Raw genomic sequence first — 57,671 nt, 5'->3', positions numbered from 1 at the left:
TCGTTTCAGGCGGCGGCGGCCCGCACCGGCCAGGTGCTGGTCGAGGCCGGCGAAAACCTGCTGGTGGCTTCGGGCATCGACGACGACGGCCGGCTGGCGGCCGCCCTGGAAACGGCCGACAACGCCGTCATCTTAAAGGCCTACAAAAGCTTCCCCCGGCTTCGCGCCTTGCTGGCCGGCTTGGGCCTAGCCCGTGGCACGACCTTCGTCACCTGCCTGGGCCATGACGGCGAGGCCGTGGAGCGCGATCTGGACAACGCCCCCGAGCGGCCCCACTACCTGTCGCTGTGCCTCATCAAGCGGGGGCGACGGTAGTCTACTGTGCCTTAAAAGCAAATATATTATAGAGTTGAGAAGGGAACGCACTAGGCGTTCTTCCAGGTCGCGACACGAAAGCCCCGTCGCGCCAGTCCTCCCAATCCGTCAACGCCGGATGCTCTATTCCCAGGGGCGTCCGGCGTTGGCCGTTTCTCATGGTCGACAGCTGCTTCTTTTCATCACAACGCGCGCGTAACGAAATTCATCGACGCTGGATAGCCGCAAAATGGACAGAAATAAAATTTTCACCCTTGCTAATAACAAACTTATCCTCTTGCAGGCCTCGCAACATCGAGGCACAATAAATTACGAAAACGACTCTCAGCCTTTATTATGCACTATGAAAATATGAAGCATTTCTTACAAGATGAGGCAATAATGCGGATCGCATCATGGCTCGACACGCTTTCAACCAGAAGCGATGCGGCCGTAAACGATGACCTCGACTGTTTTTGCGCCACCTCACGCCCTTTCCTCTCCGACGAACTAGCCAGGCATCATGTGGCCCGATTAAGCGCCTATCTCGGCCGGCTGGGCGCGCCCCTTCGCCGGGCCGTCATCGGCTACACCCTCTACACCCGCCAGATCGACCGCATCCAGAACGCCGCCACCAAGGACTACTGCCGCGACGACTGCGCCCGGCCGCCCGTGGGCTGCTGCAACGCCCGCCACTGCGACGTGTTCACGCCCTCGGACTACCTGCTCTACCGGCCAACCAGCCTGTCCATGGAACTGGCGGGCGCGCTCTCCCGCCTGCAACGCGCCGAGGACGACAACGCGCGACAGGCCGGCGCGCGACATGCGGAGCGCTATTGCCCGTATCTGACCGAGACCGGCTGCACCTTGTATCTGGCCAAGTCGCCGCGATGCGTCCACTACCTGTGTGAAACCCTGCGATGGGATCTTGGCGAGCGCTACGGCCCGAACGGCGCGGCTTTTGCCGCGGCCATGGCCGAGACGGCCGTTCGGGCCGTGGGCTGTTGCGACGATTTCACCAACTCGGCCGTGCTGGCGACGGCCCGGGACATGCTGCCGAGTTAAACGGCACGCCTACGGCGGCTCTGATAAAGACGGGAGCTTGTTTCCGCCGAGTCCCGCTTGGCTGGGCCATGGCCCGGGGAACACGTGTTCGTGTTCCCCGGACGCCGCCCAAGGGTCGCGGCGCTAACAAGGCACGCTGAGCGCCAATCCGCCCTGGGCGGTTTCCTTGTACTTCGTGCACATGTCGCGCCCGGTCTGGGCCATGGCCGCGATGGCTTGGTCCAGACCCACCACATGGTGGCCCGGAGTCTCGGCGGCGGCGATCTGGTAGGCGGCAAACGCCTTGACCGCGCCCATGGCGTTGCGCTCGATGCAGGGAATCTGGACGTAGCCGGCCACGGGATCGCAGGTCAGGCCCAGGCAGTGCTCCAGGGCGGTTTCGGCGGCGTTCTCCACCACATGGACGCCGTGTCCGTTGGCCTGGGCCAGAAAGGCGGCGGCCATGGCCGAGGCCACGCCCACCTCGCCCTGACAGCCCACTTCCGCGCCGCTCACCGAGGCGTTGTGCTTGGCGAGAAGGCCCACCATGCCGGCCACCAGCAAGGCCTCGCGGAAGTTCTTGCGAAACACGCCGGCCGTAGGGCGCAGCACCTTGGCGATGTAGAGCACACCGGCCAGCACGCCGGCCGCCCCGGCCGTGGGCGCGGTGACGATGATGTGGCCGCAGGCGTTCTCCTCGGCCCCGGCAAAGGCGCAGGCGCAAAGGGCCAGGATGGGCCGGTCGGCCATCTGCGGGTCCTGGCGGTAGCGGGCAAAAAGGACGCCGGCCTTGCGCCACAGCCCCAGCGGTCCCGGCAGCGGCCCCTCGGCCTCCAGCCCACGCTCCACCACGTCGATCATCACCCGCATGACGCCGTCAAGCCGCTCCACGATGGCCTGCCGGGACAAGCCGCTGACCACCTCTTCATTGGCCATGAGCACGTCGGGCAGGGACAGGCCCGTTTCCTCCACAATGCGCCGCAGACCGGCCATGCTCGAAAAAGGGTACGGCGGCAACGCCCGGACCGGGGGTTCCTCGTCCTGCCATTCCACGAACCCGCCGCCCACGGAATAGGCTTCCCGCGTAAACAGCACGGTCCCGTCCCCGGCCGTCACCCGAAACACCATGGTGTTGGGGTGGCGCGTGGGCACGGTCAGCAGGTCGAGGGCCACGGCGCGCGGCGAAATGGCGAGGCTCCGCCCGGCCACGACGACGGCGCCGCCGGGATAGTTGGCCAGCCCGTCAACGATGTCGGGCGGGCAGGATTCCGGGCGATGGCCGAGCAGCCCGGCCAAAAGCGCCTGGGGCGTGCCGTGGCCCTGGCCGGTGGCGGCCAGGGAGCCGAGCAGGCGCACGTCCACGGCGGCGGCCCGGTCCAGGATCTCGGCCGGCAGGCCCGATACGGCCGCCAGAAAATCGGCGGCGGCGCGCATGGGGCCGATGGTGTGGGAACTCGACGGCCCGGGGCCGATTTTAAACAGATCGAGGATGGGCGTGGTGATGGGCGGGCGGGCGGCGTCCATGACGGTCCTTACGGGGTTTCGGGGTTGTCGGGCGTTGGGGCCGGGGCGGCGGCGCGTCCCTGGCGGTAGCGGGCCAGCCGCTCCGGCAAGGTTCCGGTATGCAGTTCGAAAAGATGGTTGTCGTGGTCGTAAAAATATAGCGACCGGCCCTCACCGGCCACCCGGAGGCGCGGCGGGCGAAAGGTCAGTCCCAGGGCCTGGACGCGGGCCAGACAGGCCTCGAAGTCCGCTTCGTCCACGGCAAAGGCCACGTGGTTGTAGGTCGGCTCGGCCAGGGGCTCGCCTTCCATGACCGCCAGCCACAGCCCGTCGTCACCCTCCCCGCCGACCAGATAAAACCGCTCCCGGGACAGGGAAAACGTGGCCTCGCCGCTGTCGTAGACCCGCCGCGCCCCCAGGACGCCGGTCAGCACGGCTTCCATGCGGTCGAGGTCGCGGCAGATAAACGTGATGTGGCTAAGGCCCGTAATCATGGGTCCGTTCTCCCAACGCCGCAGGCTGGGGAGACGGCCAGGCCGCTTCGCTTGCCCATGGCCTTCATGCCCCGCCCCGCCGGGCGAGCAAGCCGTGGCGCAGGGCGTAGTCCACGAGCTGGCTTTTGTGGGTCAGGTTCAGCTTTTCCATCACATGGGTCTTGTGGGTGTCGATGGTCTTGACGCTTAAATGCAACAGTCCGGCGATCTGGGTCAGGGTGTGGCCGCGCACGAGGAGTTTTAAGACCTCGCGCTCCCGGGCGGTCAGCACGGCGTAGGGGTCCGGGGAGGCGGCCTGGGGCGTGGGTGAAAGGAGCTGGTCCAGGAGCACCTCGGCGTTGTCCGGGCTCATGTAGCGCCGGCCCGAGGCCACGGTGCGGATGGCCACGAACAGTTCGCTGTCCAGGGCCTGCTTCTCGATATAGCCCAGAGCCCCGGCGGCCATGGCCTCCTTGACGTATTCCCGGCCGTGCATGGTCAGGACCAGAATCTTGATCTCCTGTCCCCGGCTTTTCAGTTCCTTGATACACTCCAGGCCGCTTACGCGCGGCATGGACAGGTCGAGCACCAGCACCTCGGCCGGGACGCGCTCCACCAGGGCCAGCAGGGCCTCGCCGTCGGCGGCCTCGCCCACCACCGTGAAATCGGGCTGGTTGTCGATAAGCAGCCTCAACCCCGTGCGCAGCACGGTGTGGTCGTCGGCCAAGATGATGCGGGTCGTCGCCATTGCCTCTCCTTATCCCAGTCGGCGCGGCAAGGCCACGCGCACCGTCGTTCCCTGGCCGGGGCGGGATGTCATCTGAAACGTCCCGCCCAAAAGCTCGGCCCGTTCCATCATGCCGTAGATGCCCAAGCTTTCCTCGCCGGCCGGCAAGGCGGCGGCATCAAAGCCCCGGCCGTCGTCACTGACGGTGAGGGCGATGTCCCCGCCCTCGGCGGCCAGCTCCACGCGCACGGCCTTGGCCTCGGCATGGCGGGCCACGTTGGTGAGGCTTTCCTGGAGGATGCGGTAAAGGGCCAGGGCTACGGCCGGGTCGAGCTCGGGATTGTCGTCTTCGGGCGCAAAAATCGCCGTCAGGTCGCGCTGCAAGGCAAAACCATCGACGTACTTGGCCATGGCCGGCACCAGCCCCAGGTCGTCCAGGGCCGGGGGGCGCAGCTCCACGGCCATCTTGCGCAGGCCGCCCAGGATCTCCACCACCAGGCTCTTGAGCTGGCCGATGGCCTCGCGCTGGCTGCTTGTCACCTCGCCGGCCATAAGCAGCTGGAGATAGGCTAAAAGCGAGGCCAGGGACTGGCCGGCCTCGTCGTGCAGTTCCCGGGAGATGCGCTTGCGCTCATCCTCCTGGACGCTAAGGACCTTTTGCAGCAGCCGGACATGCCGGGCGTCCTTGTCGCGCAGGGCGGTCAGCAGATGTTCGTTCTCGTCGTCCTTGCGCGTCAGCGTAGCGGCCATGTCGTTAAAGGCCGAGGCCAGCCGCCCGACCTCGGCCTGATCGTCGGGGGGGATGCGCACGCCGTAGTTGCCCTGGCGTATCTGGCCCGCAGCCTGGGCCAACTGATCGATGGGATGCACGATGCGGTAGGCTAGGCGCGTGGCCACCACGGCGGCCAGCAGGCAGACGACCAGGGTGATGAGCGAGAAGTTCTTGATGTTTTGTTCGAGGATGTGGCGCATGTCCTGCTCGGTCAGCCCTACCCGGACATAGCCCACCGCGCCGCGTTCCACCGGCACGACCACTTCGCGAAAGGGACCCTCGTTGCTGCGATAGCGCGTCACCGCATAGGCCGCCTCGCCGCCCGGCTCTCCCGTAGCCGCGTTCGACCGGGGCAGACCCGGCGGCAGCTCCAGGGGCAGGCCGGCCGGGAAGCCGTCGCCAAAAGTGTGGGCCAGGATCTCCCCGGCGTAATCGACGATCATGATGTAGCGGATGTCGTCGCTGCCCCGCCGGGCCTTGGCCGCGATCTCGTGCAGGACGAAGCGCTCGTCGAGAATGATGCTTTCGCTGCCCATGGCGGCGATGGAATTGCCGATCTCCGCGCCCCGCTTGTCCAGTTCCTTTTCCAGCAGCGTCCGGTTGTGGACGAAGACCACGCCGCTGAGGGCGACGCTTAACAGCAGCACGCTGCTGACGATGACGACGTTGATGCGGAAATAAAAGCTCGCCGTGCGCCACCACTTCATAAAAACCCGCCGATGCGGTCATACAGCGCCCGAAGCGCGTCATAGGCCCCGGGGACCGGCGGCGTGAACCGGCTGATGGCCAGGGTTCGCAAGGCCTCGGCCTGGGCCGGGTCCCGGTGCAGGTCCAAAAAGATGTCGCGCAGGGCGTCCTTGAGCCTGGGGTCCAGCCCGGCCGCCGCCACCACCGGCCCGGACGGATTGACCCCCAAGGTGGCGACGACCCGGACTTTGTTCGCCAGCTCCGGCATCTTCTGGATGGCCACGTCGAGAATCTGGTTGTCGATGGAGGCCCCGTCGGCGATGCGGCTGGCCACGGCCTGGATGGCCCGGTCGTGGCTGGAGGTGTAGAAGTAACGGCTGAAATGGCGTTCCGGGGAGGAACCCAGGCGGCGCAAGGCGTCCATGACGGCCATGTGGCCGGAAAAGCTCAAGGGGTCGGTGAAGGCGAAGACCTTGCCCTGCAGATCCTCAAGGCTTCGGGCCGGGCTGTCGGCGGGCACGATGAGCTGGGCGTCGTAGGTGGCCGAACCCTGGAATTCGGTCATGACCAGCACGTCGATGGGGGCTTGGCCGCGATAGGCGCTGTAGGCGCCGGTGGACACGAAGGCGATGTCCGCGTCGTCATTGGCCAGAAGCAGATTGACCTCGGCATAGGTCTTGCGCTGCACAAGGACGATCTGGCGACCGGTGCGGCGCGACAGGGCCTCGGCGATGGTCCGCAGGGACTTGATGGTTTCGCCCGGCGAGCTGACCGAGGCCACGGCCAGCCGCAAGGGCCGCTGGCCGGCGGCTGCCTTGTCGCCGCCCTGGACGCCGGCCGGGGTCGGCTTGGAAAAATCGACGTAGCCGCCGTCATCGCCCGAACAGCCGTAAGCCAGGCACAGCAGCACGGCGGCGACAAGCAGCCAAAATGGTCGTCTCATGGCCATCCTCGCCCTGCCGGGCCGGGAGTGTTCGGGGATGTCGGACGGGCTGCCGCCCTGCCGGACCACGCCGTCCGCTGCCCGAAACCCTAGCGCAAAAGGGGGTTTTGCGCCAGACGCGGGGCAGACGCGACGGGGACGAACACGGTGGAGCAGGAACAAGATGCGTCGAGTGAAGGACGACCGGCTACAGCCTTCGGCCTATCTGGGCTTCGCCCCAGCCCCAAATCACAGAGAGATTCCTGAATGATACGCTAGAAAATCGGCATAAGAGAGAGGAAACCGTTCCGAATTTTCAGGAAAGCGATCAATCATAAAGAATTTATCTTTTCTCTTCTCGAAGTGTTCTTTCTTTTGACTCAGCATTTTCTTTATGATCTTTCCACTTGGCGGCGGCTTCCCCTGAGCAATCGCCATAGCACGAATTTTTTCTTTCCTCCTATCTATGACTTTTCTTGATTTATAATAACAATTAATATATTCACCATACGCCTGCATAAACAATCCCGTGCAATTCAACAAAAGAAGTCCATATTTACAACATTCATTTCGTAGCTCTTGATTATCAACTGCGGCATCAACGGACTGACTTTTGAACAGTCTCTGATAAAAATCACTAAAAAAATTCGATGAGAACCCAGCAGTTATTTTTTACTAAAACCAAGAAATCCAAGCATACAAGCAGGCTGTGTTACTACATACGATTTAACAACATTTGCGCCATGACATGTACCCATTGTTACAAATAAATTATTTTTCAATTTAATGTTAATATCTTGAAAGACACCATTCAGATACGGCCAATCAACGTGGTCTCCGTTTTTCAAAGACACTCCTTCTTTGTCTCCATGCATATCAAAATGTAAAACAGGACACATCCCTTTTCGCACCTCTGATCTAATCTCAAAGAATGTTTTCTCAAGCTCTCTGAATGAGGAAATATCATTATAGCAACTTTTAAAGCTTCTGTTTCTTATACTTTGCCAGCGAAGAGTATCTTCGTAGAGTTCTTTGCCACACTTTTTTTCGCCATCTTTAAAAGATTCTATTACATAAACCGTATTGAAACTAAAATCTATTTTTCGGCTTTGTGGTCCTGCTTCCATAGCATCCCCGTATAAAAGATATACGCTTTTACCGGTCTTAACGCACTTAGTAAAGGAAACCATCCTTTTCCCGCCCGAGTCCATTTACTTTGAAATAATTTTTTTAAATAATAAACTCGGTCATGAAACGGCCTAGCCAGGACGGAAATTGAGGTCTCCCGCGTTTTGGCTAGTAGGAGCTACTAGGGCCGAGACAGCTCTTTACACCGCCAGGGTAATCCCCCCGAAAAGCTGGTTCTGAAACGGAGAATATTCTCGTTAACTCTCGAGATATTACATGAATGGGGATAGAGCGACTCTGTGTCAGAAATTATCTGCCGGATAACGCTGAAATAGATTCTCCTGCCCCGGACAACCTGGATTTTGGATAAACTCTGGAGAACCGGAAATGTCCCAGCGAGGATTGATTTCGTCCGAGAGCAGGTAGTTTTATCGCCATAAAGCAAATTAATTCAGAGCAATAAGAAACAAATAGAGTCTTCCTCAGCAGACGGCCCATTTGCTTCATGCTCACGCCAAGCAGACGCATCACGCAGCGTCGCCTCCGCCGCCACGCCTGCACCTGCATCGACAAAATAAAAGGGGCCTGAACCGCCATTCAGGCCCCTTGCCGCGGGAGGGGCCGCGGACTTGCCAGCGGGGAGCAGTCCCCCCGCCGCTGACAGTTATGAGGATGCCCGCGCCTTATATGGGCGACGCGGGCGCTCGACTCAGCTCTTGGCGGCTTCGGGGCTGGCCCCGTTGCCGTTATCGTCGCGCTTCTCGCTGGTCGCGCCGTGCCCCCAGGTCATGGCTATGGCCAGGATAGCCAACACGCCGGCGATGAGCATGAGTCCGAAATACCAGTCCCAGCCGTAGTGCTGGATGACCCAGCCGGTCACCCAGTTGGCGACCACGGTGCCCAGCACGTAGCCGAACAGGCCGGTGAGGCCGGCGGCGGTGCCGGCGGCCTTTTTGGGCACCAGATCCAGGGCGTGCAGGCCAATCAGCATGACCGGGCCGTAGACGAAAAAGCCGATGGCCAGAAGCGCCCAGCTGTCAATGGCGGCGGAACCGGACTTGTTGAGCCAGTAGAAGGCCACGGCCAGGACGGTGGGGACCATGAACAGGATGCCGGCCGGGGCGCGGCGGCTCTTGAAGTACTGGTCGGAAATCCAGCCGCACAGGATGGTGCCCGGGATGGCCGCGTACTCGTAGAGGGAATAGGCCAGGCCGGCCTGCTTGAAGTCGAAGCCCTTGACCTCGCGCAGGTAGGTGGGCGCCCAGTCCAGGACGCCGTAGCGGATGAAGTAGACGAAGATGTTGGCGATGGCGATGTACCAGAGATACTTGTTGGGCAGGATGTATTTGACGAAGATCTCCTTGGTGGTCATCTCCAATTCCTGATCTTCGCTGTAGCTCGGCGGATAGTCGTTGTTGTGCTCCTCAATGGGCGGCAGGCCGCAGGACTGGGGCGTGTCGCGCATGGTAATAAGGAGCAGCACGGCGATGCCCACGGCCACGCCGGCCGGCACGTAGAGCTTGGCCTGCCATTCGTTGAAGTAGCCCACGCCCCACACGGCCAGGTTGGCCACCAGGCCGCCGCCCAGATTATGGGCCACGTTCCAGACCGAAACGATCTTGCCCCGCTCGTGGGTGGACCACCAGTGGACCATGGTACGGCCGCACGGCGGCCAGCCCATGCCCTGGACCCAGCCGTTGACGAACTGCAAGGCGTACATGATGGCCACCGAGGACACGGCCCAGGGGCTAAAGCCCATGAACAGCATGACGCCGCCGGACAGGAGCAGGCCGGCGGAAAAGAAATAGCGCGGGTTGGACCTGTCCGAAACCATGCCCATGACGAACTTGGCGATGCCGTAGGAGATGGCCCCGGCGCTCATGACAAAGCCCATGTCGGTCTTGGTGAAGCCAAGCTTGAGCAGATCGGGCACGGCCAAGGAAATATTCTTTCGCACCAGATAATAGGCGGCGTAGCCGAAAAAGATGCTCAGGAAAATCTGCCAGCGCAGGGCCTTGTAGTGCGCCCCATGCTTGTCTTGCGGCAAGCGCTCGATATGCTCCGCCGGTTTGAAAAAGCCGATCATGGGTCCCCCTTCTCCGGTTGTTGACTGCCCGATACCGCCATCGACACGCCTCGTCCCGATGTCGCCGCAGGAAGCGTTGCCCCAGCCCAAGCCCTCCACGGCTAACGCCTGACGCGTCGCGTCGGCGAGAAAGGGGCAAGCCTGCCTGCAACTGTCAGGATACCGGGGATTGATCAGAAAGGACGCGGCGATGGAATCAGCAAAAGCCTGATTCCGGCATAGGAAAAAACGGAAGTGGGGAGCGTTGGAGCGAAGCAACGACGATGGACGGCGTCCCGGACTCGCGACGCCACGGCGAAACGCCAAAGGTTATGGCCCCGTGGCGGCCGGGAGTGCGACGCCGTGGGGGTGGCCGGGGGATGGCGGCAACCGGCATCGCCCCGGCCTTGGCCGCCACGCTCCCGGTCGGCGTCAGTCGGCCTTGCCCTTGAAAAACAGCGCGAACAGCCGCCCCGGCCCCAGGGCTTTTTCCAGCTGGCGCACGGCGAAAAGCGGGATCAGGGTCACATAGAGGATCAGGAAGTTGGCCAGCACTTCCTGTTTTTTCATGTCCAGGACGGCATCAATCCCCCAGGATAGGCCATGTCCGTGGAGCAGCCCGTCCACGATCTTTTCCACAAGGGAAAAGACGATGACCAACAAGCTGCACAACAAGGTCTGACGCAAGGCGGCGAGAATGAGCGGTCCGCGAGGCTTGCGCTTGCCCAGGCCCAGCCAGTCGCCAAGGAGAATGACCTTGGCCAGGATGGCCGCCTCAAACAGGGAATAGCCGTAGTGGTAGTAGGAGAGGTTATGCTCTTGCAGGACCAGGCGTTTGTAAATGGTAAACGAGCCGAGAAACGCGGCCAGATAGACAAAGAGCATGAGGTAGTCCTTGGTCTCCTGGACGAAGCGTTCCTTGACCCTGGCTTTGTCGATGGGCATGTCCGTCCTCCGATGGCGACTCGCGGCCTAGGGCCGGCCTTGGGAGAACATGCCGGTTTTGCGGAAAAATACAACTCCCGCGTCACAAGTGCGTCGCGTTTCGCGTCGGCGCGGGCTGGTGTCGGGGCTCTTGAAAAGGGGATACCCTTTGTCAAAAAAACCGTGGTTTTAGACTGTTGCCGGCGAGACTCCCCTATGCCTGTCGTGGACGCGACACGAGGCCGGGGCGGCCTAGCCCGTCACCTGGCGAAAGAGCCAGCACAGGCCGGCCAAGAGCGCCAGGACAACGGCCAGCCCGCCATGGGCCAGCCAGGGGCTTTTGGCCGGGTCGGCCTTGAGCCAGGGGGCGCTTACGACATTGAGCACGGGCATGACGCCCCACTGGAGGGCGGCGACGCTCAGCGCATTGCCGATGAGCATGGCCACGGCCAGTCCCAGCCCCTGGGTGTAGGCCCCGGGGAAAAGCGACAGCAGCATCACCGTGGGGTACAGCCCCAGCAGCACCACCAGGGCCGTTTTCCAGGCCGGGGGAGCCTGGCCCGGCCCGGCGGCGCAATCCGAAAACCAGGGGGCGAAGCCGCCCGGGACCAGGCGCAGGTCGAACTCCCCGGTCTTCTCCCGCAGCTGGGCCACCCGCCTGGCCCGCTTGGGCGAATCAAGCCAGGCCTGCAACGAGGCCTCGTCCTCGAAATGGAGGGCGGCCACGAAGTCGCCGCCCTGGTCGCCGGGGGGCGGGTAGACGTCGGTGCGCCGGTAGCCGGGAAACCCTTGGATTTCCGCCGTGACCTCGGCCTGCCAGCCCATGAACCAGTCCCGATGGGCGGCCGGGACATGGTGCACGATGATGGCCGAGGCTCCCGAAACCCGCATATCAAGCATTGCAGGGGCCATGTGCGCCTCCTTAAGGCCCGGGCCGCCCGGTTGGCAAGCGGCCCGGGCGCTCCGGCTTAGCCGGCGTATTCCGATTCCATTGCTCAAGTGAACCCGGCAAAAGGAACAACAGCGTCATCTATGCGTTTCTTGTTAAAACATAACTTCGTTATGTTTTACATCCGGCATTAGCCGGCGGCCTTCTTGTAAAGCCGGCGGCCGGCCACCCAGGTCTCGTCCACGTTGCGGTCGTCGCCAACGGCCATGATGCCAAAAAGCAGCTTGGCGGCCTGCTCCATGGTTTCCGGCCCGCCGTCACCCACCGCCAGGGACTGATGCCAGGCCATGGCCGCCTGGCCGGCGTTCCAGTCCAGGGCCACGAAGTCGGCTTCCTTGCCCGGCTCGAAATTGCCGAGGATGTCGTCGAGATACAGCGAGTTCGCCCCGCCCAGCGTGGCCAGATAAAAGGCCCGGTAGGGCGAGAGCTTGTTGCGCTCGGCCTCGGCCAGGTCTTGCTCCCGGGGATTGACCGAGCCGTCGAGCATGGTGTTGTTGCACATGCCGACCTTGTAGGCCTCCTCCAGCACCCGCACGAGACTGAACGCGTTGCCGCCGCCCATGTCGCTGCCTACGGACAGCCGCACCGGATGGTCGGGGTCCTTGGCCCGGCCGAGGCGGAACAGGCCGCTGCCAAGAAAGAGGTTGGACAGGGGACAGAAGCTGATGGCCGCGCCGGCCTTGGAAAAGCGCCGCATCTCGTCGCCGGACAGCCACACCCCGTGGCCGGCGGTGAACTTGGGGCCGAGCAGGCCATGCTTTTCGTGGACGCTCGTGTAGTCCGGGCAGTCCGGGTAATGTTCCCGGGCGGTGCGGATTTCGCTGGGATTTTCGGATATATGGGTGTTGATCCAGCAGTCGGGGTGTTCCTCCTTGAGCTGGCGGCAGCGATCCATCATGGCGTCGGTGCAGCCCACGGCGAAACGCGGGGTGATGGCGTAGAGATTGCGGCCCCGGCGGTGGTAACGCTCAATGAGCCGCTTGGATTCCTTATAGAAGTCGTCCGGGCTGATGACCACCTCGGGCGGGGCGAAACGGTCGATGCCGGTAAGCCCCGAGATGACGCGCATGTTGCGCTTGGCCGCCTCCTCGAAAAAAACCTCGGTGGAGACAGGGCTTGAGGTGGTGAAGGCCTGGCAGGTGGTGGTGCCGCCGGCCAAAAGGGCCGTGAAAAAGTGCTCGGCCGCCTGGCTGGCGTAGTCCCGGTCGTTGTACTTGAGCTCTTCCAGGAAGATGGAATTTTGCAGCCAGTCCAGAAGCTGGTTGCCGTAGGCCCCGAGCACCCGGGTCTGAGGGAAGTGGATGTGGCCGTCGATAAAACCCGGCATGAGGATACGGCCGGGCAGATGGGTCACCTCCAGGCCGGGACGCCGGGCCGAGACCTCCGTAAACGGGCCGAAATCCTCGATGCGCCCGTCCTTTACGACGAGCAGGCCGTCGGCAATAAATCGGGCGGCGTCCTGTTCCTGCCCGACGTGCTTCCAGGGATCGTCCAGAAAATCGAAAAACGTGCCGCGTATCGCGCAATGACCGCCCGTCATGGCATACTCCTCCGGTAGAGGGTGGCCGGGGGCCCAGTTCTTATCGAAAAGGCCGGTCCGGAGGGCTCGCGTGTCCGTGACCGCGCCCTCCCAGCGCGCGTTGTCGGCGACTGAAGAGATGGACGCGCGTCGCCCGTACCCGAACCGCACCCGGTCCTGATAAGGCGACTCAATATCAATATAAGGCGCAAAGGCTTTTCGCCAAGGCTTTTCGGTCGGCCAATGCGCCGTCGGCGGCGAAGACAGTCAGACACGGCCGGGAGCGACAAACGTCTCGGCCGACGCCGCCCTGGGGCCGCAGCAATCCCGGGCCACGACCGGCTTGCCGCAGTGCGGCAAGCCGTGCCCAGCCCACGGGCTCCGGGGGGGAAGGCAGCGGTGCAAGGCCGCGTACGCCGCAGTGCAGCGGCAAAGGCCTCTGTGGAAGCGAGGGAATTAAGCCGGATCGGCCGGACCTGTCTCCGCCGGTCTCAGGGACGCGCAGCCAGGGGCGTGCACTCCCGGCGCATCTCGCGGAAGATCTCGCCCAAGGGCACCAGCCCCAGGAGTTTGTCTCCTTCCAACACCACGGCAAACCGGCTGTCGGCCTTGATCATGGCGTCCAGGACGAGATGCAGGGAGTCCGACGGCGCGACCTTGGGGATGTCGCGCCGGGCCGCCTCGGCCGCCTTTCTGGTCATGCAGCGGCGGCAGGCCAGACGGTAGGTATCCTCGAAATCGTCGTCGCCCAGGCTCTCGCGCAGGCTGGCGTCCAGGGCGCAGTCGTTTAGGTCCGACAACAGCGTGCGCAGGCTGACGATGCCCACGAACCGGCCGGCCCGCATGACCACGGCGGCGTCGAGGTCCGGACTTTTTTCCAGGTGGCGCGACAGTTTGTCGGCCACGGTCTCCAGGGGCTCGGCGGCATCGACGGCAAGCACGTCGGTGCGCAAGGCGTCAAAGGCGCGTTTGCGTAGCATGGTCGTCTCCGATGGCGTGGAAAGCCGCAATGTAGCCTGAGCCGCGCCGGTTTGCCTAGTCCCGTTCAGTCAAAATCCGCCAAAAGCGCCCCGATGTGCACCCGGCCAAACAGCACCACGGAGGAATATTTGTTGCGAAGCCGCCAGACAGCCTGCTGGAGCTGATCGGAAGTGATACCGTTTCTAAGCGCCGTGTAGGCCTCGATGAAGGCGGCCAAGGAATCGCAGACCTTGAGCAGCTCGCCGTCTTTCGGATCAAAGGCGTCGAGGTTGCAGCGCCCGTCCAGATCGGCCGGTGTCACCCGCACGGCGCTGCCGCCCTCGTCGCGGATGGTCTCATAAAATTCCGACCCCACTTCCATGCCGAGCAGATAGGACAGCCGGTCGGCCAGCCCGGCATAGCCGCCGTTTTTCAGCACCGAAAACACCCGCCGCTCCAGTTCGCGCTCTTCATATTCCTTGATCATGTCGCCAAGGGTGCTCACCGACTGCTTGACCGGCGAGATGATGTCGCGGGTTAAAAGTTCCGGCATGTCGTGGACCAGGCCGGCGAAGAAATTGTTGAGGCGTCTGGCCGGACAAGCCCCCACGGCCAGGCTGAAGAAATAGCCGTAGGCCGCCACCAGGAACATGTGGCCCAGGACCGAGGTTTCCGGGATGCGCGGCGTCTGGGACCAGCGGGTCTGGAAGCGCAACTGCCCGAGCAGCCGGCCGAAATGCCCAAGCGGCGTTTTTTTGCCAGCAAAAAGCCCGTCGGCCAGGTCGGTCACGCCGCGCAGGTCGGCAAACCGGGCCAGACCACCAGTAAAGGACGACTCGATGTCGAGGAGTTCGTCGTCCCAGGGGTTGTCGCGCTTTATTAAGGAATATTCCCAGCCGCTGGCGTAGAGGTGGGCGGCGTCGAGGATGCGCCGGGCCGGGGAGTCGCCCTCCGGCACGGCCAGATAGGTTGTCAGCCGTTGCCACAAGCCTTCGCCCAGTTCGCGCACGCGCGGTTCGAGCTGGTCCAGCACCCAGTCGGTGAGCTGGCGGTAGTGGGCCGGGTTGGCCTTGATCTTATAGAAGACCGGCGGCTTGATGTCGGTGATGACCAGCCGGTAGAGGTATTCGAAAAGCCCGCCCTCGACGATTTCCAGGCCCAGCGCCAGCTTGTCGGGTTCGGACAGGCCTTCGGAATTCAGCTCATAGAGCATCCAGGCCACCATCATCTTATGGGCCTGTTTGTCCACCTCCACCAGATCCATGCTGCGGTGCTTGTCGTTCCAGCGCTTCATGAACGACCCGGCAAACAGAAACTGCAAAAGCCCCTTGCGCACGCTGACCATGCCTGCTCCTTGGATCACGGCGGCCGGCCCCGGACGAGCCCCGCTCCTGCGTACAAAGGGCCTCGCCCTTTTGGGCAGACTACGCCAAACACGCCGTGTTGTCTTCGGGTTCCAAATGCGCTAAATTTACGCCTCCGCCGTCCCCCCAAAATAGCCCCAGACCAACGCCGACAGGGGCTTTGGGCGCGCCGCCCGGACCGGGCCGGACGAAAATTCCAGTTGACAACCGCGCGCCCCGGGAATACAGGATTCGTCTTTCGAGCACATCAGAGGAGCCGCCATGAAAACGTTTAGCCCGAAGCCCACAGATATTACCCGCAATTGGTTCGTGGTCGACGCCTCGGACAAGATCCTCGGCCGCCTCGCTTCCGCCGTGGCCGTTCGCCTGCGCGGCAAGCACAAGGTGGAGTTCGCCCCGCATATGGATACCGGCGACTGCATCATCGTGGTCAACGCCGCCAAGGTGCTGACCACCGGACGCAAGCTGGACCAGAAGAAATACTACCGCCACTCCGGATGGATCGGCGGCCTGAAGGAAACTTCCCTGCGCGACATGCTGGCCAAAAAGCCGGAAGACGTCATTCGCAAGGCCGTGCGCGGCATGCTGCCCAAAAACCGTCTCGGTCGGGCCATGCTCAAGAAGCTGAAGATCTACGCCGGTGAAGCCCACCCCCACGAGGCCCAGAAGCCCGAAACCCTGGACGTCTAACCCGGCATCCCGGAGAACGCACCAATGAGCGACGAATTTTACTACGGAACAGGCCGCCGCAAATCCGCCGTGGCCCGCACCCGCCTCTACAAAGGCAATGGCCGCATCCTCGTCAACGACCGGCCCTTCGAAGAGTACTTCCCCCGGCCCACCCTGCTGGCCATCGTGCGCCAGGCCCTGGCCCTGACCAAGCTGGAAGGCCGTCTGGACGTCAAGGTCAACGTTGCCGGCGGCGGCATGACCGGCCAGGCCGAAGCCGTGCGCCACGGCATCTCCCGGGCCCTGTGCATCCTGGACCCCGAGCTGCGCGGCGTTCTCAAGAAGGCCGGCCTGCTCACCCGCGACTCCCGCGAAAAGGAACGCAAAAAGTACGGCCAGCGCGGCGCCCGCGCCCGCTTCCAGTACTCGAAGCGTTAATCCACGCGGCGATTACAGGACGATTCGAGGCGGAACCGCGAAAGCGGTTCCGCCTTTTGGCGTTCGCGCAAGGAGGTCCCCATGGCCGAACACAAGCCCCGCCCCAAACTCGTCTTTGCCGACGACGACGGCAACATCTACGACCACCCGGACCTGGAAATGCTCGTGCGCCGGGGCGACCGCCTGGAACCGCCCAGGCCCGACGAAATCATCGCCCTGCCCCCGGAGTCCGAACTCTTCCTGCTGCCCGGCCGCGACGCCCTGGGCTTTGATCCCGATTCCGGCGAAATCGAACACATGGACGAACGCGCCGTGGCCGCCTTCGTCAGCCCAGGCTACACGCTCTCGGCCACCGCCGCCTACGCCGCCCGCGACGGCGCGCCGACCCTGCCCCTGTTCGCCTACGGCGCGGTGGGGTTTAGCGGCGACCGCTTCTACGTCTGCGCGGCCAAGGTCGACAACGACCCGCGCCAGATTTTCACCGGCATCCCCCGCGACCGCATCATGAAAGGCGCCCAGGCCCTGCGCCGCAAGTTCCCCAAAAACCGCCTCATCGAGCACCTCTCGGGCTGCGCGCTCACCTCCTGCTGCCCGGCCGCCCGAAACCTGGCCCTGGGCCGCTTCGAAGCGCCCCTGCCCACCTCCCGGGCCTGCAACGCCCGCTGCATCGGCTGCCTGTCCCTCCAGGACCCGGACTCCGGCTTCCCCTCGACCCAGACGCGCATCCGCTTTCGCCCCACGGCCCAGGAAATCGTCGAGGTCATGACCGAACACGGCCGCCGCGAAAAGCGCCCCGTCTTCTCCTTTGGCCAGGGCTGCGAAGGCGAACCGCTCACCGAAGCCAAGGTCATCGGCGAGGCCGTCACGCGCTTTCGCCAGTCCGGCGGCCAGGGCACGGTCAACATCAACACCAACGCCAGCCTGCCCGACGCCGTGGAGACCTTCGCCGCCGCCGGCGGGTCGTCGATTCGCGTGAGCCTGTCCAGCGCTGAACCGGCCCTCTACGAAGCCTACTACCGCCCCCAGGGCTACGCCTTCGCCGACGTGCGCCAGTCCATCGCCCGGGCCAAGGCCGGCGGACTCTTCGTGTCGCTCAACTACCTCTTCTTCCCCGGCGTCACGGACACCGAGGCCGAACTGGCCGCGCTCACCGAACTGGTCGATACCCACAAGGTGGACTTCATCCAGCTGCGCAACCTCAATCTCGATCCCGAACTCTACATGCAGGTGGCGACCGCAAGCGGCGTCCTGGCCGATCCCGCCCGCCAGGCCTCCATGGGGCTGGCCCACTTCCGCAAACGCCTGCGCAAGTCCTGCCCATGGTTGAAATTCGGGTATTTCAATCCGTACTTGGGGGATAGAGACGGATTGAGGGATAAAGAGGAAGAATAAGGGGAAGATGCCTTGTATGTTTCCCCATCGAGGTTAGCTTGATGGGGTCAAGGGGACGATAGGTCGAAATTGCCTTGAGTTTTAAGCTCGAGCCGGAGCCATGATCGTCGTCCCCTTCTTCCATGAAGCCCGAACCGTTGCTTGGGCTAAGAGCCCGTATCACAAGGCTGGGTACTGGAGGAATGTACATGGCTGCTGACTGTTTCATCGGAATTGATGTCTCTAAGGAAACTCTTGATGTCCACACGCTTCCTGACGGAAATGACTTTCAATTTGTTAACGACCCCGATGGTATAAAAGCTATCTGCAGGAAATTTTCAAAATTTCGTCCAAAGCTTATTATCATCGAGGCGACTGGCGGCCTTCAAATTCCTGTTGCCACGGCATTGAGTCTCAAGAAATTCCCCGTTGTAGTCATCAATCCCCGCCAGGCTCGGGATTTTGCGCGAGCTAAAGGACGGCTGGCTAAAACAGACAAGATTGACGCTGAGATTCTTGCTCTTTTTGGCAAGCAGATGGAGCCTGAAGTACGCCCTCTGAAGGACGAGCAAGCGCAAGAAATGAGTTCGCTAATGTCCAGGCGCAACCAACTCATTCGAATGCTTGTCATGGAAAAAAATCGTTTTACTCGTGCTTATGGCTCGGTAAGAGCAGATATAGAGAAGAATATTGACTGGCTTGAGGAACGATTGTCTGAGATCGACACGCATCTTGGCACAGTAGTACGAGCGAGTCCGATTTGGCGTGAGCGAGACAATTTGCTCCGGAGCGTCCCTGGAGTCGGAGATGTCCTATCAAGGTCGCTCCTTTCCAATCTGCCTGAGCTTGGAACGTTGAATCGTCGGGAGATCGCTGCTCTTGTTGGGGTTGCCCCTTTGAATTGTGACAGCGGAAAGCGTCGAGGAAAACGTCGTGTATGGGGAGGTCGAAGTGATGTTCGATCTGTATTATATATGGCTGTCTTGTCAGCTAAAAAATACAATCCCGTCATACGTGATTTTTACAATCGCCTCAAGGAAGCCGGCAAACCACATAAAGTCGCCGCAGTTGCTTCGATGCGAAAGTTGATAACGATTTTGAATGCAATGGTGCGATCCGGGCAACCGTGGGGACAGTACGCACACGCGGCGTAGATCCCTGATTATCGGTTGACTCAGAACACCGTTGCTCCGGCGGCCGGGGGCCTGAGGCCCCCGGACCCCCCGAATGGAAAAGTGAAAGGGGGTTCGGCGGTGATTGGTGCTCTGTCGGCCGGGAAGCCAAAGAAACCGTTTGGATGGCGCTTGACGGGAACTCCCGTCGCCCACGGCCAGGATTCCGCCAAGGACGCAAGCCCCAAAAGAAACGCCGCCCCTGGCGCGGACCGGAGATTTCCGGGGCGCGCCAGGGGCGGCATCGGCGTTTCGGGAGAAGCCCGTTCTAGGCTTAACGTCCCTCAAAAATACGAGCGTATTTTTTAAAAACTCCTGGTTTTAGGCTGTTCCTGCGCCGTTCCTGGACACTACCTAGGCTTCGCCGTCCGGGAAGACGACCTCAACCTGCTCGGCCCCGTCCTTGCGGATGTCGATGCGGCCGATGACCCGGGCGTACTCGCCAAGGGCCTTTAACCGCTGCATCACGTCGTCGGCGATCTCCGGGGCCACAACGAGCATGTACCCCACACCGCAGTTGAAGATTTGAAGCATCTCCGGCCAGGTCAGGTTGCCCTGGGCCTTGAGCCAGTCGAACACCGGCGGCACATGCCAGGAGCCGAAACGGATGTTGGCGGCCACGCCCTTGGGCAGGACGCGGTTGACGTTGTCGTAGAAGCCGCCGCCCGTGATGTGGACCATGCCGCGAATCTCGAAATCGCGCAGCAAGTTGAGCACGGTCTTGACGTAGATGCGGGTGGGGGCGAGCAGCGCCTCGGCCATGGTCTGGGTGGAATTGGGCAGGGGATCGCTGCCCGTAAGCCCAGAAGCGGCGAAAATCTTGCGGATCAGCGAATAGCCGTTGGAGTGCGGCCCGGACGAGTTGATGCCGATGACCACGTCGCCAACGCCGATGGACGAGCCGTCCACGATCTTGGGATAGTCCACCAGCCCCACGCAAAAGCCGGCCAGGTCGTATTCCTCGTCAGCATAAAAACCGGGCATCTCGGCCGTCTCACCGCCCAAAAGCGCGCAGCCGGCCTCTTTGCAGCCACCCGCGATGCCGGTGATGACCTGCTCGGCCAGCCCCACGGACAGCTTGCCGGTGGCGAAGTAGTCGAGGAAGAAAAGGGGCTTCGCGCCCTGCACCAGGATGTCGTTGACACACATGGCCACAAGGTCGATACCGATGGTATCGTGCTTGGCGAACTCATGGGCGAGCTTGAGCTTGGTGCCCACCCCGTCGGTGCCGGAGACCAGCACCGGTTCCGCGCAGGTCTCGGTGTCGAGCTTGAAAAGCCCGCCGAAACCGCCGATATCCGAAAGGACGCCCTTGCCGTACGTGCCGGCCACAAGGGACTTGATGCGCGAAACCAGGGTATTGCCGGCGTCGATGTCGACGCCCGCCGCCTTGTAGGCTGCCGCTCTGTCGGCCATGATGGGTCGCTCCTTGGGGGAAATGCCGTATGAAAACGCGCCATGCTAGCCGCTTTGCCGACGGAGTTCAAGGGAACGCGGTCCCGGGCCGAACCCTGGCGATGCTCCTGGCCGCCGCCCTGGCCCTCGCCCTGCCCTGCCCGGCCCTGGCTGACGGCGGTCCCGGCCCGTCCGGCCAGTCCCCGGCCTACGGCCCGCCGCCCGAGCCGCCGTCCCCCAGCGACTGGGACCGCGACGACGCCCCCCGGCGCGATACGCGCATCGGCACCATCGACCACGGCAAGCTCGGCCGCGACGATGACGGCAACGTCACCATGCAGGTCGGCCCGCGCCCCAAAAAGGACCAGGGCCAGTCCCAGGCCGGCCCGTTCTACATCTATCCGCAAATCGGCATGCCCCCCGGCCCCTACGGCCAGCAAGGCCAACAAGGGCAACCGGGACAATCCGGCCGTCCCGGCGGCCAACAGCCCGGCCAGCAAGGCCAACAACCGCCCGGTCGGCAAGGCCAACCCGGGCAATACGGACAATACGGCCAGCCGGGCCAGGGGCAACACCCCGGCGGCCCCGGCCAGGGCGGCCAGCCGCCCCAAGGGCACCCCGGCGGCCCCGGCAACCAGGGCAATCCCTGGAACCAGTGGAATCAGGCCGGCCAGCCCCAGGGCCAAGTTCCTCCGGCCGCCGGCAACGGCTCCTGAGGGCATTGCCGTCGCCCCCAAGGCGGGCGGGGAAACTCCCGTAGCCCGTCTGCCGCTCCCCCAGGTCAGCCGACAAGAGCGCCGCGAGGCATTCACGGCGTGACAAAACGCGGCAAACATGCTGTATATTGCCCAATCTCCGCCAGTTTCAAGAGCGTATGCCGTGCCGCCGCCGCTCCAACGCCGCCAACGTCAAGCAAGGAAGGTCGCCATGCATCCCGCCGCGCTGTGGAAAGCCCTGCCCGACGGCCGCGTATCCTGCCGGCTGTGTTCCCATTTCTGCCGCATAGCCCCCGGCCGGCGCGGATTGTGCGGGGTGCGCGAGAATCGGGATGGCGCGCTTTTCACCCTGGTCCATGATCGGGTGGCGGCGGTGAACCTCGATCCGGTGGAAAAAAAGCCGCTCTACCATTTCCTGCCGGGCACGACGACCTTTTCCTTCGGGACCATGGGCTGCAACCTGTCCTGCGCCTTTTGCCAGAACGCCGGCCTGTCCCAGCCCCCGCGCCAGGGCAAGGCCATTGCCGGCGAGACCGTCGATCCGGCCGGACTGGCGGCAGCCGCCAAACGCAGCGGCGCGGCCTCGGTGTCCTACACCTACTCCGAACCCACGGTGTTTTACGAGCTCATGGCCGAGACGGCCGAGCTGGCCCAGGCCAAGGGCCTCAAAAACATCATGGTTTCCAACGGCTTCATGAGCCGGGCCTGTCTGGACGCCCTGGCCGGGCGCATCGACGCGGCCAACATCGACCTCAAGGCCATGCGGGACGACTTCTACCACCGCGTCTGCGGCGCACGGCTGCGGCCGGTGCTGCAAAACCTCGTCACCATCCGCAAGCTGGGCTGGTGGCTGGAGGTGACCACGCTGATCATCCCGGGCCTCAACGACACGCCCGAGGAACTGCGCGAGCTGGCCGATTTTCTGGTCAAGGAGCTTGGACCGGACACGCCCTGGCACATCTCGCGCTTCCATCCCGATTTCGCCATGCGCGACCGGCCCCCCACCCCCACGCGCACCCTGGCCCTGGCCTGGGACATTGGCCGCGAGGCCGGGCTGCGCTATGTGTATGTGGGCAACGTCCACGACGCGGCCCGCAGCACCACCTACTGTCCCGGCTGCGGCGAGCGGCTGATGGAGCGTCAAGGTATGGGGCTGGCCGCGGCGCGCACGGTGGATGGGCATTGCGGCGCTTGCGGCGCGGCCATTGCCGGCGTGGGGCTGCCCTAGCGTGCCGGGGGTGCGGGCAACGCGAGCAGCGTTCCTGTCACCCCGTGACGGCGGCCATCGCCGACAGCCGCCGAAAATCGAGAGTCCAGGCTGGATGCCTGCTTGCCTTGGGCGGAGAGTTGCAGTAACGAGAACCCTCTTCGTCGGGGCGTGGCGCAGACTGGTAGCGCGCCTGCTTTGGGAGCAGGATGCCGGGTGTTCAAATCACCTCGCCCCGACCAATTATTTCAAGGGGATAGGACATTGGTTCCTGTCCCCTTTCGCTTTTGGATAACCTGGCTGGATAACCTTTTGGCCAACCGCCCGCTTTTCCTCGTGAAAAGTGAGATAACATTTGGCAGGGATGCTGCTAACTTTTGACAGGATGCTGTTCGCCCCACTGCGTCCCATGTGAGACGGGTTCAGCGGGCATCTTGCTCCAGTCGCGGCAACTTAGCGATAGTCCTGCGTTTTTCATCGCCCAGCAGGTGGTAGTAGTTGTTCGCGGTCATCTGGATCGAGGAATGCCCCATCAGATTGCTCACCGCAGACAAATCGCCGCCTTCCCGCAGGAGGGTCGTCGCGAATAGGTGCCGGACGTCGTACAGGACCACGGGGTAGGTGATCCCGGCCCGCCGACACGCCGTCCTCATGGCCCGGCTGATCTGCTTCACCGGCCGCCCTTGGTATTCGACTATGAAGGGCGACTGGGCGGCCTCCTTCACTTCCCGAAGCCGCGCAAGGAACTCGTCAGAGATGGGTATGATCCTGCGGGTCTTGGTCTTGGTAGCATAGACGGTGACCGTCTGGTTTTCCCAGTCCACATCGCTCCACTTTAAAGCAAGCAGCTCCGATGGTCCTGTCCGCACGCCGAGGTTCCAGGCGACCTCGATAGCCCAGGCCAAATGAGGCTCTGCTGCGGCCTTGATCTTGTTCAAGTCGGTGACGGTGAGTCTGGTGTCACGGGGACGCTCCTTGGGCTTCTTCCAGCGGCGCAGCGGGTTCTTTTCGATCAACTCGTTGTCCACGCCGAACTGGAAGACGGTCTTGAGGTATGCGAGATACCGGCCCCGCGTCACGGGCGAGCGTTTCGCATAGACCTTTCCGACAAGGCTGATGATTTCGTCGAAGCGTATCTGCTCAACTGGGCGTTGAGCGAAGGCGGGAATGATGTGCCGTTCGAGGATGACGGCAAGCTCTTTGAGCCGGCGGATTGACTTTCCCTCCGCTTTCTTGGCGTTGATGTACATCTGGGACAGTTCATCAAGAAAAATCTTTTTCCCAGAGGTAGGCGGGGCAGGCTCCAAAGGAACTTCGATTACCTTGTGGGCCTTGACCTGCTCATCGAACTTCTCGGCTTCACGCTTCCCGTCCCGTCCCTTCCCAAAGGATCGAGTATGCTGGCGGCCGTTGCCGTCACGGTAGGCCACGTAATAGGTGCCGTTGTTGCTTCTCTTATGGACCGACATAACCCTAAACCTCCAACTTCAAAGGCGTCCTGGCTTCCTCCGTCGCACCATCCAAAAAGGTTGACGGCGACTTCATAAACCGTTCAAGATCGGAGACACAAAATCTATTTTGATGCGGGCCATACTTCGGGATGCAAAATTCCCTGGAGAGCGTGCGGAATCGTCGGGCGCTGTACCCGCAATACTCGGCAGCTTTCGCTGGTGTTAAAAATGGCCCGACCGACATGGGCCAGACACTACACGAGCTTAATGCCCAGCGCATCCAAAGTTGTCTTATATTGCAGTAAGTTAGCCGTCTTCAAGTTGCCTCGTTTACCCTGCAACACTTTGTGAGGCTCTCTCCTGCTAGGCTCAATCATATAGAAAGCGATATTTTGCTTCGTACAAAAATTATTTTCGTGTCACTAGCAGCCATTTCTCACGGCATATAGGCAGGTTAAGGAGAATCTGTTTACCGATGAAGAGCACCGGCTGAAAAAAAGTGGGCCGCCCTGACGAAGGGTTGTCGCCAAAGCGACCCACGCTCGATAAACCATTTTATGATAGATGGTTACAGAGCATTCATGAGCACCTGTTCCACCTCCTCGTCTTGAATTCCGAGGTAGCGCCGAGTCACGGATGGGCTGGAATGGTTCAGCCGCTTGGCCAAGACCTCCCAGGAGACGCCGAATTCACGGCGCTGGTGGTAGGTCCAGGTCTTGCGCAGGGTATGCGCGCCAAAGTTGCCTTTGAGGTTGATGGCGGCGGCCCAGGACTTCACCTTCTTGGTGACGGACAGAGTTGTCAGGGGCGAGTTCGCAGTCTTGCGGCTTTTGAACAGGTAGTGCCTGTCCTCGGGCTGTGCGATGGCGAAGTACTCCTCAAGGGCCGCCAAAATTTCCTTGTTGGCGATGAGCACGTTGGGCTTGCCGGTTTTCTTCTCCTGGATGGAGATGCGGTCACCGAGCTTCAAGCCTCGCACGGCGGCGACATGGAGAGCCAGCAGGTCTTGAACCCGCAAGCCGGAGTTGACGCCCATGACAAACAGGAGCTTGTCCCTTGGGCTGTCGACCAAAAGTCGCTTGATGCTGCGCACGTGGCGCAATTCGGTAAAGGGCTGGACCTTCATGGCTTCAACCTCCTGGAAAGCATGTTTTTCTTTGGGAAAGGATCAAACCGATCTTTGAAAATGGCACTGGGAGCTTGGCCGGTGGCCCAACTCCATGTATCTCGTTGAAGCTAATAGCCTTTTGGAGAAATCCTGGCCCAATGCCGCTTCTTGAGAAGAAAGCGGCTTTGGGAATGGCATCGTTTGCACCGGGCTTGCCGGCGGCGGGATGCTCCGAAAGAGAGAAGGGTCCATGCCTTGCGGCTGGACCCCTCGGTTGCGGGTTATCCTCGGGTGATGACGATGCGGTCTTCCTCGATCTGGACCTGAAAGACGTCACCTTCGCGTACCTCCTGGCCGGCGATGATGATGCCGCGCAGGTTCAGCGTCAGCCTACCCTTGGGATTGACCTTGGGGAGGTTGCTGCCACGCAGGAAGAGGCCTTCAATGTCGTAGAAGGTTTTGTCCTCGGCCATGAGTCGGAGCAAGTGCTTGCGCAAGGTCTGCTTGTGCAGGATGCCCAGCCGCTCCATCATGGAGTCTGCCGAGAGGTTTTCGGAGATGCATTGGCGCAGCAGGCCGGGTTGATATCGAGATTCGATTCTTGTGGATTCAGTCTCGGTGGCTTCGGGCTTCTTGGCCATGGCGAACTCCTTCTTGTAGTTGTTTTGTATTAAATATCTGTAATAACAGCAGAATTCTGTCAAAAAAGCGCACAAACCTAGCGTTTTTCACGCAAAATCAGCAGGTTGGACCATGTGACTGCGAACTTATTCTCCCTGAAAAAGCGGCTTTGGGCCGAGGATGCGATTTCCGGGGCTTTTGGGTCTGGGGGACAGAAAACCCCGGGGAAGCCCTCAAAACCCCAGGAATGGGGAGTATAGGGGGCTCCGGGGGCCTGGAAGGGGCGTCCCCAAAAGGGATCCGGGAAAAAGGCACCCCCAAAGGGAGCCTGGCCCTCGCTATCATTTTGAAAATAGCGACCGCTGCCCTGCACAGGAGAAGACCCCACCCATAGGACCAGCCGAGCTAATCGTCGCCTTCCAGCATGCAGGTCATGACCGGTTCGCCGTCATCACCAGGACCGACGACAGTGATGATCCGAACACGCTCGCGGCGACCGGGTGCCATCAGGAAAAGAACGTCAAGTTCGAGGTAATCCGTAGCGGATTTGCCGAGGATGGCCGTTCGCAGGACCATGAAGAGATCGTGGAGCCGCCCGAAAACACTTTGCCCCTCGCCTTCCAGGCCAGCCGGCGGCGCGATGTAGGTGTGGAACAGGTTGTCGGTGACGACGGTGTGGATTTTGAAGCCGGCCTCCTTCGCTTGGGCGGTCACGTCGATCAAGACGCCGTCCTCGATGGCCTGGGCGCGGGTGTAAGAGAAAATCAGGTTCCGGTTGTCGTCCATGTTGGCATCCTCCCGTTTAAAATGGAATAAATGGAGTAAGGATACCCTGGCCCAGCCGGAGTGGTCACGGTTTCGGACGCCGGTCCAGCTATGAAAAAAAGGAAAAGGGATTGCTCCAGCCGAAGCCGGACAATCCCTGTTGAAAACAGTCCCAGCCCCATTGCCGAGGCCCCGGTAGGAGCGACGGCGATGAGGCCTTACGATAGGAAGGACTGTTGCCAGTACCGACCCCCGTTTGCCACTGGACAGGCGGTTTTCCCGCATCCAGCGACGCCGGAGTGACGCATTTGAGGTTTGATTTTATAGCAAAAAGCACTAAAGATGATGTATTGTCCGCAATCTGCGGTGGTTTTGAACTAATTTTACTATAATTTGTATTCAAAAAGCTCGTAATTTTTTTATTTGCAGGATTTTAGCATTTAGAAGCGTCACTCCGGTGTATCCCTTACAGATACGCAGCCATCTCGATGTCTCAGGCCCTCACGCCTTTGCGTCTTAATATAAGAGCAAGACAGGGAGACTTTCCTTGGTCATATCGACAGTCACGTCAGCGCCGTCCCGCACCTAATCGCCGCATACGTCAGGGTTCGCACCATTCCCTTCGGTGGCGTCCCTTGAGGCTTGTGAGCCACGGACTTCAAACGGCCGGGTTTTCGTCGACGTATGGGCCAGCGGTTTCGTCCAATTGATGGACTACGGGCCAGTGCTTCGGCATCAGCAACTCCCCCGCCCGGATCGCTCCGTGACGAGTATGCACTTCTCCGGCATCCGCGTTCGATGAGGACGACGCAGCGTGATATCCACGGAGAAGGTGAGGTTTTTTAGCCTTGGTTTTGCTTGGGCAGCAAAGCCATCCGAACTAACATCGGAACTGGACTGTCGAGACTTCAAGGCACACACGACCAACTTATGGACTGGTTTTGCCAAATGTTACAAAATAACTTGTCACGAATTTTTTGATAATATAGTAAAATATTGTCGTTCATGAATATCTATCGGAAACTTTGAATAGATATCGCACCGAACAGGTCGTTTTTCGACTGCCATGTAAGTAGAGATATGATTTAAATAATTTTTTATACATCGGAAGTGGCCCTCCCTGTGGTGTACTGACCCCTCAGGACGCGCTCAGTACACTTTTTTTAAATAATTTCAATATTTTATCTCAAAAGGTACTGAGACTGAGGCCCCCGGGGGTCTCCCCCAAAAACTGTTTTTATTCGGTGGGGCCGGGCGCGGTGCCACCCTTCCAGGGGAGGGTATGCTGGGTGCTCAGTACACGATTTTCTCAGTACAAAATCATTTAACTGTATAAAATTATTAGATTTTTTTGTACTGAGGCTGTCCTGAGAGCCCCAAAACCCTCAGGACAACCCACTTAGAATAGCAAACCTGGACTAGGAGCCGAACGGATTTGGCGGTTCTTGATCGGGACGGAAGTCCATGCCCACTTCGGTTTCAAGGGCGGCGCGTTTGATGCAGTAGGCAGCGGGCTTTGTCCCGTTTATGCGAACTTGGCGCTGGTTTCGACCTTTTGAATCGGCCAGGAGCCAACCGCGCTCGGACCAGACACGGACAGTGGCCGAGACATCGTGCCCAAACTTCTCAAGGAGGTCACATAACGGCTTGCGCAGGAAGGATATATAAGTAAAGGAATCACCGGCGTCAAAGCGCCCAACAAAGCCGCCATGGGGCTCAATCGGGTGTCCAGTACTATCGGACTTATGGCGGCCGTAGAACTTCTGCTGGTTGGCAATGGCCCATTCCGCTACATCACGCAGGGCGGCCAGGGCACGGTCGGCATCTTGGGCGGCGTCGGCAACTGTCGCATCCCAAATACCCCGCAAGACCTCCCGGGTCGGTCGTGGAAGGACCAGCCCCGGAAGTGCCTCCAGCAGACGAAGGGCGGTGAACTCAAGGACGGCGAAGATTTCAGCCAAACGGCCGGCCACGTTATTGCCCTCGGCCAGGGTCGCATAGAACCCTTGAAGCTGCTGGAACTCCTCCTTCCACACAGCCCAGTAGGCGCGGTGCATCAGCAGATGGCGGACCAGATAAGGCCCGGCGAAGCCGTAGTTTGCCATCACGGTCACGTTCACATCCTTGACCAAATCCGGTTGCGGAGCTGAGCCAAACGGTGCTCCCCAGAGCGAAAGGACGCGAGCACGAGCGCCGCCATGTTGTGTGCTGGCCCCGGTGCAGGGCTCCTCACCCGACGAGATCAAGACAGAGCGGAATGATCCGGTGCGTTGTGTTCCCTGGACACTTCCACGGCCACGGCCTTTCCCTGATGCGTAGGCGTAGACCACGGCATTCACCAGAGCACGTGCTTCTTTCTGCGGCAGGCTCGAGAAGACACGCTTGGTGTCGTCGAGGATCAAGGGGAGACCATTGAGCAGGCCACCGGTGCGCTCGACCCAGATGCGTGTGGTATCCCAGGTGTGCAATACGGACGCTTCAGCACGTTCGTCGGGACAGCCCCAGACCGAAGCGGCCAAACGTTGGGTCGAGGTCTTGCCCGTGGAGGTGATGCCCGCTGTTTCGACGACGAAGTTGCTCGCACCGATCAAGGTCAGCAGCGGCGGCGCGAATGAAGCCAGCATGACGACGAAGGGGATAGGATGGACGATGGCGCGATTGGCTGTGGCGAGCCAACCCGTTAACGAACCTGAGCAGACAAAACCGTCCGCCACCTGTTCATCCCCGTCGTCACTGCCACGGAAGACGATAGTGGCGGCTCCGATGGCTGATGGGCCGTTTTTGGTATTGATCGCGGCGGCGGACAACATTCCATCTTGTGTGATGAGGTTGCGGCCCCAGAGAAAGGATTCGTTGCCGTCTTGCCAGCCAAAACGACTGCTAACTTGAATTAACGGGATGCATCGGCGGTTTACAAAGTCGTATGCCGAGAGATACTTGACGAGGAACTCCTTGTGCTCGCTAGTAATAGGGAGTCCGTAGCTTGCCAATGAAACGATATCACGCGTGTCGGCGATGACTTTGCGGTCGACAATCTGAAAATGCCAAGCATCGTCCATGTGCCACGCCAGCTTAACCTGCTCCTTGCCGGTGTGGACGCATTTCAAACGTTCGACGAGGACGATGGCAACGGGAAAGACGTGCTTAAACCCGGCTTGGCCTTTTCCGTTATCGACCCACGCCGCAATCCCGTCATGAAGGCTGAGGTTCATTTTCCCGGGCACAACGGCATTGGCGGATACCGGCGCATCGGGGAGCATGGAGTGAATAGTGGGCAGTTGGGTAGGGGCGGCATTACCCGACGCAGCGGTCATTGTCGCATCCAAAGAAGCCAGCGCTCCAGGCACTGCGACAGCCGCCGAGACTCCTTTGGCATAGCGGGCGGTCACGTTCTGGACGATGTCTTCGACCTCTTGCGTGTCCAGGGGCGGCACACACTTGGCGGCATTTTCAGCCAGCAGGGCTTCGCGGATGGCCTGATCCGACAAACCTTTTGCATGTAAGGAAGCCGCCACCCGGAACAGGGTGTCGTTGCGTTTTGTCTCAGGAATCAAGGCCGGTACCTGGATCGGTTTTGTCGTCGCAGGGACAGCACCACCGAGGGCTGAGGGAGTCGCCACCTTGGGAGCATCCTTGGCCAAGCCCCGGGCCGCGATGATGGTGTCGAGGTCGGCTTCGCTAGCGCGGATGAGCGAAGTGAGCACGGCCAGTTGTTCGGTGAAAGCCGTCGTGTAGTCAGATGCAGGGTCCAGGAGCAGGGTGTGGCCGAATTTGGATGCTTCACCTTGATAGGGCAGTCCGATCAGGTTCCCCAGCGGCTTCGTAGGGCTGAGTTCATCCTGGTTCGGGAACAGACGGTCGAAGCTATTAACCGACACGTCTTCACCGACAAGCCCCGCCTCCTGAAGCAAAGAGAAGGCGACACGGCGAGCTTTCCAGGCAGGCACAGGGGCTGCGAAGAATAAGTAGACGTGGAAGCCCTTGCCGGACTTCGAGCGCAGGACGTAGGGGGTGAGCCCTGCCGTGGTCAGGGCTTCGGCATAGGCCAGGACATCAGCGAGGGGATTGCGGTCGCCACTGTGGTCATCGAAGTCGGCGGCGACGAACCAGCATGTCCCGTCCGGGAGCAAGGGATAAACACCGAGGATGTGCTTGCCCTCGAAATGCCCCTGGAGCAGCGCGTCGGACAAGGGGACGTAGTCGCGGGAGGAACACTTGTCGCAGGCGGTCTTATCACCTGAAGCCTTGGGGCAAATGCCTGTTTTCCAGAAGTTGTTGCAAATTGGCGCGTAGCCTGAGCGCCCGGTTTTGCCGTTCGTGCCGGCAGTTGTGAAGTGCTTGGGGACAACGTCGTCCCGGCCACGGAAGATGGACTTAAACAGCCCGTAATAATCGATTTGCCCGTTCATGATTTTTCTCCAGGTAGCACACATGGGCTCGTGAACCACCACAAGAATCCTGCACCGTCCGCCTATTTGAAAAACGTCGGACGTCGCGTTGAAGACAACAAAAATCCTCAGCCAACGTGTTTTGGCCTGCTTGTGCGGGACGATTGGCGAGGATTCAGGGGCTAATGCAGGTGGGAGGAGAGAAAAATCAATTCTTGTCAGCTACAAATACAATTCTCGTCCGTTTTTTACGAGGCCCACCTCCTTGCAAAAGTCGTTTCAAGTGAAATAATGAGCATTGCACAAACAGAAGTCAAGCCATTGGGTCAAGTGCTTTTTTTGGGCCTGCCAGGCTTTGCGGGGCGTCTCCTGTCTGTGGCTGTGAGCGTCCATTATACGCGCCTGGATACTGGGCGGAGCCGGCGGCGTCGAAGTCCCCCTGTCGCATAAGGCTAGGTGGAGCGGCGTTTTCGCTGGTCGTTGGGCTTGCCCTTTATCTGGCATGAGGCCTCGGCTCGCATGTTCTGTCCTTGGTTGAAAGCCTTGTCGCCGTGCGTATTGTGCAAAAAGAAAAGGGGCACCCCCCTGGCGTAGGAGGTGCCCGGGGCACAGGTTAACGCCCAGTTGCGTCCTTGACTCCGTGGTAAAGGCGCATGAGGCGCTCAAGTTCGATTTCAAGATTCCAGCAACAGCGGCAGGAATCACGGTCCTGAGGAGAGCAGGTCGGTTTACATTTGTTCTTCATCGCCTCAATGGCCGCCTGCGTCTCGGCGGCAAGTTCCATGATAGTCTTCATTTCTTCTTTCTCGAATCTAATTGCCAATCATTGTCATCACATAGCCAGTCACTGGAGTGTCATCTGGCAAACAAACACTCCACATGGCATGTATTCACCGATTTTACAGAGCGATATTGACGTTAAGCGCTGCAAAAAAGTCGCAAAAAGCGTCGAAATCACCCGTGTCATAATGGTCTGCTTCAACTTTTGCTGCCATATTGAGGCTGACTACTGAATCTAACGGGAGTTTGCTTTTCGCGACGTAGTTGTGAACCGCTTCGGCTAATGCCATCTTAAGCTCAAAGGTCAAATGAGAAAAATCTTCAGGGGTTGTCGACATAATTATTCCTTTGTTGAGGTGTGCATTCGTTGCTTCTGCCAATCGCGTGTTGGAGCGGCCGTCTCCGTCCTGCGAAATACTTCTAAGCATCACGCCAAAAATAGGCAATTCCTCGCCTTGCTCAAGGCAGACAACTAGAGTTGTAGACGAGCTCATTACTTTTATCGATCAGTGTGATACTGTCATCATCTTTTTACTAGGCCGGGACAGTGCCCTCTGGTCTTAGATTAATTTTTTGTAATGTTCTGGAGGGCCAGTCTGCGGACCAAGGCACGGCGTTGAACAGGCCACTGCTGGCTGGCCCGGTACTGGGGCACCCAATATGCTCGTCACGGTTGCGGTGGAGGCAATAATCAGGAGGGCTGGTCTTCGGTGTTGGCAGGGTGGTTCAGATTGCCACGCACGTGATACAGCGTTATTTCGTATGAAATTAGTGCTTTACAGTCGAATTAGTCTGTCAGCGAAAGCGGCGGGGTTACTATGCCGGGGCGATCTCGAGCAACGTCAGGACCGGCGTGTCTCGGCCGTCAATCTTTCCAGGGCGGCGTCGAGCTTGATTCGAAAGCTCCGGGCCAGTTCCAAGCCGATTTCCGAGCAGAGCCGAGCCGTCTCACCGCCCTCGCCTACGGACGCGCTGCCCATGACCTTGAACAAGTTCTCCATGGGACGAAAGGCGGCTGCAAGCTCATCCTTCAGGTCAAGTAATTGGTCGTCTCCAAGGTTCATTGGGTGACCCTCCTGGTGGCATTGAGGAATTTGCCAGAAGGGTATCCTGGGCCAAGGAGTTGGTCACGGGTAAAAGGGGGAAAGATTATTTTGCTGCTGCTGGAATCAGGCGGCCCACTGCGCCGACAACGCCTCCGCTTGCTGTAGGACCACCTGGATGGCTGCGTCCTGGAGGTCGGGCGGGTAGCCATGCCGCTTAAGAATCCGCTTCACCAGCACTCGCATCCTGGCACGGGCGCTTTCCCGGTGTGCCCAATCGACGGTGATGCTACCCTTGAGGCTGGTCAATAGCTCATGGGCGATGACCCGCAAGGATGCGTCCCCCATGACATCTACAGCGCTTTGGTTCTCGGCCAGGGCATCATAGAAAGCGATCTCGTCCTGGGACAGCCCAAGTGCCTCACCGCGAAGCCGAGCCTCCCGAATGTCCTTGGCGAGGTTGATCAACTCCTGGATGACCTCGACGGTGCTGACGGCGTTGGTGTGGTACCGGGCAATGGCTTTCTCCAGGCGCTCGGAGAATTTCTTGGTTTCGACCACGTTGGTCCGGGTGCGGGAGTGAATTTCGCCATTCAGGAGCTTTTTCAGCGCCTCCAGGGCGAGGTTCTTCTTCTCCATCTGCTGCACTTCGACCAGGAACTCATCCGACAGGATGGAAATATCCGGTGTATTCAAGCCGGCGGCGGCGAGGATGTCCACGATCTCGGTCGAAGCCACGGCCCGGTTGATGAGTTGCTGGACCGCAAACTCACGCTCAGCCGTGGTTTTTCCTCCTCCGATGCCGGTCTTGGTCAACGCGGCGCGGATGGTTTGGAAGAAGGCGACCTCGTCTCGTATGGACCGCGCCTCATCACTGGCTGCGGCCAGGGCGAACGCCTTGGACAGAGCCAGCACGGCATCCTGAAAACGACGATGGGCTTCTTTCTTCTTGCCGTCGTCGGTTTCCTTCTCGGCGGCCTTATGCTGCTGTTCCAGAATCCAATCCAGGGCCTCGGCCATGACCATGAGCCGGTCATGGGCGGTCCCGGTCATGGCTCGCTGGTAATCGAACCCATGGAACATCGCGGTCACGATTTCAAATTTCTCCATCATGACGGCGACGGCCTTTCCTTCGTCAATGCCTGCCTGGCTCCTGTCGGAAGCTGAGTACTGCCCCAGGGCGTTTTTGAGGCTCTGCCCGATGCCAATGTAATCAACGACGAGCCCGGCCGGCTTGTCACGAAAAACCCGGTTGACCCGGGCAATGGCCTGCATGAGGCCGTGGCCCTTCATGGGCTTGTCGACGTACATGGTGTGCATGGATGGGGCGTCAAAGCCTGTCAGCCACATGTCGCGGACGAGCACCAACTTCAGCGTGTCCTTCGGAGCCTTGGCCCGTTTGGCCAGCAATTCTCGTCGGGCTTTGTTGCCGACATGGGGTTGCCAGTCCGCCGGGTCGGACGCGGAACCGGTCATGACGACTTTGACCACGCCCTCATTGTCATCATCGCTGTGCCACGCCGGCCGTAGGGCCACTATTTCGTTGTAAAGGGCGACACAGATGCGGCGGCTCATACAGACCACCATGGCCTTGCCGTCCATGGCCGCCACCCGATCCTCGAAATGCCGAACAAGGTCCTGGGCGATGAGCTTGAGCCGTTTTTCAGCGCCCACCAGGGCTTCGACCGTGGCCCACTTCCGCTTCAATGCCTCTTGCTCGCTGACGGCGTCGTCCTCGGTCAACTCTTCGATTTCTTCGTCGATCTTGGGCTTTTCCTCGGCGGAGAGTTCGATCCGGGCAAGACGGCTTTCATAATAGAGCGGCACCGTGGCTCCGTCCTCGACGGCGCGGCTGATGTCGTAAATGTCAATGTAGTGACCGAAGACCGCCGGGGTGTTCACGTCGTCTTTTTCAATGGGCGTCCCGGTGAAGCCGATGAAGGAGGCATTGGGCAGGCCATCCCGCAGGTATTTGGCGAATCCGTAGGCGATCTCCCCGGTCTTTTGGGCCACCTTGGCTTTGAACCCGTACTGGCTCCGGTGGGCTTCGTCAGCGATGACCACCACGTTGCGCCGGTCGGTGAGCAAGGGGTATTCCGAGTCGCCCTTCTCGGGTGTGAATTTTTGGATGGTCGTGAAGATGACGCCACCGGACGCACGGTTGAGGGCCTTGCGCAAATCCTCGCGGTTCGTTGCCTGGATGGGCGTCTGCCGGATGAGGTCACGGCACATGGAGAAGGTGTTGAACAACTGGTCGTCGAGATCGTTGCGGTCGGTGATGACCACGATGGTCGGGTTTTCGAGTTCAGGACATCGCACCAACTGGCCGGCGTAAAAAGCCATGAGCAGGCTTTTTCCCGAGCCCTGGGTATGCCAGATGACTCCTGCCCGACGGTCACCCTTGGGCGCGGCCGCCTTGACGGTATGGGCCACGGCATGGCGCACGGCATGGTACTGGTGGTAGCCGGCGATGATCTTGGCAATGCCGGAGCCGGTTTCACCGAAGACGGTGAAGTCGCGGATCAGGTCCAGGAACCGGCGCTTCTCAAAGACCCCCTCGATAAGCACGTGGAGTTCGGGCAGTCCTTTCTTGGCGACCTCTTTCCCGTCCGTGGTGCGCCAGGGCATGAACCGTTCCTGGTTGGCCGTCAGGGAGCCGATGCGGGCTTGGAGGCCATCGGAGGTAACGAGGACGGCATTGGTGCGGAAAAGGGACGTGACCTGGGTCTTGTAGGTTTGCAACTGGTTGAAGGCGGCTTCCAGGTCGGCGTTCTCGGTGCCGGGGTTCTTGAGTTCGATGACGCCAAGTGGCAGACCGTTGACGAAGACCACCACATCGGGGCGGCGGTTGATCTTTCCTTCAATCACCGTGAACTGGTTGACCGCCAGCCAGTCGTTGTTATCCGGGGTGTCAAAGTCGATCAGGCGCACTTTGTCGCCGGCAATGGAGCCGTCGTCTCGGGGGAACTCGACGTCCACACCTTCGACCATCATGCGATGGAGGCGGCGGTTCTCTTCGGTCAGATTAGGGAATTCGGTGGCGATCAGCGCCCGGATGGCGTCGTGCCGGGCCTCGGCCGGGATATGAGGATTAAGGGCCTCCACAGCGGCTTCCAGACGTTTTTGAAGGAAGACGTCTGAGTACGCCTCACGCTCCGGGGCATGGCCGTCAGGGCCGATTTGGAGGTCTGAGGTGGCGGCGTAGCCGAGGCTGCCCAGCGTTTCGAGCAGGACGCCCTCGACGTCTGCTTCGGAGATAAAAGCCATGGCCCCTCCCCTGATTCTTTCCGAAATCGAAATTTTGGCCTTGACTAATTCCCCCCGCTGTCTGATTTACCAACTGTGGGTTGGTCACTGCGTAGCGGGGGCTGGCCCCTTTTTATTTGGGCAAGGTCACAAGCCCGTACCCCTCGATGACGCCTCGTCGGTTTCGTCTGAATTTTTCCTGAACGATGAACCAGTCTTCTTTATCCGGCTTGCCCAAGACGTGGCGACCTATGGGCGAAACTACCAGATCGGCCAATTGAAGGCCGGCGATGTTGTCCTTCTTGGCGCGGAGATTGAGTCCCAAGATGCGGTCCTCGATGTCATGGGCCTGGACGAACCGCGTGCCTTGGATTTTGAGGTTCAACCAAGCAAGGTCAAGCTGGCGATCCAGGGTCGAGTCTCGTTTTTCAGCCACGATCAGCCCTCCCCCGCTCACCCGGCCGACATCAAAGCAAAACCTCTCCACCAGCACGTCGAGACTGAGCAGGTACGGGTCCAGGGCGGCGACGCCGTAGCGGCTGAGGTGCTGGTCCTTATGGATGGCGCAAGCGACAACTGAGAAATCTAGCTGACGGAGCAAGGCGTTCAGGCCGGTGTAGAACTTTGCCCGGAAGGATGAATTCTTTAGCTCCTCGAATCCGTTACGGTTCCTGGTGATGTCAGCGGTGTGCAAGACGATGTCCGTTCGCCCGAACATCTCTTGCTTGAACTCCGCCAAGGCCTGGGCCAGCGCTCCCTCGGCATAGGATTTTCCCATGATCACGCCGCCCAGGACGAACATGGGGTACTGCGGGTCGATCACGGACAGGTTGTGGTCGCCGGACTCGTCGAGAAAGAGGACCTTCATCAGAGCACGGCCCCCACGGCTTTCTCGGCGTCCTTGACGCGGATTTCGCCGGACATGAGCTTGGGAAGAAGGAAGTCGCGGGTTTGGGCGAGGCTGTCGATCTCGGCGTTATTGTGTTCGGCTTTCACCATCAAAGGAACCAAAATCTTACTCAATGTGGAAAGAGTAGCATGTCCCGGCCAAATGATAGGCAAGTTCGCCACGTCGGTGTTTGAAACAAAAGGCTGTGCTGCCCCTTTTTTTATGACATCGATATCTGCATGTCGAAGCGCACAATAAAGCCATTCACCATTACATTGGTCGCGTTGACGAATTAAGGATGCGTTGTTATTTATCCAGGCACGTCCGCGGTGTGCGAAAAATTGCCCACAATAAGCTCCAACCCTTCCTACAGCTATCACAAATCCATCGGCATTGTAACTATCTGTGTAGCCCATTATGCCTGCGCCTCCAAAGACAGGGATGGCACCACACGCAGCAATTTTTTCCTTCTCAAGCTGTTTCCCACCACGTAATTCAGCGAAATCTCCGACCGGCCTGTATTCCCACCCCACTGGCTTCCCCTCGTCATCCAGCGCATCCGGGAACAAATTCCAAATCTCCTGGGCGAGGTAGGGGGCGCGGCCTTCCATCTTGGCTCGCGTAGGGCCGAAGTCCACGAACCAATCCTTGAAGATCGCCCGGGCCATGGCTTCAAGGGTTTCGTTAATGCGGCGGTTCAGGTCGATTTTGTCGTCGAGGGAGCCGAGGATGGCGGCGATGGCTTGTTGTTCTTTCAAGGGAAAATCCGGAACAGGGATGGCTCGGATTGTCGGCATATTAAGGCGTTCTGCGACAGTGCCATCCCGAAAACCATGCAAATGCCGCGATAATATTCCAGAATTAAGCCAGTATCTTAAAAAACGAGAAGCCAACCTTGACCGTTTTGGCCTAATGAGAACCATGCGCTGCCCCAGGCAAACTCTAAGTCCTTTTGGAATCTCGGCAGCTATGCCAAAATATGTACCCTCTCTGCTGTAGAGTATGTCCCCCTCCTCAGGAGTAGCCTTAGACACCCTGTCAAGAAAAGTTTTTTCTGCAACATGTGCGAGCTTAGAAATATCTACGAAACCAGTGCGTATGTCTTGCGATCTGACAAGGAATGGTCCATCTGCAGTAAGCTCTGGCGTTGAATGAGGACAATCAAAAATACCGTCAGCAAGCTCAGCGAGGCAAAACCATCTTCGCCGGACTGCCCACTCAGACGCTTCTACTGGAGTGTGAACTACTGGATGCCTAGACATCTAAAAGCCCTAACCGTACCCGAATCGTCGCAGTCAACCTCTCCGCATCGACAAACTGCCCCTCCAGCCTCTCCTTGAGCGCGACAAATCGCTCCTCAAAGGGCGTGTCGTCATCATCCACGACCTCGGCCCCGACATAGCGCCCCGGCGTCAGCACATAGCCATGGCCCTTGATCTCCTCCAACGAAGCTGCCTTGCAGAAGCCGGGCACGTCCTCATATTCACCCGTGTCCTTCTCACCGCGCCATGCGTGGTAGGTGCCAGCTATCTTGGCGATGTCCTCGGCCGAGAACTCCCGACGGGTGCGGTCAACCAGATGACCGAGCTTGCGGGCGTCGATGAAAAGCACCTCACCCCGGCGGTCCCTGAAGCCGTGGTTGGCCTTGTCGCGAGCCAGAAACCACAGGCAGGCCGGAATCTGGGTCGAATAGAATAGCTGCCCAGGCAGGGCGATCATGCAATCCACTACGTCGGCTTCGAGCATGGCCTTGCGGATGTCACCTTCACCGGACTGGCTCGACGACATGGAGCCGTTGGCCAGAACCACGCCGGCCGTCCCGTTCGGACCAAGATGGTGAAAGATATGCTGCAACCAAGCGAAGTTGGCGTTCCCGGCAGGCGGGATGCCGAAACTCCAGCGTACATCTTCCCGCAACCGCTCCCCGCCCCAGTCGGAAATATTGAAGGGAGGATTGGCCAGGATGAAGTCGGCCCGCAGGTCCTTGAGTTCATCCTTGTGGAAGCTGCCCTCGCTGTTCCAGCGGATGTCAGAGTCGATGCCCCGGACAGCCAAGTTCATCTTGCACAGCCGCCACGTGGTGTAGTTCGACTCCTGCCCGTAAATGGCGATGTCGCCGAGGCGGCCGCCGTGCTCGGCCACGAACTTGTTGGACTGGACGAACATACCGCCGGAACCGCAGCAGGGGTCGTAGACGCGGCCCTTGAAGGGCTCCAGCATATCGACCAGCACCCGGACCACGGACCGGGGCGTATAGAACTCGCCCCCGCGCTTACCTTCCGAGCCGGCAAACTGGCTGAGGAAATATTCGTAGACCCGGCCCAGGACGTCCCTGGACTGCCCCTGCTCGGTCCCAAGGCCGATGCCGGAGATGAGGTCGATCAACTCCCCGAGCATCACCTTATTGAGGGCAGGCCGGGCATAATCCTTGGGCAGCACACCCTTGAGGCTCTCGTTCTTGGCCTCGATGGCAACCAGGGCGTCATCGACGATCTTACCAATGCCGGGCTGCTTGGCGTTGGCCTGGAGATGGGACCAGCGAGCTTCCTTGGGCACCCAGAAGATGTTTTCGGCCAGATACTCGTCCGGGTCCTCGGCGCAGGATGGGTCTTCGGCCGTCAGGGCCGCATGCTTGGCTTCAAAGCTATCGGAAATGTGCTTGAGGAAGATCAGGCCCAGCGCGACGTGCTTGTAGTCCGAGGGCTCCATATTGCCCCGGAGCTTGTCAGCGGCCTTGAAAAGCTCGCCCTCAAAGCCGAGATTTGCACCCGTCCCGTTGCTTTTACCGTTGGCGGTGCCAGCAGGCTTAGGAGTTCGCCCTTTGGGCTTGGGGGATGTACGCTCCGGCATATCGACCAAAGTGGCCTGGGCTTCTTGGGCGACCGGGGCTTCGCCAGCCAGTGCGACAGACCCGCCACGTCCCCTTCCTTTAATGATAAGGCCGGCGGCCAGGAGTTCGTCGCGAACCTCGTCATAGGCCTTCTCAGCCCAGTTCAGCGCCTCACGGAGTCGTATATTGCCAGCGCTCCCGCCGAGATCGGCAAGGGCCTGAAGAAATTTGTCGTGTTGCTCTTGCGAAGCCATGAGCCGATACCTTATGTTTTAGGAGGGTACGCCCAGACGCGTCACCGATGGCGATGCCGGCGCAGATTGCCCCGGGAGGCTACCCTAACCAGATGTATCGGAATGGTTATGGTTGAAAGCTTCGTTCGTCAATCGGAATGGTCGGCGGGCGGCAAGCAAATCGCGCAGGCAGGTTCGGAGTCTTTTTACCCTGACAACGCTGAAATCCGGGACAGTATGACCGTTCAGGTGAAAGTCGTTCGCCTACGGGGTGTCATTTATGTCTGTAAAAGACAATTTCCTTGCCTACCTAGCCTTCTATGGAAAAGATGAGCCGAACGGGCTTACTCAAGCAAAATATGCGCAACGCGCCTATGCCGAGTACGAAGAAGACGGGTGCTTATACTTTAAAATGGAACGCCATCGCAGCGCCCTGGGGGCAACCTATACGCGAGGATTGCCAATGGCAGCCTTCGCGACGAGAATTGACAAATATCAATACGACCCTAAAGACAACAGCACATCAGTTGTCGAATCCGTAGAAGAGTCTTTGGATTTTAAATCCATCGACTACGACCGCCTGGCCGAAGAAATGTGCTTTGATTTCGGCTTCGAATTTCAAGACAACGCGGAAAATGGATATATCCTGAAGGAGCACCTGACGGGTGATTCTTGGATTGTCTCTCAAGACGAAGATTTCAAAGGGTGCATAGATGAAATATTGCTGTTATTTGATGAGTATTTCGAGATCATCTTGAATACAGAAAATATCGACAAAGAAAATGCTAAAAAATTTGTAGTGAACTTTAAAGAATCTGCGTCAGAATACCTTCGAGAAAAGATTGAAATGGCCTGGGATGATGCAGAGTTCGAGGAATAGTCCGGGTGCAGGCGGGCAAACGCCCAGGCAAAATCCGACGGTTTTCCGATGAAAAGACAGGAGAAACCGCCCCTGGATAACCTCCCGGGTGGCTAACCTCTGGATAACCGCCAGGGGCCGGGCATGGGTCGTTTTAGCCGAAAAATGTTATCCACCCTGAAAATTTATCCAATTATTTCAATGTAAAAACCTCGTCTTTGCTCCTTTGGGAGCAGGATGCGTCAAACGCAAGGGCTTAACATCATGTAATAATGGCGAATGCCTGAAAATATCAGGTCAGGATGCAGCTTCCTGTGTAGCAGGATGCACCTCGGCGGCATAACAGAAAGCCCCTACAGCCAGACAGAGACTGCGGGGGCTACTTATTTCGTAGTATGACATTATCAGTGGCGGTCGTGTCTGCCACGGCCAGTTCCACGTGGAAAGTGCTGCCGTGCTCGCCGTCGGACTCAGCCCAAATGCGGCCGTGGTAGTGGTCCACGATGCGGCGACAGATAGCCAGACCCAGGCCCACTCCATGGGGCTTATGCTCCGGGGAGTCATCCCGGCGGACCTGATGGAAGTTATCGAAGATGCGTTCCAATTCCTGGGGCGGGATGCCGATGCCTTGGTCCGCGACTGTTAGGCGCAGGACGTTGCCCGTGCATCGGGCTTTCAACTCCACCGTCCCCTGGGGGGTGAATTTGATGGCATTGGACAGGAGGTTAATGAGCACCTGGAGCAGGCGTTCGGGGTCGATGATGGTCTTGGGCATGTGATCCGGCAGGCTGCTGATCAAACGCGTCCGGGGGGCTTTGTCGAGCACGCCCTCAACGGCCCGAAGCGCCCGGTGCCCAAGTTTTACCACATCCACCTCCCGGTCGCGCCATTGGATGCTGCCGGATTCGATCTTGGCTAAGTCCAAAACGTCGTTGATCAGTGAGGTAAGGCGGTCACCCTCCTCAATGATGATGGCGATGTTGCCGTCAATTCGCCGGGCCAGGGCATGAGCTTTTGGGCCGGTCCGGTCTGAACGCTCAAGCTTGGCGAAATCGCGGTGGATGAGCTTGGCGAACCCGAGCACTGAGGTCATGGGGGTGCGCAACTCGTGGGAAACCGACGAGATGAAATCGCTTTTGAGCTTGTCGAGTTCCATGAGCCGGTGATTGGCCTCGGCGAGCTCTTCGGCCTTGCGCGACAAGGCAACAAGGCTATCCTCCAGACGGACGATGGCCTCGCTGCGGTCCTCCCGAGCCTTCTTGAGTGCGGCGGTCATCTCGTTGAACGAGGCGGCCAGTTCGCCAATGATATCTTTGGTCTCAATGTCCAAGGAGATTTCCAGGCGGCCGTCGCGAACCCGGGTCATGGCGTCCCGTAGGCGGGTCACCGGGCGTATGACCATGCGCTTGATGATAACGTGCAGGGTCAGGCTCATGATGACGAAAAGGGTGAGCAATAGGGCCAGGAAGAAATTGTAGGAGCTCTGGGCTTCCCGCTGCAGCTTGCTGAGGTCGAAGCGGATCCTGACGTAGCCCACCCGTTCGCCGATGACCTCCACCATGGTGGTCAGGACGGCCACCCGAAGGTCCCGGTAGTCGGTCTCGACAAACTGCGGCACCTGGTCGAGCTGGTCGAGCTCGGCTCGAGTCAAGTCAGCGGCCTCGCCGCTGGTATCCTCCAGGGCCTTGCCCTCCGGGTTGAAGGCAGTGACCGTCACGATGTCATGGACGAAGCGCATCTTTTGTAGGGTGTCGGCCAGAGCCAAGCGCTTGCCGCCGAATATCTCGTTTCCGATGTCCTCGCGTCGCAGCTCATACAGTGTCAGAAGCTGGAAGCGTATCTGCTCCAGATTGTCTGCACGACGTTTCTGTTCATAGCTGGTTAAGATGATCCCATAAACAACAATGACCATGATGCCGGTCAACAAGAGGGGGAGGAATATTCGGCGGGTCAGGTTGTCCATGGGTGGTGGCGCGCTCAGTTGGGGTCTTCGTTCCTGTAATATGCCTGTTTTCCTTTCCGGATGCGCATGATCACCGCACTCTTGGCGGGATCGCCATTGGCGAGAAAGCTGATGGCACCGGTCACTCCCGGATAGTTCCTGGTGTTGGCCAGGGCGTCGCGGATGGCGGCACGGTCCGGGGTGCCCGCCCTGGCTGCGGCGTCGGCCAAGAGCATAAGAGCATCGTAAGCCAAAACCACTGGCGCGACCAATTCGGCTTCTCCTTGCCGGACCATTAAATCTAGGGAGGCGGGTGTGGCGCTCCGGGGATGCCAGTGGGTGCAGTAGTAGCCGTCATCGAGTTCAGAGCCGCCCTTAGCGTAAAAGGCTGGTGAGTCCCAGCCGTCGCCACCTAGCAGGATGCAGGTAGCGCCTTCACGAACGATCTGGGCGGCGATGGTGCCGGATTCGTCGTGTCCGGGGATGAAGCAGACCTGGGCCTTGGCGGCCTTGGCAGCCTGTACCACCTCCCGGTAGCTGGGCTGCCCATGCTTATAGTGTATGTCCGGGGCCATAATACCACCCCGTAACGTGAATTCCCGAGAAAATTCCTTGGCCAAGTCCAGGCTGTAGTCGTCGTCGATGTCCACCAGCACCACGGCGGTCCCGGCGCGCAGGTCCTCCCTGGCGAACCGGGCCATGACCTTGCCCTGGAAGGCGTCGGTGTAGCAGACGCGGAAGATGTAATCGCCAACCTGGGTCAGTGCCGGGCTGGTAGAGATGTCAGAGATCATGGGTATGCCGTGACGCTGGGCCACCTGGGCGGCGGCCAGGGAATGGCTGCTCCAGGAACAGCCGACAATAGCTCGCACCCCTATCCGGGCGGCCTCCTCGGCGGCCACCTTGGCACCGATGGGTGTGCTGCGGTTGTCCAGTTCAAAGATCTCCAAGGGCTCGCCCAGGATTCCGCCCCGGGCATTGATTTCAGCTGCCGCCAACCGCACGCCGCGCAGGTTGTCTGCGTTTTGGCTCGCGGCCTGTCCGGTTTTGGCGAAAATGGCCGCCACCTTGAACGACTCGGCGTATCCTGGCCCGGCCCAGAGCAGAGCCAAGAGCGAGACAATCGTGAGAAAAACGCGCATCATGGTTGCCTTGGAGAAATTCCAGATTGGAGGTCAAAGACGGTTTCGAAACTCGGCCGTTGTTCACCGGTTTTGAGAATGACTGCGCCCCGGCCCACGGGGTTGCGGGACGCGTCGAAGGCGATGGAGCCAGTGACGCCCACGAAGCTGCTGGTGTCGGCCAGGGCCTGGCGTATTAGAGCGGGTTGGGTAGAACCGGCCCGCTCAATGGCTTCGACCACAAGCAGCAGAGCATCGTAAGCCATGGCCGTATCCATGGAGTCCCGCAGATGCGACCCGGAGGCCTCAAGGAAATCCTGGCGCACGGACGCGTTGCCCGAGACAGGCAAATCCGGGTGCCAAAACGTCGAGTAGTAGTTGCCTTCCAGGCCCTGTATGTCGTGGTCGTATAAATCCGACCATGCGTCCCCGCCCAGGAAGACAGTATTGATGCCTAAGGACCGGGCTTGACGTATGATCAGGCCTACATCCAGGCCATAGCCGGGCACGAAGATTACGTTCGGGTCGAGCCTTTGAACCTGGGCTAGCTGGGGGGTGAAGTCCAGGGACTTGGCTCGGTAATCGGCTGTATAGACCACCTTGCCTCCGGCGGCCATGAACTCCTCGGCAAACACCTTGGCCAAGCCTTGGCTGTAGTCCTCGTCGGCGCTGGCCAGGACCGCGCAGGTGGCCGCGTTTAGTCGTTCACGGGCGAATCGGGCCATAACCCGGCCCTGAAAATCGTCCGTAAAGCAGGTCCGGAAGATGTGGTCCCCGACCTGGGTTACCCGAGTGTTGGTGGACAGAGGCGTGATCATGGGGATGCCGGCCGCCTGGAGGACCGGGGCGGCGGCCAGGGAATGGGAGCTCCAGATCGGCCCGAGCACTGCGGCGACCCCCAGACGCACGGCTTCCTGAGCGGCTCTCCTGGAGCCCAGGGACGTACTTTGGTTATCCAGAACCGTCAGTTCAAGGGGGCTCCCGAGGCAGCCCCCGCGGGAGTTGATCTTGGCCGCAGCCAAATACAGGCCCCTAAGGGAGGCCTGGTTGTGCACCGAGGCCATACCGCTAGTGGCCGCGATGACCGCCAGGTGAACGGCCGTGGAGCCGCTCTTTGCTGGGCCGGCGAGGACCGGGATCAGAAGCATGACCATGGCGAGGAACAGGCCGATCCCGAGCAGTGCGCTGCGATGCATCCTGTGCCTTCCGGTTTAAGGGTTGAAGCCGGGCAAGGGATGCGCTCCGTCTTTTCCCTGACCATCAGGCTATATCATGAGTATTTCTGATTACAGTTTTTTGGCGTTCGCGCAAGGGCTCCGTACGGGACTGGGTTCCATACGGGAAGCTACGTTTTGAGGGCTCTTGGCAAAAAATCTTCGCAAGTCTCTTCCCCACCCTCTCTCATGACCCCTTCGCGACTGCCCCCGCCGGTCCGGGTTCTCATACCCCAACAGGATGACAAGCCGGTCCCCACCTGCTACCAGCCACTCCTATGGAATGGATCATCGCCGCAGCCCTTGCCATGGGCGTTCTTGCCATGGTGGCAGCCTTCGTCTTGAGGAACAAGCGCCATGACGCCGGCAGTGTGCCCGGCCGCTTCGACTTCGACGGCTACAAGGAAGGCGAGCTTACCCGGCGCGGCGTCTTCGACAAGACGAAATGGCATTGACCCGGCAAAGATAAAGCGGCCCACCTCCACCCGGGAGGCAGCCGTTCATGATCCGATTGCCGAGGTCCGGGCCTGGCTGTATCAGTTTTGCCTCAGGGTAAACCGCCCCTGGACAACCTCCCGTGTGGCTAACCTCTGGATAACCGCCAGGGGCCGGGCATGGGTCGTTTTAGCCAGAAAATGTTATCCACCCCTGAAAAATATCCAATTATTTCAATATAAATGTCTCGTCTTTGCTCCTTTGGGAGCAGGATGCCGGGTGTTCAAATCACCTCGCCCCGACCAATAGATTTCAAGGGGATAGGCCGTGTTCGGCCTGTCCCCTTTATCTTTTGGATAACCGGGTTGGATAACCTCTCGGCCAACCATACAGGATAACGAGGGAATTTTAGATAACATTCGGGCAGGATGCGGCCCACAAACGGGCAGGCTGCGGGCTGTCCCACATGGGACAATCCAGTGGAACGCCCAACGTAGGCACCCTGCGCAAAAAAAAGGGCACCCCTTCTGGGATGCCCAATAAACAATCGAATCGCTGGCCCGACTATTCCAGCCGAGGTAACCGAGCTATGGTTCGGCGCTTCTCGTCGCCGAGCAGGTGGTAATAGTTGTTGGCGGTCATCTGAATCGAAGAGTGGCCCATAAGCTTGCTCACCGCCGAGAGGTCCCCTCCCTCGTTCAGGAGGGTCGTGGCGAAGAGGTGCCGGACGTCGTACAGCACTACGGGATAGGTGATCCCGGCCCGCCGGCATGCCGTCCTCATGGCCCGGCTGATCTGCTTCACCGGCCGTCCGTGATACTCCACGATTCGTTCGCACTGCGCCGTGGCCTTCTTCTCCTGGAGGCGCGCCAGAAACTCGTCGGAGAGCGGGACGGTCCGCCTCGTGTTGGTCTTGGTCGCGAACACGTTGATGGTCTTCTCGGCCCAGCTGATGTCGTCCCAGGTCAGGGCAAGCAGTTCCGATGGCCCGGTCCGCACCCCAAGGTTCCAGGCGACCTCGATGGCCCAGGCCAAATGGGGTTCGGCTGCGGCCTTGATCTGCTGGAGATCATCGACCGTGAGCTTCGTATCCCGGGGCTTCTCCCTGGGCTTATGCCACTGGCGCAGCGGGTTCTTCTCGATAAGGTCGTGCTCCACTCCGAATTTGAAAACCGTCTTCAAATAGGACAGATACCGCCCTCGAGTCACCGGCGATCGATTCTCGTAGGCCTTGGCCACAATTTTAACGATTTCATCGTACTTGATCTCCTCGACTGGGCGCTGTGCGAAGACGGGGATGAGGTGCCGCTTCAAGAACGATTTGATCTCGTTCAGGGTGCGGATCGACGTCCCCTCGACCTTCCGGGAGTTAATGTACATCTGGGCCAGCTGGTCGAGATAAAGCTTGCCGGTGACGGCCACCTCTTCGGAGATGGCCTCTGGGGTGCGCGGCTGCACGGAACCGTGGTCCTTGACCTGCTTGTCAAATTTCTGGGCAGCCCTGCGTCCTTCCCGGCCTTTGCCGAAGGTCTTGGTCGTCTGCTTGCCCTCGGCGTTCCGATAGGCGACGTAGTAGGTGCCGTTGTTCTTTCGCATGTGAACGGACATCTTAAACCTCAAGTTCGATTGGAGTTCTCGGTTTAATTTCGAGAATAGATGAGAAACTTTCTGGATTGGCCATTAATTGATCTAAATCAGCACGAGCAAACCGCGATTGAGCCGGTCCATATCGTTTAATACTTTTCTTTCTGACAATTTTTGAGAAATATGAAACGCTATATCCACAATATTTTGCAGCATCTTTTAAATCGTAGAATGGTCCAAGACAGCTAACCATTTCCTCCATCCATGACTGACCCTCCAGCTAAGAACGCATAATTTAATATTAACTGATTAATACCAGAGTCATCATCATTACATGTTGAGACGTTGTTTAGCCTCGTACGCTACAGTGATGCATCAATACAGGGGCTTTCTAGGCCCCTGTATTAATTAGATTGTATGGAGAAGTATCTCCTCCACCTCCTCCTCCTGGATACCGAGGTACCGGCGCGTAATCGACGGGCTGGAATGGTTCAGCCGCTTCGCCAAAACTTCCCAGGAGACACCGAAAGTCTTGCGCTGGTGGTAGCACCAAGTTTTGCGCAAGGTATGGGCACCGTAGTTTCCTTTGAGATTCACAGCTTCAGCCCATGCTTTGACGTACTTGGTGACGGCATATGTCGAAAGCGGATAGTTCGAACCTTTTCTACTTTTGAATAAGTAGTGGTTGTCCTCTAGCTTTGCTGTTGTTAGATGCTCGTCAAGAGCAATCTTGATCTCCTTGTTCATGATGAAGACGTTTTCCTTGCCGGTCTTCTTTTCGCGCAAGATTACTCGCTCTCCAACTTGGACGTCTTTGACGTCCTTCTTTTTAAGCGCAAGTAAGTCCTGCACGCGAAGTCCAGTGTTTATGCCCATGATGAACAGTAATTTGTCTCGATGGTTGTCAGAAAGGATTTTCTTGATGCTCTTAATGGACTTGGGTTCAGTAATGGGTTCGACCTTCATCTTTTGCTCCAATGCAATTATTGCAGTTTAGGTGGGTGAAGTCGGACTTCTAAAAAGCCAGCGCCCAGGACTAGGGCTCCCAAGCAGCCTGTAACGGGTTAAATTTTAACGCCGAATCAGGTTTTTGCCGGGGAAAGTACGTTTTTATGTAGAAACGTACATTGGCTATATGGATAATTTCTCTATAATATAGCGAAGTTTGAGAGAAAGGATGTTCGCATAAATAAAAAGCCACACCCTGAGGTGTGGCTTTCATCGATGGAGATTGTAGTAGTCAAACTTTGGTCAATATGATCATTTCATTTTCGACCATGACAGTGAACTCGTCTCCTTCAGCCACGGCAAGTTCTCGAAGATCAAGATTTTTCAGATGGATTTTAAGCTCCATCTTTTTGTTCACCCGGGGGCGACTTGAGTTCTTGAGATACAATCCTTTGACCTCATAGTAGGTCTTGTCGTCACTCATCAACTTCAGCACGCAGTGCTTCAAAGTTTGTCGATGGGTAATGCCGAGCTTTTCCATGATGCTGATGGCATCCATGTTGTTTTGGATGCATTCGCGCAGAATGGAAGGATTGTATTTGGGTTCGACCTTCTTCTTTTCAGAAGGTCCTTCTCCGTCGTTTGTTGCCTGACCAGCTTTCTTTGACATGAAAATCTCCTTTGTTTATTGGTATATTTCTCTATTGGAATCGACAATATGAGCGGAAAATCGACTTTTCGCCGGGCAAAAACTGGCATTGGCCCTATACGGCGATTTCCGGGGTTTTCGCCGTGGAGTGGGAACTGACTGTAGAAATCTGGGAAAAACGCAGTAAATGAGATTTTATGGCGGTATGTTTTTTATACCATTGAATTGTCCATGGTCTTCAAAATTATTGCGTGAAAAAGAAGGCCTAGAGTTCCTAGGCCTTCGTGGTAGTTATTGCAGATAGAACACTTCCGCCAGCAAGCAATTAATGCTCACTGGTCAAAGTGTTCTTCTTGGATCGAGAAGAACGTCGCCGTTCTAAGCGTCCATGAATTCCTGACGGGCGGTTTTCCCGCATCAGGCTTTCCGAGAGATGTTGATATAGTTGGGATATATTTCTGAAGTATAGTCATGGCTTGACAAAAAGTTGTTGTAATTTTCGCGCAAATTGTTCGTTGGAATGAATTCAAGCATTTTCATCAAGACAATATTTTCAGTAAGTTTATGGATCAACATCTCTCTGCATCCCTTACAGATGCGCAGCCATCCATTGGCAACTTCGGTTTTCTCACTAACCTTACGGTTGAACGATTGCAAATGGACTTCCCTTGGTTTAGTCAAATCTAGAACAAAACCATCCGACACCTAATCGCATACATATGGTGGTTGTAAATAGAACTTCGATTTGCCATGAATCTCGTTCGCCATATGCGCCACCTTGGTTTCATACTCAAGTAAGCATTACCGGCTGGTTTAAGGTCTCATCTCCTCCACTGGCTATCTTACGATATGCCAGCTAGATAATCTCGAGTTCAAAAGCATTCGATGAGAACGATGTTTGAAGTAAATCCCGAGACAATTTATTTTTTGACCTCATATAGTATATATGGTTCGAATTGAACGCTAGAACGAAGACCTAGCAAGGCTCCCATGACAATTGTGTCTGCAATGTCTGAAAATTATTATCTTGAACTGATGCATGTCTTTAATCCTGAAAAATATGGTTATCATTATTTTGCTTGATATCAAGTTTTGAAGTTCAAAAATATATATTGGTAATTTCTCTATTAAAATTGAGCAAATAATATTCGTTTGAGTAAATTGGAAAGCTATGTTGTAAACTTACGGTTGTAAAAGTAGTAACTTGTATTTGGACAATCGAAAAGATGTCTAAAAGCTGCTTGGTATTTGCAAGCGGGATGTATTTAAAGATTGTAGATTGAAATTAACTCATTGCCATAGACAAGTTTTGGTAAAAAATGGAAGTCGTAAAGGGAACGCGGGTGCAAGGTGGAAGGTGCAAGGTGTAGAATGAAAATTTTTATAATGTAAATTATTATTATATTATTTCAATAGGTTATAATTTTTATAACTATCTAATATAGTTTATAATTTTAAAATATATAAATATATTATTGTGTTACATAATACATATAAAAACAGTACTTTTACACCTTCCACCCTCCACCTTCCACCCCGTAAACCCTTTTCTGCTTTTTAAACATACAAGTCCTGGCTATTTTACTTCATGATGAATGGTAGTTTTCCTATTGAAACAACTTTGCTGGTGATTGTACTTCAAACAAATGGGGCAAAAGGTGTTGCTACCACCCCTTGCCCCGGGCTTAAATGAGGAGACTAGTTGTTTTCAGATAAGGATAATTTAAGAAGATGCTTCACGTACACTGATAGCAATCATCTATCCTTTCTGAAAAGTCTGAAGTGAGAACCATTAGTCTGAAAAAACGCTTTTGTAACCTCCTTGATAGGGGACTACTTCCTCTGATTCTGAAGTGTTGATGCCAAGTCCATGGAACTCATCCTGATCGTCGTCGTCCATTGTTGTTTCAGACTTAAAGTCGATGGTTGTGTTCGCTGGATCAGACTCTCCGAACAAATTGTCGTAGTTAATCTCCGGAAGATCGTCTGAAACTTCTACTGGAGACGCTTGTATAAGTTCCAGGCTTACAATAGACCCTTTCTTTGCAGACTTTTTTATCGTAGTAGATTCCGGAATCTTCAAGATCGGCTTTAATGGTGCCAAGGTGTTTTCCTAATGCGATAGGAGACTGAAGCCATTTTGGAGGAACCTCGTAAGCGTTTGTCAACGATGTCAACTTTTGCCAAAGTTTCGAAGTTGTCCCTGTAAACTTGTTATTCTCGCGTAAAATAGATTTGATCATGTCTACGGAATCATTGTTCTTGGCAATCTTACTGAATTTCTGTTTTCTTGCGTTGATCATGGCGAGACATGTTTCTGCGTAGTTATTTGCTCCGTATCCAATAACTTCTGCTGCTGCGGCGCTTAACTTAAACGCGTCGCACCATCGAGCATGTTTCGGAAGGTTTATTGTTGGCAAGAGCTTCATTGCTTCAGATATTGTAGTGTAGAACCCGCCTAAAATGTTGGGGAGCTGCTTCTCGAACTCGGCGGGTAAGTCCGAGTCGGACTTCATCTGGCTGTGAGGTATACGATTGAAATCGAACTCCAGAGCTCTATCCAAGAAGTCTGGCGCTTGTGTTGGAGATTTCAAGGCGGTATAGATCGTCGTGCGCTGGAAGTATAAAGACAAGAGATCGTGGTTGGTGTAATATTTTCTTTCTTGTGATCCAGTTCCTGTGGTTGCCTTGCAAAGGGAGTCTGTTTCTGCTTGTGTAAACTTCGTAATGTTGTCTAAGAGTGGAATGGCATTATTGTTAAGAGTCAGCATCAGGTCTCGAGTAGTATGTACGCTGGTTTCAAGTGGCGTGTTTGGATCAAGCATAGTTCTAATGAATCTTGCTGCAGAAGTTTTTCCACTGCCTTCTGGTCCGATTAAACCAAGTAATGGTCTAACGTAGTTTCCGTGGGCCAATGAACACAGAGTGCTCAGAAGGACCATCTTGCTGTCGTCGTCGATATTGATGAATTCTCCCAGTTTCAAATAGTCGCCATATTTTTCAGGTGTCGGGATAGCGAGTTGTGTTGAGACTTTTTTGAAGTAAACAGGTGCGCTAGCTGTGATGTCCCAGCCAGTATCCGAAATCGCAACGACTTCGTTGTTCTCGTTTGCTAAATCGATGTAGACTGTCCCCTTGTTGTGTCCGAAACGGAGATGGACTTCATTTGTGCCTTGTATAAAAGGCGTCTCCGATACGACGTATTTAATTGCTGGGGCGAGTTCGTATCCGGGAGGGAACTTGTGGTACTTCTTGAAGTATGTGTTATTGACCCAGGTTGTGAATTCTTGTGATTCGACTTCTACAGGGTAAATGGCTGGTTTTCCGCTGGGCAAGGCGAATATAATTCCTGTTTTGGATTTGAACATACTTACAGTCTGGATAATCGAGACAAGATTTTCTGCCGAAGTCTGCTTTGACGTATTTTTCGTGGCCATAATTATCCTTTTTGGGTTTCGTTTGAGTGCAAATTTACCTCGCGCATTTTGTTGTATGTTGAGTAAGTGTGTAGGAGTATTTTTTCTGTCAAGTAGTTTTGATGTGCGTGGTAGTTCTATAGTTCTCGAGGTGCTTCTTTTAGTGTTCTACTTTGGCATTGGATTTCTCCTTTTGCAGTGGTCATTTCGAAGGTCATGTGAAATAAAAAAATATTTCTAGAACGTTTAAATTCTTGATTTTTTTATTATCATTTCTTATTTCTTGTTCATTACTGTTTCGCAAAGTTAACAGATGTATCCGTGTAAAAAACATTTGTTTGATGTTTTTATCGATGGTCAATGGAGTCAAGAATCTCACACATTGCTTAAACAGATTCCGTTGCACCAGCCGAGCCAGATAGTGCAGATTGATGCCGATCTTTGACATAAATTTTTTGGTAGGCCAGAACGGGTCGGCAGCGTCATGTGGTTGGAGCAGAGGAGGAACTGAAAGCGCTTTCCTGTTTCCTGATCCTAATAGCCAACTCGGTGCAGGGTTAAAGTCTTCAGACTGTATCGGCGGCCTGGATGATGCGATCGAGGATGACACCCTTTGCCCGGTCCGTGCGGTGACGCTCAATGACTTGCAAACCGAGGATTGCAACACACCTATAAATCAGGAAGGGCCAAAGCCCTTCCTGATTGTAAATTGTTGAATCACAATCAATCGGCACGTGCCAAATTTAATCAATCACTTCAGCAAATCTGCGAATCCATGCCAAGAATTAAAACTCTTGATGAGCTCGTCAAGTTGAATCAAATCTCTAGAACATCGAAACCACCGATCAAAAACAATCGTCGCTTCAATGTTTTCTGCAATCGATTTCAAAAATTCACGATTAAACATACTTTTATAGCTTTCTTCAATTTCGCTCAAGATAGATCGCAGTTTACAAGCAACGACAGACGAAGAACTTGACGTAACAATTATTTTTGCAATTTCATACTTGTCGATTATGCGTTCAAACACCCTGTCTTCATTAATATTGCTACTTATAAACAATGGCGCAAAAGAATTGCAATTTACAAGCTTTTGCTTACAACTTCTCAACCTTATCTCTTCCAGAATCTGTGGCGTTATATCTCCATAAACGCTCTGCAAAATTCTTTCTGGAACATCTTTAACATTCCCGAACCACAGGTTAGCATCATTACTATCCAAATATATTGGCCCACTATTTCCCATACGAGCTGTTTGCGCATAACTAATTGAATCATAGGTCATATTAACCGACACATAATCACCCAAATAATTTTGAAACAGCTTTTCAAGGAGGGCTATTTGAAATCTGTCGTAATTAATATGCATTCCCAAGAAATGAAGACTGAATTCCTTTTCTGTCTCATTATTTTGCACAAAATCAATGAGACACTTATACGCCATGGGGGTAAATGGACTAAAACTTTTTTTTGTCACTTCTCGCATTCCAACCATTCCACCGATCGCTCTATTTTTGATGTAACTTTTTAAATCGAGTTCATCATACAATTTCTTCCAAATCCCATACTGCGAATTCATTTTAAAGTGCCAAACAAAATACACTTTATCTCTAAGATCAGGATACTTGACCATCAACTCACGCAAGTCGCTGAGAGACTCCCGATTCAACTCATAAATTGCATCTACAGTGTTAATTGCACTATATTTTTTGCTAAACGGTATATCAAGACTAAACACACGCTCATAGTTGTCTATTTCATTTTCAACATAAGCATTATAACATTTAATAAACCGCCTGACTGAACCAGGAGACACTTGACCCTGAATTATAGAATAACCGCCAGAATCCATATACTGCACGCCTTTTGATGGAATAACAATCCTAGAACGAAATTTATTTATTCTGGACACTTCTTTACAAAGAGTATCAATTCCGAATTGCTTTTGCTTCAATCCACCAATAAGCGAATACAGACATTCTGGACTAATTTTTGAAATCACTTTTCCGAGTTCATCATCCGCCGCCGAGTCCACTACATAAATATAACGCATTATCAACCTCAAAAACGCAAAGGGACGTCAATGACGCCCCTTTGCGCTGATTGTTAAAAATTACACCAATTCGTAAAGAGTTCCTCTTGCCAACCCGAGACTAAAACGCGTAATCAACCAATAAGACTCATTTTCTTTAGCCACAGTCAATTCGACATTGCTATCGTCTGCAATCTTCAAGAAATACTTCGACGAAAGTATTATTTCCGGATTCTTGCCCCTCATCATAGTCAAAGCTAATCCAGAAAGATTGACAATCTGCTCGCTATCAGTCACCTGTTCAAGCTGGTTGTCATACAACAACAAATCAACCTCCTTACACTTCAAAAATCTTGTTTTAAGATTTTTGGCATCGTTGAGTATAATCGGATGCCCCATGACATTCATTTGCGAAATCTCAGGCAACCATTTTTCGCTCGATTCATTTACGCAACCTAACCAATCAAGATTGATATTATCCGTAATGCAATAGCTCATTTTTGATTTATCATGTATAATAATTTGATCAAAGTTGCCGGTCGTAGTTTTGAGTGTGCGAAGCTTTTTCTGGTCGGCAGAAAATTTCATATCAAAATTTAAGCCAACAATGCTTTTAATATCAAGGTCAATAATTGCGCCATGCCCAACCGATTGGACGAGCTTCGATCCACAAATGTCAAAACTCCGAACGTTAAACGTTTTCGAAATCAAATGAATAATCCTCCAAAACTCTTTAGCGTATGCAGGATTTAAATCAGCTACAAGCTCTTGATTCTCACCCATAGCACCAAACATAAGAAGTGTTTTAGACATAAAAAGCTCCAAAAGTGACAACCGGGGAATTAACCCCGGTTGTCTTGTTTTTAACGATGCCTTGAACTAGACATCATATGTTAATTTTTTTTCCGAGCAGACTCTGACACCATTTAGGGCATCACTATAAATTTCAATCCTTTCCACGACCTAGTCTTACCAGACTTCCCCTGTGTAAAACCTTTTTGGCCAACATGGGTTCCAAACTGCTTCTTCGACATAGGCTCCAGAGCGTTTTGCTTTGCCCACTCGATGTAAGCATCGTACAGACTGCCCACCTGGACACTCGCCCCGGGATCTAATATGCAATAGTCGTCGATAAACGATCTAACTGCATCCATTTGCTCACGAAAAGCCATAGATGCTTCCGTGACCACTTCGGGCTCGAGTAAACTTTTGCGTTCATACCAGCGTTTGAAGCCTTCGACAGCCCACGCCAGAATGCCCTCGGCTTCCTTTTTCAGTTTAGCCGGCTTGTCTTTGTCCATCTGGTGGGGTGCGAATGCTGCATCAAAGGGAATGACGCGCAGTCGTCGATAGATTCCATCGTCTGCACCACTTACTTCAGGGAACACGTTCACAGCCAAGAAGAACTTGGCCTGTGGGGTGTACTCGAAGAACTCTTTCCCGATAAACCGAGCGGCTACGCGGTCTCCGCCAGAAAGCCCCTTGACGAGAGCCTCATCAAGCTTTTTGCCGGAGTTGATCTCTACGGCCGAAACGAAACGAGCGCCCACGAGTCGTGCCAAGTCATTGCGGAGTGCACGGCTTTCCGACTTTACAAACGTATGAGCAGGCGTCGTTTTCGCGTATGTCCCCAAAACGTTGATAAAAGCGTTCAAGAAGGTCGACTTACCGTTTGCGCCTTTTCCCACAAGGACAAACATGATCTGCTCACTCACAGATCCACAAAGACAGTATCCCAATACTTCCTGGAGATACTCTTGCAGATGCCAGTTCCCAAGCGTGATATCCTCAACAAACTTCAACCACTCCGGACAGGGTGCATCAGGACGATACGACACATCAGAAATGTGCGTAAGCATATCACTTAAGTTATGCTTCCGAAGCTCGCCCGTCCTAAGATCAATCGTTCCATTTTGGCAGTTGAACAAATACTCATCCTTGTCCAACTCCTTCAATTTTGTTGCCATCTGGGGCAATATCGATGCGACGTCAAGCATAGCCTGCATGCGGGCCTTAGAAGCAGACTTTATCGCCCATTTTAAGACATCTTCCTTCGACACCACGATACCGTTCGTCGTCACCAAATTATATTTCGATTTGGCTTGATGAAAGCGAATGCGCACGATCAACCGAGCATGACGCCAAAGCGTCACGTCGTTTTTCGCCAAGTGCTTACCATCCCAAACCAACCACGATCGCAAATCTTCGCAGTAGCGAATTCTGTTCTGAAATATACTGGCGAGCATGACAGCGTTTCCGATGTCATCCAAAGAGTAAATGGTCTTTTCTTGTCCTGTTGATGCGTCATTCATTTTTGCGAGATTTGTTTCCATAACCTTTCTGTTGAGACCCAAAACAAATCTTGCAAGAAGCATCGTTCATCTTGGGTGCTCCTTTTGCTTACATGGGCTCCCGAAAAAAAACTGGCAGGAACCCACAAGTTTAATTGATAAATCAATTAAGCTAATGGATCCCTGCCAGTATTATTCGGCAGAGCTCTGAATGATTCCCTAAAGGCTTAGCGCACAGCGCGGGGAATATTGGAAGCGAAGAGTGTCACCCTTCTATAGGTCGGACAGGTTTGAAAAAAATTAACGTTATTTTGGTAAGTTATCATTTTCCAAGCAGCCCGCTACAGGGCCTTGATCACACACCGGAGCTGGCGGCGGGACACCATGGGAGCCACAAGCATACGGGTTCAGCAATTGGCGGGTGCGCATATGGTGTGTCGGCATTCGTGACATTAGGGGCGGTCGCCGACACCGACAGACATCGGCGGGCGCACATACGGAGCCAAAGCTGGGCGGGTGTTGTGAGCTGCCGATATGATCTTTCCGACATGCGTTGCCCCCATGGTCGGTATAAAATCCTGCACCCGATTGGATCAGGCGTGGGGAACGGGGGTTGCAAGGCATACGCCTGCACCGCTACGGCAGAGGCAAGTATACAGTCCCTCTTGTCCCCAAAACAATCACCTCTGCCCCTGCCCTGCTCCTTTTCTGGAGATGATACGAAAAATGCGTCCCACATGTCCCTCATCCGCTGGACCAACAATTCCTACCGGATAACGCTGAAATATAGCTCTCCAACCTGGATAACCGCTGGATTTGGATAACTTTTGGAGAATCGGGAATGTCCTGGAGAAGATCGATTTTGTCCAAGGGGGCTTATCCGCAGGCACGAATTCTCTAATGATTTCAAAGATTGCAAACGGCTGGCGCGCCTTTGGGAACAGGATGCGTGTCAAGCAAGCACCTAACATGATGAAATAATATTGAATTCTCGAAAACATCAGGTCAGGATGCTCCGTCCTATTTAGCAGGATGCAGGCCACTGGACTTCCAGCCTGTGTCAAATCGCCTAAACTAAGCTACGATCGTCTCGAAATCGATAGCCCATCGCCTGATATCCCGATTGTCGTTTGCGCCACATCCGCGATAATTGAGGTAAATTGTCCTCAATATAATCATAAATGCGTACATCTTGCTTTTCAGCATGCTCCCTGTGAAGCCGACCTGCGTATTGTTGCAAAGTCCCCTTCCAGGAAATCGGCATCGCCAACATCATCGTGTCAAGAGGTGGATGATCGAAACCTTCGCCAATCAAACGGCCAGTCGCTAGTATTACTCGTGGAGTTGAGGCATCTAATGACTCAAGGTCCGAAAAAATAGCCACTCGCTGTTTGCGGGACAATTTACCGTGTAAAACATACAATTTTTCAACAAGATTTTCAAGAAGACTGGCCAGCAGTGCTAAATGCTCTGTCCGTTCTGTGAGAACAAGAATCTTTCGACCTTCTTTGTATTCACGCAAAACAT

At 56.7% G+C, this 57,671-nt stretch carries 49 protein-coding genes and 1 tRNA gene (2 of these 50 only partly in view); 11 read left to right on the top strand and 39 right to left on the bottom strand.

From position 1 onward, the window contains the following. Positions 1-315: the end of a precorrin-2 C(20)-methyltransferase gene (gene cobI / locus DMR_RS07155; RefSeq protein ID WP_015860246.1), read on the top strand. Its footprint begins 399 nt before the window's first position; only the last 315 of its 714 coding nucleotides appear in the window; its start codon lies beyond the left edge, outside the window; the stop codon is at positions 313-315. Between the two features lie 381 nt (positions 316-696). Then, positions 697-1,359, top strand: coding sequence for a hypothetical protein (locus tag DMR_RS07150; RefSeq protein ID WP_015860245.1), 663 nt, complete (start codon positions 697-699; stop codon positions 1,357-1,359). Between the two features lie 123 nt (positions 1,360-1,482). On the opposite strand, the gene DMR_RS07145 is transcribed toward DMR_RS07150, so the two are convergent. The 13 genes from DMR_RS07145 to DMR_RS07095 all read right to left on the bottom strand — a co-directional run bounded on the left by DMR_RS07145 (position 1,483) and on the right by DMR_RS07095 (position 15,312). Next, positions 1,483-2,862: an L-serine ammonia-lyase gene (locus DMR_RS07145; protein ID WP_015860244.1), complete on the bottom strand. Its 1,380-nt coding sequence runs from the start codon at positions 2,860-2,862 to the stop codon at positions 1,483-1,485. An 8-nt stretch (positions 2,863-2,870) separates the two neighbouring features. Continuing rightward, positions 2,871-3,335: a FosX/FosE/FosI family fosfomycin resistance hydrolase gene (gene fosX, locus DMR_RS07140; RefSeq protein WP_015860243.1), complete on the bottom strand. Its 465-nt coding sequence runs from the start codon at positions 3,333-3,335 to the stop codon at positions 2,871-2,873. Between the two features lie 64 nt (positions 3,336-3,399). Continuing rightward, positions 3,400-4,062, bottom strand: a complete 663-nt coding sequence (locus DMR_RS07135) for a response regulator (RefSeq protein ID WP_015860242.1) — start codon at positions 4,060-4,062, stop codon at positions 3,400-3,402. A 9-nt stretch (positions 4,063-4,071) separates the two neighbouring features. After that, a complete protein-coding gene (locus DMR_RS07130) occupies positions 4,072-5,520 on the bottom strand; it encodes a HAMP domain-containing sensor histidine kinase (protein ID WP_015860241.1) in 1,449 nt (482 codons plus the stop codon). After that, positions 5,517-6,443, bottom strand: coding sequence for a phosphate/phosphite/phosphonate ABC transporter substrate-binding protein (gene phnD, locus DMR_RS07125; RefSeq protein WP_043601572.1), 927 nt, complete (start codon positions 6,441-6,443; stop codon positions 5,517-5,519). Before phnD ends, DMR_RS07130 begins: the two co-directional genes overlap by 4 nt. A 228-nt stretch (positions 6,444-6,671) precedes the next feature. Further along, entirely contained in the window at positions 6,672-6,941 is a 270-nt protein-coding gene (locus tag DMR_RS24410; protein ID WP_148208385.1) for a hypothetical protein, read from the bottom strand. Between the two features lie 146 nt (positions 6,942-7,087). Then, a complete protein-coding gene (locus DMR_RS24405; RefSeq protein WP_148208384.1) occupies positions 7,088-7,612 on the bottom strand; it encodes a hypothetical protein in 525 nt (174 codons plus the stop codon). Positions 7,613-8,259: 647 nt separating this feature from the next. Beyond that, entirely contained in the window at positions 8,260-9,636 is a 1,377-nt protein-coding gene (glpT, locus tag DMR_RS07120) for a glycerol-3-phosphate transporter (RefSeq protein ID WP_015860239.1), read from the bottom strand. A 411-nt stretch (positions 9,637-10,047) separates the two neighbouring features. Further along, on the bottom strand, positions 10,048-10,560 hold the full coding sequence (locus DMR_RS07115) for a hypothetical protein (RefSeq protein WP_015860238.1): 513 nt from the start codon (positions 10,558-10,560) through the stop codon (positions 10,048-10,050). 231 nt (positions 10,561-10,791) lie between these two features. Beyond that, complete coding sequence (locus tag DMR_RS07110; protein ID WP_015860237.1) at positions 10,792-11,451, bottom strand: hypothetical protein; 660 nt, start codon at positions 11,449-11,451, stop codon at positions 10,792-10,794. Positions 11,452-11,618: 167 nt separating this feature from the next. Beyond that, positions 11,619-13,028, bottom strand: coding sequence for a guanine deaminase (gene guaD, locus DMR_RS07105; RefSeq protein WP_015860236.1), 1,410 nt, complete (start codon positions 13,026-13,028; stop codon positions 11,619-11,621). A 470-nt stretch (positions 13,029-13,498) separates the two neighbouring features. Continuing rightward, positions 13,499-13,987, bottom strand: a complete 489-nt coding sequence (locus DMR_RS07100) for a CBS domain-containing protein (protein WP_015860235.1) — start codon at positions 13,985-13,987, stop codon at positions 13,499-13,501. A gap of 65 nt (positions 13,988-14,052) precedes the next feature. Continuing rightward, the gene (locus DMR_RS07095; RefSeq protein WP_015860234.1) at positions 14,053-15,312 is read right to left on the bottom strand and encodes an HD domain-containing protein; all 1,260 of its coding nucleotides are present in this window, start codon (positions 15,310-15,312) and stop codon (positions 14,053-14,055) included. 280 nt (positions 15,313-15,592) lie between these two features. Here DMR_RS07095 and rplM point away from each other — a divergent pair, with 280 nt between their 5' ends. From rplM to DMR_RS23260, 4 genes are all read left to right on the top strand, one after another. Further along, the gene (gene rplM / locus DMR_RS07090; protein WP_015860233.1) at positions 15,593-16,021 is read left to right on the top strand and encodes a 50S ribosomal protein L13; all 429 of its coding nucleotides are present in this window, start codon (positions 15,593-15,595) and stop codon (positions 16,019-16,021) included. A gap of 24 nt (positions 16,022-16,045) precedes the next feature. Then, positions 16,046-16,438 carry a 30S ribosomal protein S9 gene (rpsI, locus tag DMR_RS07085; protein WP_015860232.1) on the top strand — a complete coding sequence of 131 codons (393 nt, stop codon included), beginning with the start codon at positions 16,046-16,048 and terminating at the stop codon, positions 16,436-16,438. Between the two features lie 81 nt (positions 16,439-16,519). After that, on the top strand, positions 16,520-17,830 hold the full coding sequence (locus DMR_RS07080; protein ID WP_015860231.1) for a radical SAM protein: 1,311 nt from the start codon (positions 16,520-16,522) through the stop codon (positions 17,828-17,830). A 188-nt stretch (positions 17,831-18,018) separates the two neighbouring features. Next, positions 18,019-18,963 carry an IS110 family transposase gene (locus DMR_RS23260; protein WP_173362472.1) on the top strand — a complete coding sequence of 315 codons (945 nt, stop codon included), beginning with the start codon at positions 18,019-18,021 and terminating at the stop codon, positions 18,961-18,963. A gap of 372 nt (positions 18,964-19,335) precedes the next feature. Here DMR_RS23260 and purM read toward each other — a convergent pair whose 3' ends face one another. After that, a complete protein-coding gene (gene purM, locus DMR_RS07070) occupies positions 19,336-20,397 on the bottom strand; it encodes a phosphoribosylformylglycinamidine cyclo-ligase (RefSeq protein ID WP_015860230.1) in 1,062 nt (353 codons plus the stop codon). A gap of 29 nt (positions 20,398-20,426) precedes the next feature. Between purM and DMR_RS07065 the strand changes: the two genes are divergently transcribed. The 3 genes from DMR_RS07065 to DMR_RS07055 all read left to right on the top strand — a co-directional run bounded on the left by DMR_RS07065 (position 20,427) and on the right by DMR_RS07055 (position 22,541). Further along, positions 20,427-21,092, top strand: coding sequence for a hypothetical protein (locus DMR_RS07065; protein ID WP_015860229.1), 666 nt, complete (start codon positions 20,427-20,429; stop codon positions 21,090-21,092). A 211-nt stretch (positions 21,093-21,303) separates the two neighbouring features. After that, a complete protein-coding gene (amrS, locus tag DMR_RS07060) occupies positions 21,304-22,320 on the top strand; it encodes an AmmeMemoRadiSam system radical SAM enzyme (RefSeq protein WP_043600243.1) in 1,017 nt (338 codons plus the stop codon). 144 nt (positions 22,321-22,464) lie between these two features. Beyond that, positions 22,465-22,541 (top strand) — tRNA-Pro (locus DMR_RS07055). Positions 22,542-22,721: 180 nt separating this feature from the next. Here the strand turns inward: DMR_RS07055 and DMR_RS07050 are convergent. The 12 genes from DMR_RS07050 to DMR_RS06995 all read right to left on the bottom strand — a co-directional run bounded on the left by DMR_RS07050 (position 22,722) and on the right by DMR_RS06995 (position 39,674). Further along, complete coding sequence (locus tag DMR_RS07050; RefSeq protein WP_015860227.1) at positions 22,722-23,768, bottom strand: tyrosine-type recombinase/integrase; 1,047 nt, start codon at positions 23,766-23,768, stop codon at positions 22,722-22,724. 550 nt (positions 23,769-24,318) lie between these two features. Then, positions 24,319-24,876, bottom strand: a complete 558-nt coding sequence (locus DMR_RS07045) for a tyrosine-type recombinase/integrase (protein ID WP_015860226.1) — start codon at positions 24,874-24,876, stop codon at positions 24,319-24,321. A gap of 263 nt (positions 24,877-25,139) precedes the next feature. Beyond that, positions 25,140-25,499, bottom strand: coding sequence for a hypothetical protein (locus tag DMR_RS07040; protein WP_043600242.1), 360 nt, complete (start codon positions 25,497-25,499; stop codon positions 25,140-25,142). 385 nt (positions 25,500-25,884) lie between these two features. Continuing rightward, the gene (locus tag DMR_RS07035) at positions 25,885-26,265 is read right to left on the bottom strand and encodes a DUF6573 family protein (protein WP_043600240.1); all 381 of its coding nucleotides are present in this window, start codon (positions 26,263-26,265) and stop codon (positions 25,885-25,887) included. A gap of 1,397 nt (positions 26,266-27,662) precedes the next feature. After that, positions 27,663-30,653: a TOTE conflict system archaeo-eukaryotic primase domain-containing protein gene (locus DMR_RS07030; protein ID WP_015860223.1), complete on the bottom strand. Its 2,991-nt coding sequence runs from the start codon at positions 30,651-30,653 to the stop codon at positions 27,663-27,665. A gap of 592 nt (positions 30,654-31,245) precedes the next feature. After that, positions 31,246-31,416 (bottom strand): hypothetical protein, encoded by a 171-nt coding sequence (locus DMR_RS07025; RefSeq protein WP_232502892.1) that lies wholly within the window; start codon positions 31,414-31,416, stop codon positions 31,246-31,248. A 115-nt stretch (positions 31,417-31,531) separates the two neighbouring features. After that, on the bottom strand, positions 31,532-31,906 hold the full coding sequence (locus tag DMR_RS24395; protein WP_148208382.1) for a hypothetical protein: 375 nt from the start codon (positions 31,904-31,906) through the stop codon (positions 31,532-31,534). Positions 31,907-32,254: 348 nt separating this feature from the next. Further along, on the bottom strand, positions 32,255-32,476 hold the full coding sequence (locus tag DMR_RS07015) for a hypothetical protein (protein ID WP_015860221.1): 222 nt from the start codon (positions 32,474-32,476) through the stop codon (positions 32,255-32,257). 105 nt (positions 32,477-32,581) lie between these two features. Then, complete coding sequence (locus DMR_RS07010) at positions 32,582-35,722, bottom strand: type I restriction endonuclease subunit R (RefSeq protein WP_015860220.1); 3,141 nt, start codon at positions 35,720-35,722, stop codon at positions 32,582-32,584. Between the two features lie 112 nt (positions 35,723-35,834). Then, positions 35,835-36,569, bottom strand: a complete 735-nt coding sequence (locus DMR_RS07005) for a DUF3800 domain-containing protein (protein WP_015860219.1) — start codon at positions 36,567-36,569, stop codon at positions 35,835-35,837. Beyond that, a complete protein-coding gene (locus tag DMR_RS23255) occupies positions 36,569-37,852 on the bottom strand; it encodes a restriction endonuclease subunit S (RefSeq protein ID WP_015860218.1) in 1,284 nt (427 codons plus the stop codon). The genes DMR_RS07005 and DMR_RS23255 overlap by 1 nt, the downstream gene beginning before the upstream one ends. After that, positions 37,845-39,674, bottom strand: a complete 1,830-nt coding sequence (locus DMR_RS06995) for a type I restriction-modification system subunit M (protein WP_232502891.1) — start codon at positions 39,672-39,674, stop codon at positions 37,845-37,847. The genes DMR_RS23255 and DMR_RS06995 overlap by 8 nt, the downstream gene beginning before the upstream one ends. Before the next feature lie 259 nt (positions 39,675-39,933). On the opposite strand from DMR_RS06995, the gene DMR_RS06990 reads away from it, so the two are divergent. Next, a complete protein-coding gene (locus DMR_RS06990; RefSeq protein WP_015860216.1) occupies positions 39,934-40,533 on the top strand; it encodes a hypothetical protein in 600 nt (199 codons plus the stop codon). A 358-nt stretch (positions 40,534-40,891) separates the two neighbouring features. Here DMR_RS06990 and DMR_RS22355 read toward each other — a convergent pair whose 3' ends face one another. The 3 genes from DMR_RS22355 to DMR_RS06975 form a co-directional block, all read right to left on the bottom strand. After that, positions 40,892-42,424, bottom strand: coding sequence for a HAMP domain-containing sensor histidine kinase (locus tag DMR_RS22355; protein ID WP_158304246.1), 1,533 nt, complete (start codon positions 42,422-42,424; stop codon positions 40,892-40,894). 65 nt (positions 42,425-42,489) lie between these two features. After that, on the bottom strand, positions 42,490-43,599 hold the full coding sequence (locus DMR_RS06980) for an ABC transporter substrate-binding protein (protein WP_015860214.1): 1,110 nt from the start codon (positions 43,597-43,599) through the stop codon (positions 42,490-42,492). Further along, entirely contained in the window at positions 43,596-44,771 is a 1,176-nt protein-coding gene (locus DMR_RS06975) for an ABC transporter substrate-binding protein (protein ID WP_015860213.1), read from the bottom strand. The genes DMR_RS06980 and DMR_RS06975 overlap by 4 nt, the downstream gene beginning before the upstream one ends. 296 nt (positions 44,772-45,067) lie before the next feature. Between DMR_RS06975 and DMR_RS25030 the strand changes: the two genes are divergently transcribed. Continuing rightward, positions 45,068-45,244, top strand: coding sequence for a hypothetical protein (locus tag DMR_RS25030; RefSeq protein ID WP_015860212.1), 177 nt, complete (start codon positions 45,068-45,070; stop codon positions 45,242-45,244). A 544-nt stretch (positions 45,245-45,788) separates the two neighbouring features. Here the strand turns inward: DMR_RS25030 and DMR_RS06970 are convergent. From DMR_RS06970 to DMR_RS23240, 10 genes are all read right to left on the bottom strand, one after another. After that, positions 45,789-46,820, bottom strand: a complete 1,032-nt coding sequence (locus DMR_RS06970) for a tyrosine-type recombinase/integrase (RefSeq protein WP_232502890.1) — start codon at positions 46,818-46,820, stop codon at positions 45,789-45,791. A gap of 13 nt (positions 46,821-46,833) precedes the next feature. Continuing rightward, positions 46,834-47,070 carry a helix-turn-helix domain-containing protein gene (locus tag DMR_RS23250; protein WP_015860210.1) on the bottom strand — a complete coding sequence of 79 codons (237 nt, stop codon included), beginning with the start codon at positions 47,068-47,070 and terminating at the stop codon, positions 46,834-46,836. A 146-nt stretch (positions 47,071-47,216) separates the two neighbouring features. Then, positions 47,217-47,774 (bottom strand): tyrosine-type recombinase/integrase, encoded by a 558-nt coding sequence (locus tag DMR_RS06965; protein ID WP_015860209.1) that lies wholly within the window; start codon positions 47,772-47,774, stop codon positions 47,217-47,219. A 274-nt stretch (positions 47,775-48,048) separates the two neighbouring features. Further along, positions 48,049-48,426, bottom strand: coding sequence for a hypothetical protein (locus tag DMR_RS06960; protein ID WP_012750449.1), 378 nt, complete (start codon positions 48,424-48,426; stop codon positions 48,049-48,051). A gap of 1,946 nt (positions 48,427-50,372) precedes the next feature. Further along, positions 50,373-51,842: a hypothetical protein gene (locus DMR_RS23245; protein ID WP_015860206.1), complete on the bottom strand. Its 1,470-nt coding sequence runs from the start codon at positions 51,840-51,842 to the stop codon at positions 50,373-50,375. Between the two features lie 730 nt (positions 51,843-52,572). Further along, positions 52,573-53,874, bottom strand: a complete 1,302-nt coding sequence (locus tag DMR_RS24385) for a hypothetical protein (RefSeq protein ID WP_015860203.1) — start codon at positions 53,872-53,874, stop codon at positions 52,573-52,575. Positions 53,875-53,934: 60 nt separating this feature from the next. Further along, positions 53,935-54,666: a hypothetical protein gene (locus DMR_RS06955; RefSeq protein ID WP_043600232.1), complete on the bottom strand. Its 732-nt coding sequence runs from the start codon at positions 54,664-54,666 to the stop codon at positions 53,935-53,937. Between the two features lie 113 nt (positions 54,667-54,779). Then, complete coding sequence (locus DMR_RS06950; RefSeq protein WP_158304245.1) at positions 54,780-56,186, bottom strand: DNA primase family protein; 1,407 nt, start codon at positions 56,184-56,186, stop codon at positions 54,780-54,782. A 638-nt stretch (positions 56,187-56,824) separates the two neighbouring features. After that, positions 56,825-57,145 (bottom strand): hypothetical protein, encoded by a 321-nt coding sequence (locus DMR_RS24380; RefSeq protein WP_158304244.1) that lies wholly within the window; start codon positions 57,143-57,145, stop codon positions 56,825-56,827. 68 nt (positions 57,146-57,213) lie between these two features. Continuing rightward, on the bottom strand, positions 57,214-57,671 hold the 3' end of the coding sequence (locus DMR_RS23240) for a TOTE conflict system archaeo-eukaryotic primase domain-containing protein (protein WP_081429587.1). 1,939 nt of this gene lie beyond the right edge of the window; the window shows 458 of its 2,397 coding nt (coding positions 1,940-2,397); its start codon lies beyond the right edge, outside the window; it ends in the stop codon at positions 57,214-57,216.

Origin of the sequence: Solidesulfovibrio magneticus RS-1 (assembly GCF_000010665.1) — a bacterium.
Taxonomy (GTDB): Bacteria; Desulfobacterota; Desulfovibrionia; order Desulfovibrionales; family Desulfovibrionaceae; genus Solidesulfovibrio; species Solidesulfovibrio magneticus.
This window is presented reverse-complemented; position numbering and strand designations above follow the sequence as displayed.

Bases quoted from the DNA above. Each gene is read 5' to 3' on its own strand.
- rpsI (WP_015860232.1), top strand. From the start codon at position 16,046: ATGAGCGACGAATTTTACTACGGAACAGGCCGCCGCAAATCCGCCGTG.
- DMR_RS24405 (WP_148208384.1), bottom strand. From the start codon at position 7,612: ATGGTTTCCTTTACTAAGTGCGTTAAGACCGGTAAAAGCGTATATCTT.
- DMR_RS07045 (WP_015860226.1), bottom strand. From the start codon at position 24,876: ATGAAGGTCCAGCCCTTTACCGAATTGCGCCACGTGCGCAGCATCAAG.
- DMR_RS24410 (WP_148208385.1), bottom strand. From the start codon at position 6,941: ATGCAGGCGTATGGTGAATATATTAATTGTTATTATAAATCAAGAAAA.
- DMR_RS24380 (WP_158304244.1), bottom strand. From the start codon at position 57,145: ATGTTTTCGAGAATTCAATATTATTTCATCATGTTAGGTGCTTGCTTG.
- guaD (WP_015860236.1), bottom strand. From the start codon at position 13,028: ATGACGGGCGGTCATTGCGCGATACGCGGCACGTTTTTCGATTTTCTG.
- DMR_RS07015 (WP_015860221.1), bottom strand. From the start codon at position 32,476: ATGAACCTTGGAGACGACCAATTACTTGACCTGAAGGATGAGCTTGCA.
- DMR_RS06975 (WP_015860213.1), bottom strand. From the start codon at position 44,771: ATGCATCGCAGCGCACTGCTCGGGATCGGCCTGTTCCTCGCCATGGTC.
- amrS (WP_043600243.1), top strand. From the start codon at position 21,304: ATGCATCCCGCCGCGCTGTGGAAAGCCCTGCCCGACGGCCGCGTATCC.
- DMR_RS07050 (WP_015860227.1), bottom strand. From the start codon at position 23,768: ATGTCGGTCCATAAGAGAAGCAACAACGGCACCTATTACGTGGCCTAC.
- DMR_RS06960 (WP_012750449.1), bottom strand. From the start codon at position 48,426: ATGTCAAAGAAAGCTGGTCAGGCAACAAACGACGGAGAAGGACCTTCT.
- DMR_RS07100 (WP_015860235.1), bottom strand. From the start codon at position 13,987: ATGCTACGCAAACGCGCCTTTGACGCCTTGCGCACCGACGTGCTTGCC.
- DMR_RS06955 (WP_043600232.1), bottom strand. From the start codon at position 54,666: ATGTCTAAAACACTTCTTATGTTTGGTGCTATGGGTGAGAATCAAGAG.
- phnD (WP_043601572.1), bottom strand. From the start codon at position 6,443: ATGAGACGACCATTTTGGCTGCTTGTCGCCGCCGTGCTGCTGTGCCTG.
- DMR_RS07005 (WP_015860219.1), bottom strand. From the start codon at position 36,569: ATGAAGGTCCTCTTTCTCGACGAGTCCGGCGACCACAACCTGTCCGTG.
- DMR_RS22355 (WP_158304246.1), bottom strand. From the start codon at position 42,424: ATGGTCATTGTTGTTTATGGGATCATCTTAACCAGCTATGAACAGAAA.
- DMR_RS07040 (WP_043600242.1), bottom strand. From the start codon at position 25,499: ATGGCCAAGAAGCCCGAAGCCACCGAGACTGAATCCACAAGAATCGAA.
- fosX (WP_015860243.1), bottom strand. From the start codon at position 3,335: ATGATTACGGGCCTTAGCCACATCACGTTTATCTGCCGCGACCTCGAC.
- purM (WP_015860230.1), bottom strand. From the start codon at position 20,397: ATGGCCGACAGAGCGGCAGCCTACAAGGCGGCGGGCGTCGACATCGAC.
- DMR_RS06950 (WP_158304245.1), bottom strand. From the start codon at position 56,186: ATGGAAACAAATCTCGCAAAAATGAATGACGCATCAACAGGACAAGAA.
- DMR_RS07135 (WP_015860242.1), bottom strand. From the start codon at position 4,062: ATGGCGACGACCCGCATCATCTTGGCCGACGACCACACCGTGCTGCGC.
- DMR_RS06980 (WP_015860214.1), bottom strand. From the start codon at position 43,599: ATGATGCGCGTTTTTCTCACGATTGTCTCGCTCTTGGCTCTGCTCTGG.
- DMR_RS23255 (WP_015860218.1), bottom strand. From the start codon at position 37,852: ATGTCTAGGCATCCAGTAGTTCACACTCCAGTAGAAGCGTCTGAGTGG.
- DMR_RS24395 (WP_148208382.1), bottom strand. From the start codon at position 31,906: ATGAGCTCGTCTACAACTCTAGTTGTCTGCCTTGAGCAAGGCGAGGAA.
- DMR_RS07110 (WP_015860237.1), bottom strand. From the start codon at position 11,451: ATGGCCCCTGCAATGCTTGATATGCGGGTTTCGGGAGCCTCGGCCATC.
- DMR_RS07025 (WP_232502892.1), bottom strand. From the start codon at position 31,416: ATGGAACTTGCCGCCGAGACGCAGGCGGCCATTGAGGCGATGAAGAAC.
- DMR_RS07145 (WP_015860244.1), bottom strand. From the start codon at position 2,862: ATGGACGCCGCCCGCCCGCCCATCACCACGCCCATCCTCGATCTGTTT.
- DMR_RS06970 (WP_232502890.1), bottom strand. From the start codon at position 46,820: ATGCGAAAGAACAACGGCACCTACTACGTCGCCTATCGGAACGCCGAG.
- DMR_RS07150 (WP_015860245.1), top strand. From the start codon at position 697: ATGCGGATCGCATCATGGCTCGACACGCTTTCAACCAGAAGCGATGCG.
- DMR_RS07080 (WP_015860231.1), top strand. From the start codon at position 16,520: ATGGCCGAACACAAGCCCCGCCCCAAACTCGTCTTTGCCGACGACGAC.
- DMR_RS06965 (WP_015860209.1), bottom strand. From the start codon at position 47,774: ATGAAGGTCGAACCCATTACTGAACCCAAGTCCATTAAGAGCATCAAG.
- DMR_RS23260 (WP_173362472.1), top strand. From the start codon at position 18,019: ATGGCTGCTGACTGTTTCATCGGAATTGATGTCTCTAAGGAAACTCTT.
- DMR_RS07010 (WP_015860220.1), bottom strand. From the start codon at position 35,722: ATGGCTTTTATCTCCGAAGCAGACGTCGAGGGCGTCCTGCTCGAAACG.
- DMR_RS07035 (WP_043600240.1), bottom strand. From the start codon at position 26,265: ATGGACGACAACCGGAACCTGATTTTCTCTTACACCCGCGCCCAGGCC.
- DMR_RS07065 (WP_015860229.1), top strand. From the start codon at position 20,427: ATGAAAACGCGCCATGCTAGCCGCTTTGCCGACGGAGTTCAAGGGAAC.
- glpT (WP_015860239.1), bottom strand. From the start codon at position 9,636: ATGATCGGCTTTTTCAAACCGGCGGAGCATATCGAGCGCTTGCCGCAA.
- DMR_RS23250 (WP_015860210.1), bottom strand. From the start codon at position 47,070: ATGGAGGAAATGGTTAGCTGTCTTGGACCATTCTACGATTTAAAAGAT.
- DMR_RS23245 (WP_015860206.1), bottom strand. From the start codon at position 51,842: ATGGCCACGAAAAATACGTCAAAGCAGACTTCGGCAGAAAATCTTGTC.
- DMR_RS07130 (WP_015860241.1), bottom strand. From the start codon at position 5,520: ATGAAGTGGTGGCGCACGGCGAGCTTTTATTTCCGCATCAACGTCGTC.
- DMR_RS07095 (WP_015860234.1), bottom strand. From the start codon at position 15,312: ATGGTCAGCGTGCGCAAGGGGCTTTTGCAGTTTCTGTTTGCCGGGTCG.
- DMR_RS24385 (WP_015860203.1), bottom strand. From the start codon at position 53,874: ATGCGTTATATTTATGTAGTGGACTCGGCGGCGGATGATGAACTCGGA.
- DMR_RS06995 (WP_232502891.1), bottom strand. From the start codon at position 39,674: ATGGCTTCGCAAGAGCAACACGACAAATTTCTTCAGGCCCTTGCCGAT.
- DMR_RS07030 (WP_015860223.1), bottom strand. From the start codon at position 30,653: ATGAACGGGCAAATCGATTATTACGGGCTGTTTAAGTCCATCTTCCGT.
- DMR_RS06990 (WP_015860216.1), top strand. From the start codon at position 39,934: ATGTCTGTAAAAGACAATTTCCTTGCCTACCTAGCCTTCTATGGAAAA.
- DMR_RS25030 (WP_015860212.1), top strand. From the start codon at position 45,068: ATGGAATGGATCATCGCCGCAGCCCTTGCCATGGGCGTTCTTGCCATG.
- rplM (WP_015860233.1), top strand. From the start codon at position 15,593: ATGAAAACGTTTAGCCCGAAGCCCACAGATATTACCCGCAATTGGTTC.
- DMR_RS07115 (WP_015860238.1), bottom strand. From the start codon at position 10,560: ATGCCCATCGACAAAGCCAGGGTCAAGGAACGCTTCGTCCAGGAGACC.